Origin of the sequence: Bacillus cereus group sp. MYBK195-1 (assembly GCF_051916605.1) — a bacterium.
Classification (GTDB): domain Bacteria; phylum Bacillota; class Bacilli; order Bacillales; family Bacillaceae_G; genus Bacillus_A; species Bacillus_A cereus.
Genome location: NZ_JBQAGZ010000013.1, coordinates 1 through 57,671, shown reverse-complemented (window position 1 = coordinate 57,671; position 57,671 = coordinate 1). Strand labels below are relative to the sequence as shown.

Here is a 57,671-nt window from a genome sequence, read left to right as displayed (position 1 = left end):
AATTTAATTCTATTAGACTTAGGGAAAAAAGAACAGAATGTGGTTAGTTATGAATTTGAAAAAGATATTTATAATAGAATAGATGTAACAAATGGATGGGTAAGTTATGTAAATAAGCTGGGCATTAATAAAACAAGATTATTACCTAATACAGAATTTCAAAATAAGCTTAATGATCCAGGGGCTAGTTTTAGTCATCCAAGAAAAGCGGAGTTACTACTAGAAGATATATATGTATTTCCTGATCTTGGCGTTTTGAAATTTGATGAAAAGGATAGAAGGATTAAAGATGTTATTAATTCATTAGATATAATTAATAATATCAAAGAAAGAGATAAATATTTAATTACAGGTGAAGAAAAATCAGGGAAAAGTACAATGTGTAAGGTGTTATATAGACATTATATTAATAACGATTACGTCCCTGTATTAATTGAGGGTGCTAAAATAAAAAGTACCAATATAGATGAATTTAATAAATTAGTACATACTGAATTTGGAATTCAATATGATGGTGAAAGGTTGGAGGAATTTAAACAATTAGATCGATTAAAAAAAGTATTAATAATAGATGATTTTGATAAATGTAAGATAAACAGTAAATATAAACATATATTCTTGAATAGAATAAATCAATTTTATGAGAATATTGTTATTATGGCAAATGATTTATTTAAAATTACGGACGTACTATATGAAGACGGGGATAATGTTTTCCAAAATTATAATCAGTATGAATTTAGACCATTTGGTCATTACCTAAGAAATGAATTAATTACTAAATGGAATTATCTCGGACAGGTAGAGTTTCTTGGTGATGATGAGCTTATAAGAAAGAATGATAAGACTACTCATCATTTAAATACAATTATAGGAAGTAACTATGTACCATCTTATCCAATATTCCTGTTGGTTATATTACAAACTCTAGAAAGTGGTATACCTCATAATTTAAGTGAAAGCTCTTATGGATATTACTACGATCTATTAATTACGCAGGCTTTAGGAAAAATTGATATGAATAATGAACAAATAGATGCTTATAGTAATTATATTAAAGAATTGTCATATTACTTTTTCAAGGAAAATATTATTGAACTTACAAAAGAGGATTTGAAAACTTTTCATTATTGGTTTTGCCAAGAATATGATTTAATTCATGATTTTGAGGGATACTTACAAAGATTATTAAAGGCATCTATACTTGAAAATACAGCTAATAACTTTAAATTCAAATATAAGTATATTTATTATTACTTTGTAGCGAAATATTTATCTAACAATATCCATGATGTTGAAATAAGAAAGCTAATTGAAGAAATGTGTAAAAAACTTTATATAGAGGAGTATGCAAATATCCTTATGTTTTTAACACATCTATCTAAGGATCCATTCATTATAGCGCAAGTTCTTAAGCAAGCCGAACAGATATTTAAGGGTACTAAATCTGTTCAGTTAGATGATGATGTAAAGAAATTAAATGGTTTAATTGGAGAAATTCCTAAGTTGGTTCTAAAAAATAGGGAAATTCAAGAAAATAGAAAAGAAGTACTGATCAGGAAAGATAGTATAGAACAAGAGCAGTATGAATTTGATGGTAATATACAAGAATTAGAAGATGAAATTGAAAATGAATCAGATTTAGTGGCACAATTAAATTTATCCTTTAAGACTATAGAGATTATTGGACAGATATTAAAGAATTATTATGGCTCTATAAAGGCTGGGGATAAAATAAATCTTTGCCAAGAAGCATATTTATTAGGGTTAAGATCATTAAATATGTTTTTAGCTACCCTTGCAGAAGATACAGATGCAGTGGTTCAAACAATCAATGCATTTATTGAGAAAAAAGGGCTAGTTGAAGAGGAAAAAATTGAAGAAACATCTAAAAAGATATTATTTAATTTCTGTTCTGCGATTTCTTATCATTTCATAAAAAAAGTTTCAAATTCTGTAGGTACAGATAATCTTACAGAAACATTTAAAAAGGTTTTAGATAAGCATAATAGTATAGCTGTTAATTTGATTGATATTTCAATCAAATTAGATTATTTTACATCATTTCCGTTTAACGATATAAGAAACTTTAAAAATCGTATTAATGGAAATGTATTTGCAACTATTTTGTTACGTTATATGGCACGAGATTATTTATATATGTTTAATGTTAATTATGATGATAAACAAAGGATCTGTAATATGTTAGATATATCATTAGAGGAACAAAGATTGATAGATGCTAAGATGGCTAAAAATAAATTAACAATTTGATCTGTATAATGTATTAATAATTTTCTAGGTAATTAGTAAATAGAGCCTTAGTATTATAAATTTTAATAAAATAAGTATGTATAAAAAGAATCTTCTTAATTTAAAGGAAGATTCTTTTTACATTAATGTACTTGCGTTTTGGGAGATAGAATAATTACCAGCTACTTTATCCTTTTAAATATGTATAAATTCAACGTCTATCCTTTTTTTAATAGGTACTTAAAGTATTTTGTACAGGGTAAATCCCATTGTAGGCGCAATACCCAATTTTTATGCGTTTTTTCTGAATATTCATTGATTTATACGGCTACATCTGTATTTTTAATTCTAAAATAACGAGCATAGTCTTTGGGATTTAAGTATAGACGAAAGTGATCTTCATCATCTTTAATAATACTTCCGTCAAAATAAATTATCTCTTCTTCGCCCTTTTTATAAAAATTACTTTTCACATTAGAATTCAATTCATTTTTTTGTTTTGCGAGGTAACTATTTCTTGACTGGATGTTGGGGTTCTACTATCTATCCTTAATTTAAATACATCGAAAGCATCCATTAACCCAATGATAAAGTACCTACGGAAGTAAGTACTTTTTTCTTTGTTATATAAAAATTACACATTAATTCATAGTTGAGTCATTTTAAAAAGAATAGAAGATAAAGGATGGATGGTGATGGTGGACATTCTTATGATTAATAGTTATGTATAACTATATATACATCTCAAACATATATATTACTTTTAAATATAAATATATATGTTTCAGTAAGAATGCACCATTCTTCTCTATTGACCTGTACTTATATTTTTTATAATTTATTACGATATAGATACTCATTTAAAGTATTTTATACGAAGTGTCATAATGGTTTTTTTAGGTGTTACATGCAATAAAACAGATATGTTCATTTATTCACAGTTTCATAAAATTTGATTATAATCTCCTCATGTCTCTATGTATTAAAAACTTTGCAATAAAACCAATTTTGCCAACCCCATTATGCGAAGGTGCTAACCGATTTTGTAAACAGCCTCTACAAATCCAAAACTTTCATTTCCTCATGTATGAACAATTACAGATACTTAAAATTTAGATAATACTATATTCTTTCCCCACAGTATAACTAAGAATAAAATTTATTATTTTGTCTACAATATTCTCATATGAAAATTCATTAAGGGAGGTAAAAATGGATAGATACTTGTTATTTCAAAAACTAGGCGGCCCTCATAGTATAATCCATATAAACAATTACAGCGACAAAATTACGGTCAAACAATTAAATGGATTAAAATTAAAATGCTATAAAGAAACTAATGATGAGGAATTTGAATTAATCTCAAATTCGGCAGTCCCAGCACCTAGTATACTCGAGGTATTTAGTGAAACAGTGGGAGAAGGGAATTTCATTTTAGAGTATATGTCAACTTCAGGAGAAGTTTTAAAAGAAGTTAGATATGATATTTACACTTTTCAAATTCAACTGGACGTAGATGCCAATAGAGACTCAAATATTGATGAAAATGAAATTGGTAAATCCGAATGGACTTGGGGAGAAAGTTCGAAAGGTTCAATAATTATGGTTAATAATGATAAAGACATTTCTGATATCCAACCATTTAATGGAGAAAAAAGCGAGATAAGTAAGATGATTGTTCGTCCCACAGGAATAGATATACTTCCTGAGCCATTAGAGCTAGTTCTTTATGCAACTCCAAAATCATCTTCTCGGTTTAGTATATATAGAAAATCTGCTGATAATACTCTTACATGTATAATGGGAAAGAATAGTGGTTCTGTACCTTTGAATATATCTACCCCTTTAAAGCATCAAGGAGAAGAACTTTATATTGAAGCCCATGATTTCCCAAATAAAGACTTTGAAGGCTTAATTACTATTGAATTACACCTCAGAGAAAAACAAACAAATGGTGCAATAGTTGGTATTGACACCGTAGTTATGAGAGTAGCGCCATGGATTATGACACCTAACACTTTGCCAGCAGAGATTGTATATACTTGTGAAATGGACGAACAGTATAGTGGAAATGAAAAATTTTTAGAGGAACTTTCTAAAGCCTGTAATAAATTAAATATACCATTAGTAATTATTCCACCTTATGAAAACAGGGGAGATAGATGGATACAAGATGAAATTGAAATAGGGTACTGTGAGAGTCCTACTCACATCATGCCAGTGGTTTTTGATAGTCCTAGAGACCGTGAATTAGACCCTTTTCCAGAAAAAAAATTACTTGGGCCAGACTTTGGGCATTTTCAAATTGGTGGTAGTACCTCTAATTCTTTGGATTCTTTCGGTAATTTAGAAGTTAGTCCGCCTGTATCAGTACGTGGTAAGAATTATCCATTTGGACGAATTATCTTTGGAGGTAGAAACTATAGTACAAGTAGAGTAAATGAAAGAGAAATAATGCCAGAAATTAGATATTTTCTTTATGCTCAGAAAGTGCAGAGCCCTATAGAGATTTACTCAGACTGGTTGGCAGTCGGGCATGTAGATGAAATTATTAATTTTGTTCCTATACAAAATAAAAAAGGCTTTAAACTACTTGTCGCATCTCCTTTAACCACCTATAATTTATTAGAAGATTTAAGGAATGAGGGCTATGGTGACGTTTCTTTATTTAAGGGATTTAGAAAAGCAGTAGATCCTGATTCCAATTCTGCAGAAATCACGATAAACGAAATACTATTGGATGATAAACTTAGAAAAGCCAATGAAACTTTCCAAAAGTATATGAATTTAAATATAAACATCTTAAAAGAAGAATTGGGCTTAGTTGAAAATGATATGGTTCATGTTCCTGTACTGTTTGAATCTCCTTCAACAGACGAGAGAACCTTAGCATATTTTCCAGATATGGTAAACCATCTTGTAATTGGGGATACAAGTTTAATCCCAAAACCATATGGACCACAAATTAATGGTGAATGTGCTTTTGAGAAGTATATTAGAGACGCTTTACCAACACGTAATGCTATTTTTATTGACGATTGGTATAGTTACCATAAACTATCAGGAGAAGTGCATTGTGGGACAAATGTAAAAAGGAAACCCTTTAACGATATACATTGGTGGGTCTATGACTCCTTTAATAGATAAGCTTAAGGATTCTGTTGTAAAGTTTTCTAAAACACATTACATTTTAGAAAAAATGAATAGGTGTATAACAGATGAGATACTTTAAAGGAAAACAGTTTGAGAAAGATATAATCTTGGTAACCGTTAGCTAGTATTGTTGCTTTTCTTTAAGTTATTGCGATGTATCTAAAATTTTGATGGAACGTGTTGTTTCGATTCACCCAACAACCTCTGTAGTTTTCATAACAACACATCTTCTGTATTAAACAGAAGATGTGTTTATTATTTAGTTCTTCCTAGTAAAACCAATCCTATCTTAGAGAAGTCCAATTTTAAATTAAATTGGACAGTAAAAGTTTAATCCTTATAATGTTTTACTATCACATGTTTTCAACCATTTTCTTTATACATTAATAATCGTAGGGATTTTTATATATCAACTATCAATTTTTGATAGATAGATTTATTGCCCTCATTAATTTTAAAGAAATCAACTACTTGATTTCCTAATGATTGGGGAGTGTATACAAGTTCTTTATCTTTTAATAATATTTCACCAGTATTAGAAAAGAATTTGTATAAAGGTTGTGGCCCAGTCTTTTCAGTTTCCTTGATTTTAAGTGGTATTTGATCACCTGGTTTAATATTATTTTCCGGTGAGCTCATCTTCACCATATGTAATGCAGATTCTAATTCCAATATTTCTGGTTTACTGACAAGGTCTCTGTCAAGATTGAGAACTGTTTTTGTGACAGGCATTGGTTCTCGACCTACATTTCTAACGAAAAAAACAAGGTTAGCACGTGCAAATAGTAAGTTGGTATCTTTTAGAATATCAAAAGCTATATCCCCTACTTCAATTTGTTCTTGTTGTTCCGAAATAGGTAATTGAAATTCTCCAAGAAGTTGCAGCAAATATTTGTGTGCATCCGTTCGTGATTTGCATTCGAAAACATCCACCTTAAAAAATGATTCTGCCCTCTTGTCCTTATGTTTCCATATGGATGTTGTATGGTATCTTCCATCATTAATATCTAGACGTTGAATTCTATGCGCATCCCAATCAGGAAAGTTACTTTTCTGTAATGAAAAATTTAAAACAAAGAGATCCTCATTTAATTTATTCGAACCATACCATGATTCAAACGAATAGGCCTTTTTTAGATTACTATCGTTTTTTTTATCCATACTTTTGCTCCTCTATCTAAAAAATTGGTCTACATACACGGGTTGCGGAAACAGGTTTACATTTTGAATAGCCAGAAGGTGGAACTAGCTTATATAAATATGAGTTTTCTCTTTCATCTGGAATATCAAATTTAATATCAACAGGAAGTAACGGAGCGTGCGGTATTGATTCAGGGTCGTGATCACCATCTACCTGTAAGCAGGCATCAAATAATTCGTCACTTGAAGTGCATTGTCCTTTCCATGCAACTTCATGGTATGAAAAACCACCCAATCCGCAAGCACGATTCCACGTCTTAGTCCCTATGGCAAGAATAGGATTTATAGGGAAGTAATCTCCTCCCATTCTGCACTGCCAGAGGATGCATCCGAGTAAGTTAGCAAAAGTCGAAACAATTGTTGCACAATCACTGCAATTTATATAAGGGCCATTACCTATACCACCTCTCAGAAGTTCTAAAAAGGCAGTACAATTAAACTTTGGATACGAATAATTTGATGAACCTCCACCAGGACAATCATACTCAAGCAGTGGAGGCGTACTTTCCCCATAGCTATATATTTGTTGTGTTATGCGTCCGGCAACATCATCTAAGGTATGAGCCCCTGCAACCCATTCACATGCATAATTTAGTGCATCTGCCCAAGGCAATTGGGTATTAGCAGTATCATAAGGAGTCTGTTGCCAAGGGGAGTTGGAAACCTCTAGGATAGTATATATCTTATGGTAAGTTTTTTCGAAATCTGTCCAAGGTTGGGAGGGGGTCTCTCGGTACTGCCACAGCCATTCTACAAAGTAGCTTCCTACACCACGGTCCCAAAGTTGGGGACTTTCTATTTGAAATATTTCAAAATCCGTAGATCCATTAGGACTGAATACTACCCTTCTTGCTTTAACTTCTCCAAAATTTGAAGAAGTTAAATGTACGGCACGTATTTCTGCTTCGAAAAGCTGTGGATTTGTACAGGTAATTTTAACCTTTATGGTAATGGATTTACCGAGTGTATCTTTAATGGAATATACTGCCACTGACTCATTCGCTCGAGTTTGGCCATGTTTCCATTCAGGAACCTCTATAAACTCCGAGGCATTTTTTCTTATATTTATTGCATCTTTATCATTTGAATAAGGGTCATAATTAAATTTGATTGCTTCAACCTTTAAAACCATATTTTACCTCCTTTTGCAAATTTAAAGAATTAATTTAAATTTGTAGTAAAGAATTAGATTTTAATCAAATACTTAATTAGTTTTCTTTTTAGTGGATTAAATTATGTACACAAGAAAAAATTGGTTGTGCTGCAAAGATTCTTAACACATAAAGTGGTTCTGTTGCAAAGTTCTCTAAACCACGTTACATTTTAGAAAAAATGAGTGGGAGCACGACAAGATGAGATATTTTAAATGAAACTATTTGGTCATGCGACACAAGGGCAAACGTTACAATATATAGGTGTAGAAGCCGATGAGATTCGAAAGACAATGGAAGACTTTACGTTGTAATAACGAAAGGAGGATATTGTTTGTGGTGGATCATGTTATTAATTTTTTGCTAAATGCTTTACCAAAGAAAAAATTCACTTGTGAAATTTGATGATATTAAAATCTTCTGAATTGAGGAGCACGTATAGTGCCCCTATATAGATATAGTTCTTCCATAACTAACTCTGATGCAATATGATTTAATTTTTCATTATACAATGTTAATTTTTGTAGTTTCTCACACAAATCTGATTTTAGTGAAATATCCCAACAGGAACGCCTTTCTCAGCTAATCCACTTAGTACTAAGAAGTCCAAACGGGGACAATCTTTAAGTTGATTTACTTCCTTTGTTGATGGATCCTCTGGTTCTTTAAGCCAATCGTTAAATTTTTTTTCTTGATAAGCGAATTTCCACCAATAATCCCACTTATGTGACTCAAATAATTTTAAGTGTTCACTCACTCTACCGGAATCTTCAGCAATCCATGCCCACAAACTATTTGGATTATCATTACTTCGTAAGTAACTGTAAAAATCTTGTAAAGCTGTTTTTAATATATCAGTCATTTCTGGTCTAATTTCGCATTCAACACAATATACCCATAGAGTATAACTTATAGTAGAAGTATCCATTTTTTTTAATAATTGTAAACTACCTAAAAAAGTGAGAACTTCTATCCATCCTGATCCGGTAATCCATGGTAATACAAGTTCTAAAGATTTTGTTAGAATAGAACGCCAGCTGTTTGGACCTAAAACATCTGGGAAAAAATTAAGAACACGATTAATTAAAATCCCTAGTATTCCATCCTTCTGATAATCGATATAGTTCCCAATTCTTACAATTTCACGTAACAAATTTTCAATGGCATCTTTAAAAGTTATAACAACTTGTTCACGAATATCTGAAGAGATTTCAAATTTAAATGTACTTTCTACTACTCCAAAATTCCAAATATGAGGATGGAAGTTTTTTAATAAATTATCAAAAGCTTCTCCAGCATATTGAGCTATGTATGGAACAGCATAATCTATAATAGTTTGATTAAGTTCTGGGATAATGTTCTCCCAGATTTTCCATGGACTTTTTAATATACCTAAATGTGCTGCAACATTCTGCAAAGCATACATTTCATGTGGCCATAACATAAATGACTCTATTCCTTTATATGACTTTTGATGTGTTAGATTATTGTCACTATAAATATTTTTATACTTTTCTCCATCAGATTCAAATTCGCCTTCAATATATATTGAATGAGTTCGCCATTGGAAAAAGGTTAAGTACTCAGTCCATTTTGTTATTAAATCACGAGCTAATTTACGAACTTCTTGGCTTGTATTTGGACAAGAATAAGAATAGTATGACGCAGCTAAAATTGCTCCAAAACTATCTTTTGATAACGGACTCATGCGATTCCTGACATCGTTTCCATCTCTATAGTAATCAATGACTTTTGGGTGACGAATTGGGTGTTCGCGTCCCAGATTATCCTTATTACCCCAACTTTTTTCAATTAAAGTTGTTAATAATTCTTTGAGCTTTTCATTCGCAAATTTTTCATCCCAATTATCTTGCTTATAATTACTCGTGGCAATAGCCACAGTTGCAATTGCTGTATATAATGTTGCTTCTCCTCTTGCATCTGGTTTCAATACTGTGCCCATTGGCTCTTTTATTTGATGTACAATGTAACCGTATTGATCGTGAAACCCTCCTTCTTCGGGAAAAGATCTAAATAATCTTTCAAGCTCTTCTTGATAATTCAATTCTAACCCTCCTGTAATTACGATTTTAATTATTTATATAATTAAATTTCAGTTTTTCATTTTATAGTGTCTTACTTGACACTTACTATTCTTTATTTAATTTGCTATGAATTATTACTTTTAAACATCTTTAATTTATAAGACAATCCAATAAGCCTAGATAGGTATCATATTTTATTCCTTTTTTTGTCGCTTCACTCCATGTTATTTAATAGACAACAAACACGGTTTTATACATATTTTTAGATTCACGTTCTTTCTTCTATAATTGATAAAATTCTTAGATAAAAATCTTTTTTATTTTTTTAATGATTTTTCATATTAAATATTCTAGAATTCAAACATTAAATAGAACAGAATAAAAATTATTTATTTGATATAAACTATCATTGCTACAGTATAGTAATATTTGAAAAACTGTATAAAACAAATAAGGAGGGAATATACATTGGCATATACTGCTCAGAGTGATGTATATTTAGCGCTAAACCAAGAGGCTATAAATCATGCTGTTAATAATATAAAATTTCAGAGACCATCTATTTTTAATTACGGAACCAAAAAAATAAATGAAAAACCGGAATTATTATGTGTTCCAATTGTAGCAGATTCCAATGTAGATAGAAGTCAATACGTAGCGATAAAAAAACCTTTGAAGTTTCACGGAAAGTACAATTTAGACTTTGGTTATCAATTCGAAAACATTGAATTTAAATTTCATCCTGTAGATTCTTCAATAAATGAAAATCAATTTCAACTAACTGGTACTATTCATTTAGGTATAGGTATTCCTGATAAATCTATATTAGATCCACTTATTATTAATGACTTGAATTATATAGAGCCAGTTGAAGAGATAACAATACAAAGTGAAAAATTGGAGTGTTTTCAATTAGAATTAAGAGCTGTTGGTCATTTTGATATTGTTGAATTAGCTAAAAATAAGGATGAAAAAGATAAAATGGTTCCCTCTATGTTAACTAAAATTGATAGTATAGAATTAAAAGACATAACCCCAATTGGACTAAAAAACACTTTTGATATTTTTGCCTATGATGCATTATCACATATTAAAACTGCAGTTTATAACATACATAAAAAACTAAAAATCATTCATTTGATTTTTGCACCTTCAAAAACAGTAGTTCCCAATCCACTTATTGCAGAAAATCAATTGAAGCTATTTATTGATACAGAGGTGGAGGTGCCTAACTCATGAGTCAGGTTACAATGGCTGTTTCCAAAAATACTTTTCGTAAAATATTTTTTTCTTACCGAGACAACTTTAAACAAATTATTAAACCTACATCAGTTAATATTAATACACCTATTGGAAAAGTTACCTTGACCTTATCAGGAATAGTCAAATTAGAGAATGGAAACTTTGAACTTTTAAATGATCGAATTCGAATGAGTGAATTAGATATTGCATTTGAAAAACTTATTTTAAAAATTGATATAGACTTTAATAAGATATGTGTTGGGGGCGGCTGTTTAATACCTAATCTCGGTGATGGATGTGCGGTTCCAAATCCTATCCCAGAAACTTGCATATTTGATAATAATCCGGATGTATCCCGAGATCTGGATCTCGCACCTTTTATTAGAAGTGAAGTATCGATAGATGGGATTTTTGAACAATCTCGTGAAGAGGGTACTCCAAGTAAGTGGAAAGTAACAATTTTACCTGATATACCTGATATTGATCTTTTTGATATTGCAGATACTGTAGGAGATATATTGAAAAAAGATCTTATAGAAGCCATCGAAGATTTAATTCCAGGAAGTGGTGAAATCAAAAAATTAATAATGGCTATCATTGAAGAAGTACCTAAATTTCTAATAAAAGTTCTTGATGCAGGAGACGATTTAACTGAATGGCTTAATCAAACCCTTCTTACTAGATTTCAATTAGTCAAAAAGCTTCTAGAATATATTGAAGAAACATTTGATACAAATTTCCATCAAAAGTTTCTTGAAATAGATGACCCATATGAAATTATGAAAGAGGATGAGGTAGAGTGGGAAGATGGTACAAAAGTCCTATTACCACCAGTATTTTTGCCTGTCAAAAATTTTAGGTTTGAAGTTAATCCAGAGGAAATGATAATTTTCTTTGATGTAAATAATTAAGTATTAAAAATAAACTTGTTAATCGTAAAAGAATTAAAACAGACCGCCCTTTATTAGGAATTAAAACGTTATCCTTTTTAATCTATTTTATTTAAAAAGGATAATTTTAAAATAAAATACAAACAAAATATTAACTAATAAGGAGACAGAGTATGGAAGGGAATTTTCTTGGAATCGTACAAAATGGTAAGTTTAAGATTGTAGATCCTCAGACTTCTGATTCTTATATCAAATTGACAGAGGATAGTATGTCAGTAGGAAGACCTATAATAGAGCTAAAGCTTGTAGAATATGAAGGCAAGGCTATATTAGTGAATGGTGATAATCATGGTGATTGGATTTATCAGGTTAAAATCATTGAACATGCAGGGCCTATACTTACAATTATAACAAAAAAAATATTCAATATAGTTAATGAATAACAATAAGCTCATTCAATAATTGCTGTGTATTTAAAGTCATAAGATTTATTTATCAAGTTTTTGAATTTATAGCATAGAGTAGGATTCTCTTAGGGAACTACTATTGCAAATATCCTCAAAAAACGATTTCTCGTAAATACTGTATTACTATGACCTGATTTTACACGTATCTCGGCTGAACCCCAAATATGTAGCATGTGTGCTATTAGTGAATTGTGGAGTCTTTCCTAAAAAGACCTTAGAAAGCGAAAAGTTCATTTTGTATTTGATTCTTTAAGGTACAAAAGTCCTATCTTGATAGGGCTTTTTTATTTGTCGAAAAAATTCGAAAGAAAAAATAGGAAAACACTTGAATCCTTAACCTATATAGGTTAACTTTATATTGAAAGGAGGTTCATATAAAAAAAATTTATAGATTTAGAAAGGGACTTGTTAATGAAGGAAATAGATAAGTATATGTTTCTTCAAGAAGCGGCTATAAGATGGGGGATACCCTATGAAACAGTAAAAAACAAGGTAAAACCATCTTTAGCAAAAGAAGAACAAATTGATTGTATGATTGAACGCGGTTTGATTAAATATTTTGAACCGCCGCGTGATCCAAACCGCATATATAAACGGGATCAAAGGTCTTGGCTTGTATCGATTGACGCAATGCATGAATGGTTTGGTGAACCGAAAAATAAAAAGTAAAAAACAAAAGAGAAAGATGTTTCCGCGCCTGCCAGCCTGGAAAAACACCTTCCTCTTATGGGCCAACATAATTTAAGAAAGGAAGAATGGCTATGAAACAAATCCTTATCAAAATTACGTCTGGTGAGCCTATTTTAACACAACCTCACCTTAAATTTAAATTCCTCAAAAAATTTTATTCATATATTTCAGAAAATTACAAAAAAGTTAAATTGTTACTTTGGTATTGAAGAAAATATTTCTAATCAGATTTGGTTTTATGGTTTCTTTGCAACCTCAATTTTTATGATGCTTTTCACTTACTTATTTTCGGGTATCCTATTTGGATTTTAGAAGGAAGGCATATGGAAGAACGCCTATTTTTAAAATCATCCCTCTAGAAAGGAGAGAAAGCATTGATCCAATCATTAAAAAGTACCATGCAATTTATTGGTTTGATCTTAATTAGTGCGTTGATTGCTGTCAGCTTAGTGAATTAGTCCTTTAAGATAGAAAGGAGCAATCACATGGAAGATTACAAATGTAGAGCGTGTGGAGAGATTGCCGCGGAAGGATTTGCTTTAGGGAGACTATGTTATTTCTGCATTGAGGAAGTTGTAATTCATATAAAAAAACAGATAGAAGACAAAGAAATTTCTTGTATGCATGGAGATAATCAAACAATCGAAATTAAAGGAACAGATGAATCAATAACGGTTTGTCATAAATGTGGAGAAGAATTATAAAAGGGAGGCTAGAAAATGAAAATCGGTGTATCTGTATGGAGAGTTCTTTGCAAAGAAACAAAGTTGAAATTGCTTCAAAAATGCTATGCAAGAGAGTAAAAGCCGCTTTACAAAAGAAACCCTTTCCATTGCTATCAAGCAACAGAAAGGGGAAGTGTGATGAGTGATCCTATTGGTGAAGGGCACAAGAAATAAGATGCCTTCAAAAATATTTTAGCATGTCTATGTAAGAAATAAAGAAGGAATTTAATGTGATGAAAACAGTCCAATTGTTGAAAAGTGAAGAATTTGAAATTGGTACAACGGATAAAAACGGGCACAAATTAAGACAGTCTGATTTTGTTGTCACACAAGATGATTTTGAAGGGATTAGTATTTGTCAAATCCTATACAACAGTATTGCAAAAGAGTTTGTGGCTATGAGTGATTCTAATTGGTGGATACCATATCATGATTTATCTGTTGCAACAGAAAGGCTAGATTATGTCATTGCAAAAGAGTTTTTGGGGTTAGAATCGTACGCCATTTATTAGAATGCCGATTGAATATTTCAATCCTGTTGAGGAATCCACTTTTATTCTAGAAAAATTAGGGAGGCAATATGACGATCTATTGAGTGTAAAAGAAAAAGGGTGCTGGTACCTAACAGTGAACAAGAAAATATATTGTGAAAAGCGTCTTGGGATAGCCGCTTGTTTAGCCGCAATTGATACCGTAAGAAACAATAAGTAGGGATTTGATTTTAAGGAGGAAACACAAATTTAAATTATAAATAGGGGGAATCAAAATGTTACATGCAGTTATGCAAGAGCAAAATTACTGGAAAGGCCAGAAACAGAAATTCCGAAAAAATAATAAGAAGTTATTAATTTCATTAGAACCACATTTACATGAAAGATTGGAAGAGTTCGCATTATATAACGAAAATTTAGATCAAATTGCATCGGAGTTAGTAACAGAAGGTTTAGACTATATCTATATAGAGGATATACCTGTAAGGCAATCTCATGCTTTTCAACATTTTGTAGAAATTGAATTATCACCATTTGAGCAAAAACTCTTACAACAATTAGCACTTAAACGAGGATGCTCAAAAAGAAAAATGGCATATACAGTATTACATTTCATGCTCAAAACAAAGTAAAAGAATCCAATCATAAAAGAAGGATTCTTTCACCAGGTATTCGTTGGCAAATGACTTCACCTAAGGAATTGAGTCTCGACCACTCAATTCCTTTTTATGTTATAAAAAAGAATATAATTTGTCAAAAAGCATTTGCTATAGAATAACAAATGCTTTTTGTTGAACTTGAATTGAACACTTTCAGAAAGTATTTATATTGTTTGCCTTTTTCTCTTGAAAAATTGTATCCAAAAAATTGCAAACAAAAAACATGGCTGAAACCAGCCTTGCCCTAAAGGAAAAAAACTAACTCTTATATCTAAGAGTACATTATGTATGGGAATTTTTGACGTGGATATACCTTAAAAAGGATAAAAAGGTTATAATTGTAATATTTTGAAAGTTCGTTATTCTATAAAGAAACAGTCGAAATCGCTTGTTTATAAAGGAACATTTGCTTTCCATTGCTTAAAACCAGTACCGAAAATTTATCAACGGCGATAATTTTCCCAGGTACTCTGACACCGTTTATTAGAAAAATCGTTACTTCTTTTTTCTCTTCTATTAACTTCTCATAAAATTTTTCTTGTGTATGCATCATTTAGATGGTTGCAACTCCTCTCCTTTTTCGGAACGGTTCATAGCTTCTAAGAATACATATTCTTTTACTGTTAGCCCAACCGTTGGGCAATATTCAACCTTTGATAATTCGTGAAATAGAGAAAGGTTTTTGTGTAGTTTTTGAATCATTTCATCTAAAGTGATTTCTCCTACACCATACTCAATTACTGAATTTAAAAATACGTCTACATCTATTAAACTTGGTTCAATTAGGGAAACAATCTCTTGTACCTTTGGTAAAATAATTGTTTCATAACGTTGTTTGAATAGTTCTAAATCCTCTGGTGCGGGTTCATTCTCACAAAGCTTTTTGAAAGATAGTACACGAATGTCATTTTGTAATGAATCAATACGCTCTTCATAAAAAGCTTTGTCGAACCCTTCTTTGTCAGCAACATCGTAATGAAGTTCTGTTTGTGATCTAGGCTTTTTCTTATAAGCATCCATGAGGATTTTCTCTTTTGCATTAAACATCATGATAAAAACAGTACGTTCTAGATTCATGATTTGGTTTGCTACGCTTAATGTTTCATCTAATACTTTTGCGCGTTCTTCTTCACTTAACTTTTTTATAGAGGATGGAACAAGTTTTTTGACATTCTCAAACGACTCGGAATTCATAATGTGTTGAAGAGAAAATTGAGCGACTTCTGGTAAACAAGGATCAGTTGTTTTATCCAGGAGTAACAAATCTTTAATCGTTCGCACTGTATTTTTGATCTCTTTTTGAGCTTGTCGAACTTTTTCTATGCTTCTTTCCATGTATTCTGGTTGTTTAAGACGATTGAAAATGTATTCTCTTCTTTCTTCAAAATGTTGCTGTAAAAGTGACATAGTTGTTTCCTCCTCTATTTTCTGAATTGATTTGAAATTCCTATTATATTGTATCATTAAATTTTATGAAGTTGGACGGTAGCAAGGTTTATTTGTAAAGACAAGGTTTGGAATTGCATATCAGACAATCAGCGATACATATTCTTTACCAAAGCAATTACCAAAGTGGATATCAACCTTATAACCAAAGAATCTATCATGATAGTACTATCAAAAGAAATCCTCGATTGGCACATGTTTTTAGGGGATTTTGAGTTTTGTTTATAGTAGGAGGAACGGAATGAGAAAAAGGAGGGGGAACAATGAATAATTCTTATGAGATTATTGGTAATCAAATTAAATATTATTTGAGGGATGATCTAACGAGAGGATGGAACAACATACCTAGTCCGCAATTTCGAAATGTGAAAGAAATTACAGAATGGTGTGGAAGTTCAACAAACGAAATTATGTGCGGGTGGGATACGCTCAATCAAAATGCAATGAGTACAACGGATACAACAGATTTCTTATATAGGTGGATTAGTTGGTATGTGACAGAGCCATTAGACAGTACAGCACGAGAAATACGAAAGTTACCAGATGTACTTGCAAGTTTCATAACAAATGTACCTGTTGATACATTGGAACTCATTAAGAATACCTCTCATATGGTGTTAGATTGTATATGCTTTGTATTGGACTGGATACCAAATTTGTTAACAATATTCTTTTTTTAGGAGGGAAAACATGCTGAATCGAAAAGAAACAATTTCTTTTCAAGCCTTTATGGACCAATCTTATAAGAAGAAAAAGCAAACAAAAATATATAGTATTGGCCCTATTAGTCCGTTCGCATTTTTTCATATGTCATCACCGCTTGTTCATACGTATGTAGCCCTGGGAATAGTAGGCGGTCTTACAATTGGAGCTGTTTTATTGGAGAAATACTTAGTACGAAATGATTATGTTTTTGCATCCCATCTCCTGTCTAATGGTCTGTATTATGGTGTAAGAATTGGAGGCATTGGATTCATTGGTTATGTATTTATTCGCATTTTACATATGTTGTAAGGAGGGTGAACAATGAAAAGGTGGTTAAAAAAGAAAAAATATAAATATCAGTTAGAAGAAGTATTTAAGAAAGCAAAGCTATACGATGAACACATTACACGAGGTGGAAAGGCCCCCATTTATCCTACGATTCATGATGTTTACGAAGGGAAAGAAAGTGTACGGTACACTTTTACATTGCCAAACGGAGTTGATCCAACTCAAATTCATAAGAAATGGTTTTGTTTTCAACAAATACTAGGCGAAAATCTTATGATGGAAGGCAATATTAAAAAGTTCGTACTCCATGTATTTCATTCTAATGCAAGTTTACAGCCTTACGATTACAGTTATAAACAATGGCAGCCATTATTGAAACAATATCGTCTTCCTGTGGTAGTAGGGCGGGACCAATTCGGGAATGCGATTGTGTATGATATGGTTGATTCAAATACACCTCATTTACTGATTGCGGGAGAAACAGGAAGCGGAAAAAGTAGTATGGTGCGCGTGATTTTAGCCACATTAATCCAACATATGTCACCAGAGCATTTACATTTGTACCTGGGGGACTTGAAAAATTCAGAGTTTCATTTTTTAAGAAGAGTGAAGCACGTGAAGTATGTTTGCATGGAAGAACATGAAATGATGAACATGTTATCAAAATTATGGAAAGAGGTATTGCATAGAAGAAAGTTAATGGAAGAATATGAGCTGGGTCATATTGATGAATACAACCAAATAAAAAAAGATAAACCTTTACCCTATCTTTTTATTGCCATTGATGAAGTAGCAATGCTACAGGACGAAAAGGAATGTGTCACCATAATAGAAAAAATATCAGCTGTTGGCAGATCGCTTGGTATCTTCCTCATGTTAAGCATGCAACGTCCAGATGCCAAAATACTTGATGGTAAGTTAAAGCTCAATTTGACGGTAAGAATGGGCTTTAAATGTGCGGATTTAATTAATAGTAACATTGTGGGGACGCCTGGATCAGAAAATTTAAGTCAATCGGGCCAAATGATTTTAAAATTAGATGGTTTAAAAAAGGTGCAGGCTCCTTTTTTGGCATTGGACCAGGCAAAAGAAATAATAGAACCGTATCGTTTATCTAAAGAGCAAAGTGTAAAGAAGGAAGAACAAGATCATCGAGAAGATAAAATCTTTGGGGTGTTAGATGATGCTAACGAATAGAGATAAGCAAATTATAGGCCATTTACAGCAATTTAGATGTATGTCGCGTGATGATATTATTGATCTTCATTTTAGAAATGTAAAAAATGCAGTAACATGTTGTAATACTGTTACAAAGCGGTTAAGCCGCGAAGGATATATTGATGTAGATACATCACAACGTCCATATGTATATTTTCCTTATCCAAATACTATTCGTAAAGGAAGCCAAAAGATACGTCATTTTTTAGCGATTGTGAATGTATATAAGCAGTTATTAAGAACCGAAAGACCGAAAGTATTTCAGGTAGAACCTAAGTATAAGAAAGGTTATATGGAACCCGATATATTCACCATTTGGCGTAAAAGTCCATTCTTTATAGAAGTCCAGAACTCGATTTATAATAAGGCTACGATCCAAACGAAAATAAAACGTTATGAATCGTATTTTCGTAGCATGGAATGGAAAAAAGAATCCTGGCAACCGAAACATAATATGGTATTTCCCTCACTTTTAATCATTACTGACCTCAAATATCCAATCTCTAGTTCTAATTTCCGTATTTTTCAAGCGCCTTCTATTCAGCATTTTCTTACACAAGTACAGCAACTTAAAGACATTTCGGTTCAAATAGGTTCAGTCAAAGTAAAATTATGAAAGCACAAGATACTGTTTCTTGTGCTTTTTACATGTCCCAAAAGTCATTGATTTTGGCGTGAGGATCAATTTTTCTAATAGTATGTAATAGCTTTTTCATGATTTCAGGTTTGGGGATATACTCTCTATCTCTACATGCTTTACTGATTGTTTGAACAGAAACTTTTGACTTTTTGGCTAGTTCCTGTTGTTCAATTCCTTGCCGATCTAACCATTTTTTTAATTTAGTCCTATTTTTGCGGAAAAACATTTAGCTCACTCTCCTGTTCTTAATTTTTTATTTACAATTATGGACAGGAAGTTAAATTCATATACAATTCAATTCAACTTAAATTTAAGTAAAATAAAAGAGAACGAGATTCATAGAGTATTTACACGAACGATTTATTAATAATTTTGATTGGAATGAGGTATACATACAATGCAAAGATTTGCCTTACGCATCATACAACAAATCTTTGCAAAGCACTTTCCCAAAAAATTCAACTTAATCTATATCTAAAGAACATAAAAAAAGACTGTTTTGTTTTATTTGTATAAGATATGTGGTTGGAAAAGGATATATAGAAAGGGTTTGGGTATATTACGTTTTGAGCATTAGCTTAAAACTTTTTATTGGAGTGTGAAAAGATGACAGGTTTATTCGTTGTATTGGGTTGCACAATTATATTTTTTCTTTTGGCACAAATTCTCACTCCATCATCTACTTATAATCCTAATAATGATTCACAACGGGTGAAATGCTCTAACAGATTAGAAAAGCGAGTATATGATGCATTGCGCTTTAAAGGTTATTATCCAACTATACAATATAAAGTACCTAATAAGCGTTTTAAGTTAGATTTTGCATTTTTTGCCCCAAATGGTTTAAAAATAGACGTAGAGATTGATGGGCCTTTTCATCGAACACCAGAAGGAATCAAACGAGACAGTAGACGGGATAAATACATGAAAACAAATGGATGGAAAGTGATTCGTATTACTGACATTGCATTAAATAATGGGTTTAAAAAACAAATACTTTTGTTGGTGGCAAAATTAAATGAATCAGGGATAGAACCTTCTAAAGAAACCGGTTTTGTTATGTTAGAACAGGAATAAGACGTATGATGAAAAACTCCATCATACGTCTTTATTTTTTGAAAAGAACTTAGACCAGGATCCTTGTTTTTGTTCTTAGGTGGTTTTAATAAGTTTTTGTGATTCACGCATTTCATCAAAGTTTTATTTAAGAGTATATCAATGCTATAGCACAAGGTGAATGCGTAGTTGTTAAAGAATAAACTAAAGTAATGGGAAGACAGAAAAAGATACTCTAGGAATTAACAGAGTAATTAAATGGAATTAGGGATCCCTATAACAAAGATCAAAATTAATGGGTGCTATACTATTGATATAGGCATGCTGAGTAGCTAAAGCGAAGACTAATAGAAAATAATACGGAGCGCTATGGGATTCCCTTGCAAGTATTAAGCAGGAATTGAGAGATAAAAAACTTGCTTGCAAGTGGGATAAAAAGTGTACAATGAGTATTAAGGATTAGTAAAATGATACTGTGGTAAGAGTGTAGCGATACTATAATGGAGGTGGTTGAATGGAGAGCAGAGATGATGTTGTAAGTGAAGTGTATTTAAAAACAATAGATGTCTCCCGTATCACCAATCTAGCAGAGAGTACAATCAGAAAATATAGCTTAGAACTCGAAAAACAAGGCTATGAGTTTAATAAAGATGGCGATACAAGACTGTATCATGCCGATGATGTAACAGTTTTTAATACTTTAAAAGAGATTAGAGAAAAAACTAAGGTTTCGTTGAATCACGCTGTTAGCGTGTTGATGACACAGCATTCCCGTGCGACACAGGGTGTAGCGCGTTCGGAGGTTGCTGTGACAAGGGTTCAAGGTGAAGAGGAACAATACGCGCTACAATCCATATCGAGCGAAATCAGGAACTTCCTAGAAGATATCAAGACTGAATTTATAGGTTTTCGAAAAGAACTTGAAATTGAACGTCAAAGCAATGATTTATTTAAACAAGAGCTTGAAGCAGAGCGTGAAAAAAATCAGGAATTAGAAAAGAAACTTGATCTTATTATGACAGAATTAGAAAAACTCAACGCTAAAGCTGATATTTCTAACCAAGAACCCAAAAGAAAGAAGCTATTTGGGATATTTTAAGTTTATAAAAAACAAAAAGAGTTGCTCTCATACAGGCAACTCTTTTTGTTTTAGAAATCAGGATCTTCTAAATCGTCTTCATCTAATGAACCTGTAATGTTGGTATTAGTGATTAATTGTCCCATTTGACCTACATCTTTTAATAAATCGTCTGCCAGAGAATTATGGGTATTTTCATCGCTTTGCATAAGAACAGCAGATACAGGAGCCACCTGGAGATCTGAAATGGTTTGTGTAATATGTTTTATAGCGTTCATCATTTGTTCTTGGTTTTTTGAGACTTTTAGAAGTTCTTTTTTTGCATCAAAGGGCTCTTTTTGTGTTAAGTCTTGTTCAACTAATTGAATAATATAAGTTGCAAGCTTTTTTGAGCGGGCTTTTTGCTCAAGGTGATTATAAACTTCTTCGCTCATGTGATCTGTTCGAAGCCCAAACACTGTTTGTTTCTCGGTCTTTTTAGTACGTCCCATAATGCGGCTCCTCCTTTCTGACTATACTTATTTCTCTGTTTTTTGCAGCATTTCACCGCGACTTTTTACTTCAAGACCATATAAATTTAATTTACGTGAATCTGGTAAGAAAATATGATTTGCTTGAGCGATTTCAGCTCCATACATTTCTTCAATGACTTCATGAATGCTAGTTTCTAGTATTGGGGCAACACCACCGAAATAAACATATTTATAAACTTTATCAGCTGGTGCAGGCATTACATCTTGGATTTTTAAAATTAGAAACTTAGCAAACTCTTTTAAGGAAGAGCGAATTTTGTCCGTTAAATCTACGCGCTGACCAGTGTTTCCGTCAACTAATTCCATTTTGGGTTTTTGGAAATTGTTCACTATAAATGTTTCAAATGAACGTAAATCAGAGAATTTTTCTAAGAACTTTTCTTTTCTTAATTTTTCAATATGAGATAGATAAGATAATTTGTCTATCGGTTGCATTGAATCACGGTTCTTAGGTGATTTTAAACCGGCTGGTGATAATACTAGATCAATCGTTCCGCCACCAATATCAACAAGTACTGTATCGTTGTTATCGAATTGTCTTGCTTCTTCACGATCTTCTAATTCGAAATTCTTTTTAATTGCTAAACGTGCAATTTCTCCTTCGATACGACAAGTTGCCTTTTCTACAGTTATTTTTAATGTTTTTTCCATTCCTGGTGTATGTATTGTAACTTCATGCTCTCCAGCAAATCGTTCCGCCATTGCATTTTGCGCTTCACTAAATTTAGCTGTTCGTTTTAGTAACCATATAGGTAACATTGTTTGGAAATATTCAATTTCAACTGTGTTGTCATCTGATTCACGAGTTTCATTAATAGCATGATAGAAAGAAACAGCTGATAAAAACATTACGTAAGGGATAGGACTTGTAATTTTATCATGGAGTTTATTGACATGATTGTTAGCTAATGCATGTTTTCCAGCTTCGTCGCCAACTAAGAAGAATCGTTCAGTGTCTTCTCCTGGGATTGTTGTTGAAATAAGTAGGCGAGATAATAATTCTTTAGGATTAGTAATGGTTGCTACAAAATGAGAGTCAGCTTCATCTTTACTGATTTCTACTACGTTTGTAGGAGTTTCGATATAGAAACCATCAATTAAGTTCATATCAAGTGAGTTACCAGAATCCTTATTCATCATAGTAATTTTCATTAACTATTCACTCCTTTAGTTATCTTGTTAACAAGATAACATTTTTTTAGTATTATTGGAAGTATATTTTTGAAATAAGTTAACAAATAAAAATAATAATAAAACCCATAAATATGCGGTTTTATTATTATTTTTATTTTTAAATATCAATTAAAGTTAACAATAAATTTATTGTTAACTTTAATTGATATTTATGCGTTGTTCACAATGTGTTTGTATCTTTTCTTTTTTTTCGATAGAAGATTTTCCTTATACAATGAAGTGATAAGGCTTCTTAACCACAAAAACTACGGAGATAGTCAATAAATTAGAGTTTGATAGAACTCTTCACTTAGGAATTCCTCGTTCTAAACGAAGTTAAAGTTAAGGTAGTTCAATTTATCATTAATTAAATAGGATTTGTATGTGGTTTTACGCGCTTTCTGACAACCTTCTATTTTCTAATTGCTAAAATATAATCCAAATATTAACAAAATTCGTATAAATATTTATAAAAATTCAAAATATTAACAAATTTTATAAAAGTGATATATTTATTGTGTAACTTATAAAGATATTCAAGGGGGATTAATTATGTTTAAGAAAATGATAGTAAGTACCTTAGCAACAGGTTTATTATTCTCGGTTAGTGGAAATGCATTTGCTGAATCGCCAGATTATGATTCAGTGAAGTATGAAATCAACGCTGCAGTTAAGGCATCGGAATTTAAAGATATAGCAAAGATGCCTATAGATATGAAAAAAGTAACTTCCACCGATCCTTATAATTTAGATAAAAAGAATGGTAGAGTACATAAAGGCTTTGATTTTGCAGCACCACAAGGAACAAGAATAGATGCTGTTCAATCTGGTAAAGTAGTTTTTGCTGATTTTGGAAGCAAAAAAAATGGGTTTACTGATTATGGTAATGTAGTAGTTATCGAACATACGTACAATAAAAAGAAACTTTATACCTTATATGCCCATATGAGTAAGATGTCAGTAAAAAAAGGCGACACAGTAGAAGCGAGTCAAAAGATAGGAGAAGTTGGTAAAACGGGAGAAGCGACAGGTAATCACCTTCACTTGGAAGTAAGAACAGATACACTTCATGGTGAACGTGTAGATCCAACCAAATATTTACCACCATTTAAAAAATAATAATATATAAAACTTTTAAGCTAGCAGTCCTTGTATGGAATAGCTTAAAAAAGCCCTATTTTTGCTTGCAACAGGGCTTTTTTATTTACATAATTTTAGTTATGAGAAGTTCAATTATAGGCTTATTTTATTTTTTTAAATGCATGAAAGTAGTATTCATAGGGGTTTTTATCGTATTGAATTCCTTTTTCAGTATATACTTCTTTCCATAGAGAGAAATCAATCTCTGGGAAGTAACGATTTCCTTTAAATGTAGCATGAATCCTGGGTATGTATAGTTTTTGAGTGTAATGTATAATTTTATTTAGTATTTGGAGAATATCAAAAGAAATGATATGCAACTAATGTTAAAGGGAAAATGAATGTAAATTAATAAACAAAAGTTTATATTGGTAAAACTCCTGTTTTATATTTTTTTGAATTTTATGTAATAATTGTAATTTATGTATTGACTATTACCATTATTATGTATATATTTGTATATGTAATTTATGTAAAAGAGGTGATAATCATGGGAACAGCATGGCGTGAACTTGGTCGTACAATTGGTGGTTGGTTTAGATAATATCTAATTATTTAGTTAAGTTTTGTAGGAGGTGAATACTAAATGTGGGTTAATTATATGGAATTTTATAAAGGTTTAATTGAAGGTTATACTGGTAAAAGAATTAAATAATAATCTATTTATATTTATATTAAAATTAACAAATAAAAAACCAGCTTAATTCTTAAGCTGGTTTTTTATTTAGTTTTTATGCCAATTAAAAAGTCTTTCTATAGCGTAACCGCCTGCGCCACTAGCTACCCTTTTAATTAATATACCAAGAGATTTCATTTTGTTTTTGTATTTTTTTCATTTAATGATAATTTTGTAAGAAATCTTTTCGAATTCATATGGCGATAATAAAGTGTTTTCGATAGATATATTCAAAAAACTTATTATTAAATAATAGATAAAGGAGTACATGTATTATGGAGAAAGATAAAGATGTTAGTTTAAAAGCATTATGGGAAATTACAACACCACCTAAAGTTACACTTTTTTTAGGGGTAATATTTGGCTTAATTAATTCAGGATGTTCTTTAATTATACCTTTAATATTAAAAGAGCAAATTGAACAACTTTCTAAAGGTTTTTCATATGAATTATTATTTTTAGTTTTATTTTTATTAATTGTAGAGATTATTTCAATGTCACTTTCTTTGTATCTTTTATCTTTGGTTGGACAAAGGGTTGTTCTTAATTTAAGAAAAATGATATGGAGAAAAGTTTTAAATCTTAAGGTTGATTTTTATAGTAAAAATCAACCTGGTGAAATTATTAGTCGTGTTACTAATGATACAACAGTTACTATGAATTTATTATCAAGTGAGATTGCCGATTTGTTTTCAAGTGGATTATCTATGATTGGTGCTGTTGTTATTTTGTTTTTATTAGATGTTCCTATGACTTTAACACTTTTATCTGCAGTTCCAGTTACTTTATTTATAGTTATACCAATTAGTAAAAAGCTTTATAAAGTATCTTATGAACAGCAAGAAAAAATGTCGGAATTTACAGCGTTGCTTTCTCAAGTTCTTGGCGAAATTCGTTTAATAAAATCTTATGGTACAGAGAATTTTGAATTTGAAAGAGGTAAGAGGAAAATAGAAGAATTATATGTAAATGGAATGAAAAGAGCGAAAATAGAAGCTATTTTAATTCCATTGATGACGGTATCAATTACTCTCATTATAGTTGTTGTAGTTGGGTTTGGTTCATATAGAGTAAGTGAAGGCTATCTTTCTTCTGGTGAGTTATTAGCATTTATTTTATATTTATTTCAAATTGTAGGACCAGTGGGTGTCATGAGTCGTTTTATTACAAATGTTCAATCTGCTAAAGGGTCTACGGAACGAATTTTTAATATTTTAGATGAAAAAGATGAAAAAAATAATGATTACTTTTCAAAAGAACCATCATTTGGGATATTGGAATTAAAGGATATTGGTTTTGCTTATGATGAAAAAAGTATTTTTGAAAATATTAATTTAAAAATTATGCCTAATACTGTTACTGCACTTGTTGGTCCTAGTGGAGTTGGAAAAACTACTTTATTTTATTTATTAGAAAGATTTTATGATCCTCTTAAAGGTGAAATTTTATTGGATGGAAAATCTCATTTGAATATAGATCTTGATAAATGGAGGTCTATGTTTAGTTATGTTTCACAAGATTGTCCTATATTAGTGGGTACAATTCGTGAAAATATTATATATGGTGTTCAAAGAGAAGTCTCTGAAGATGAAATTATAAAAGCATCTATTTTAGCAAACTGTCATGAGTTTATAACAAGTTTTTCAGATGGATATGATACTGTTTTAGGTGAAAGGGGAATTAATCTTTCAGGAGGTCAAAAACAACGTATATCAATTGCTAGGGCATTTTTAAGAGATACTCCATTTTTATTATTGGATGAGGCTACTGCAAATCTTGATACTAATTCAGAAAATATGATTAAACATGCCTTAGAAAATCTTGTTTGTAAAAAAACAACTATTGTAATTGCTCATCGTATTTCTACTATTCAAAATGCTGATCAAATTGTTGTTTTAGATCAGGGGAAAGTTTCGGGATTTGGTACACACGATCAATTAATTAAGAATAATCAACTATATCAACTTTTATCGAATCAACAAAAAATGACTTCTTAAATAAAATAAATATAGCAATAAGATATTGAATAGCAGATAGGAAAGCGAAAAATATAATGGGTCTTGCTAGCATTGATAACCATCCAGTGAAATTTTCAGCTAAGTTATATTTGTATGTGACAGCACCTATTACGACAAAACAAAAAATAAAGGTATTCAAAGTAACTCATCTAGTATTTTTGTTATATGAATATAAGCTTTTAAAGAAGGGTTATATTTATTACTTTCAATAAGACTAATGGTTTGTCTTTTAAAGTTTACAATATCGGCCAACTCTTGTTGGGTTAGACCTTTTTTAACTCTTGTAATTGTTATTATTTGAAAAAAATGTATATTTAATGTTGTTTATTCGTATTTGATAACTTATTATTTAGATATAAAAATTAAAAAATAAAGGGGAAAGAAAATGTTACAAAACACAGTTCGTACTCCAAAAAAGAAAAAGAAATGGATAATAATTGGAGTTATAGCGTTAATTATTATTGTTGCTGCTATTAATATTTTTGTTATGCAAGGGAAGAAGAAGGGGGCATCAACAAATGCTGATGCTGTAAGTTTTGAGAAGGTGACAGAGCGTAAGCTGAATAATACAAAGTTAATTTCTGGACAAGTGAAGCCTGGTAATATTGAAAGTTTCTATGCGGATCCGACTAAAGGAAAAGTGAAAGATATTGAAGTGAAAGAAGGGCAAGAAGTAGACAAAGGTACGAAGTTATTCTCTTATGATAATGAAGAGATTAACCTTCAAATGAAGCAAGCTGACCTTGATCAGAAGATGGCCGATATGCGTCATGATCAAGGGAAAAAGAAGATTGATTCGTTGAAGAAAGAAATTAAGAAGATGAAAGATAGCGGAGCTGGGAAAGAAGTAACAGATCCGATGGAAGAGCAAGTAAGTGAGTTAGAAATAGGACAAAAGACAATTGAGCTTGAGAAAGAAAAAGGAAAATTACAAAAAGAAGAATTAAGTAAAAAACAAAAAGAGCTTACGATTTATAGTAAGTTTGCTGGTGTCGTTCAAAAGTTAGATGAAGATGCTGCACAAAGTTCATCTCAAGCGTTAGGTGGTCAAGGAAAAGCATTTTTACAAGTCGCTTCTAAAGATCAGTTCCAAATTCAAGGGACATTAACTGAACTTCAAAAGTCACAAATTCAAAAGGATCAAACATTCACTGTAACTGCGAAAGCGAATAATAAGAAGAAGTGGACAGGTAAGATTACGGAGGTAAGTGAATTCCCAACGAGTGCAGAGATGGCTCAAGCTGGTGGTATGGGTGAAGCGACTCAAAATATGTCTCAATATATATATAAAGCAAGTCTTGATAGTCAAGATGATTTATCTCCAGGTTATCACGTTTCTCTACAAGTAAATTTAGAGAATAAGAAGATGGTTGCTGTTCCAAGTAAGAGCATTGTAGAAAAAGGTGATGATGCATTTGTTTATGTTGAGGATAAAGGAAAGCTTCATAAACAAAATGTGAAAAAAGGTTCTACTGATGGAGATTGGACAGAGATTGTAGAAGGCGTAACAGTTGGGCAAAAAGTTGTTAAAAATCCTTCCGACGACGTGTATGACGGAATGGAAGTGAAAGAGAAATGATTATGTTAAATCATATTGCTAAAACGTATTATCAAGGGAAACTGGCGGTACCGATTTTGCACGGTATTAGTTTAGCTATTCAAAGCGGTGAATTTGTTTCGATTATGGGACCGTCTGGTTCTGGTAAGTCAACGCTTATGAATATTATCGGTTGTTTAGATCGTCCAACAGAAGGCGAGTATATGCTGAACGACGTAAATATTTTAACAGCAGACGAGTCAAAGCTTGCTTTAATTCGTAATGAATATATCGGTTTTGTATTTCAGCATTTCAATTTACTGCCTCGTCTTTCTGCGGTGGAAAATGTTGAACTTCCGCTCGTATATGGTGGCGTGAAGAAAGCAGAACGTCGAAAGCGTGCTTTAGAAGCATTAGGTAAAGTAGGGTTAGCAGACCGTGTGCATCATTTACCGAATGAATTATCAGGAGGACAGAAGCAACGTGTAGCAATTGCAAGGGCGATTGCGAATAATCCAACGTTCATTATGGCCGATGAGCCAACCGGTGCGCTTGATACAAAGTCCGGTGAGCAAGTTATGGATATTTTTACGAAGCTTAATGCCGAAGGTACAACAATTGTTATGGTTACGCATGAAGAGGAAGTAGCAGCATATTCATCTCGTCGTATTGTACTACGAGATGGGAAAATTACAGAAGATAGAAGGTGTGCAGTATGAGTTTACTAGATAGTATAAAAATTGCTCTATCTTCTATTTTAGCTCATAAACTTCGTTCAGCTCTTACGATGCTCGGTATTATTATCGGGGTAGGTTCGATTATTACTGTCGTTGCAATTGGACAAGGTGGAGAAATGGCTTTGAAATCTGAGTTTTCAGGTTCCGGAAATAATACAGTTCCTATTCAATTTAAAGAAGATATGAATGAACCTTTGTCAATGGGGCAAAGACCAAAAATAACAGATGAAGACCTTTTTGAAATTAAAAAAATTCCCGAAATCAAACATGTTATAACCACTAATTCAAGTATGGAACCTCTTAATTTGAATGAAAAAAAGGATATGGCAAGTGTTATAGGGTTGGACAGTGAATATTTTGAAGTAAATCAAATACAATTAAAAAAAGGTAGAGCTTTAAATAAATATGATGTTGAACAAGGTAATAATGTGGTGATGATTAGTACAGATGTAAAAGATATTTTTTATCCAAAAGAAAATCCTGTTGGTAAGATCATTGAAATTAAAGGTCAGCCCTTACAAGTTATTGGTATTTATAAATCTGATAATGGTTTTATGGGTATGAGCATGCCAGAATTATTAATTCCGATTTCTATTTGGCCAACAATATATGGGACAAGTGACATTCAAAATATTGTTGTTCAAGCAAAGGTACCTGATCAGCTTGAAGGAGCAGGGAAAAAAGCAGTTGATGTTTTAAATAATCGTAAATCAAGTGATATTTCTGGAAAATATGAAATTATGGATCTTAAAAAATTACAAGAAGGTCTTTCGCAATTAACAAAAATCATGACTATGGTTATTAGTGGGGTAGCGGGTATTTCATTAGTTGTTGGTGGTATTGGTGTAATGAATATCATGCTTGTATCAGTTACAGAGCGTACACGTGAAATTGGTGTTAGAAAGGCACTTGGAGCAACACGTAGTAAAATTTTATTACAATTTTTAATCGAAGCGGTCATGTTAACACTTCTTGGTGGATTAATAGGAATTGCCCTTGGTTATAGTGGAGCTTACATTGTTTCAAAAATTGCAGGGTGGCCTCCTCTTGTTTCATGGGAAGTTGTTGTTGGTGGAGTATTATTTTCTATGACTCTTGGTATTGTTTTCGGATTAATTCCAGCAAATAAAGCTGCGAAACTCGATCCTATTGAATCATTACGTTATGAATAGATATGCATATCTATTTTTGTGTTTGTCAATATTATGAATGCGCTATATTAAATTTTCAATTGATGATATTGTTGCAAATCAGTTATTGCAAACTTTACATATTGTTTCCATGATATACTAAATATTCATCACTAACTTAAAGGTTGTATCCTTTTAAACTCTCTTTGTATGTGTGCATATAAAGAGAGTTTTTTATATTTATGTAATTAGTTTTTAATCCTTTTAGATACATCGGCCTCTACCTTAAAAGGGAAGATAAAAAAACACAAGGATTTTCCTAGTGGGTTCTGTTGTATTTTGTATGTGATTTTTAAGAAATTATAGATCTTTTTCTTTATTTTGATTTTTAAAATATTCTTCTTTAATTATTTGTAATTTTTTTTCGTTTTTTGTTAATTCAAATATAAATAACGCTTTTTCCATGTTATTAGCTACATTTTCTTCATTAGATTGTTCAAGTTTTAATAAATTATAACCTTTTGCATAGTATAGTTCACCCAATAAATAAAAAGTATTTAGATTAATAGCCAATTGGATACCCATATCAATGTATTTTATTGCCTCTTCGTATTGATATGTGTAATTGAAGCATTTGGATAAATTATAAATGATTTTTAATTTAATTTCTTTATCTCTAGGAAAATCTAACTTATTAAAATTAGTTAAACATCTTTTTAATATATTAATACTTTTTTTGTACTCTTTATTTTCTGCATGAAGTATAGACATCGTATGCATAATATCTATTTCTCTCTCTGATAAAAAATCAATATTGGTTACAGTTAGTTTTAATGCATTATTTAAAAGAGTTAAAGCCGCTTTTATTGAGTTATTTACACGATATATAGCAATTGCTTCATGCCATAGTAGAAATTGTTTATCTTCATTTGTTTGAAAATTATTTAAGTTTTTTTCTTTTGTTACTATTTCATAAAGCTCTGTATATTGATGTTGTCTTATGCAATCCTTTATTACATATTTTACATTTTCTATATATTTTAATTTTTTGTTTTGAGTTAGTGCAAATATAGTATTTGGATCAACACCAAGTCTTTCAGATAATTGATATAACAATATGCTAGATGGATAAATCATGCCCTTTTCAATCTTACTAATTTGACTTTGTGAACATATTCCATAACATAATTCGGATTGTGATATATTTTTTTTAACCCTAAGTTCTTTAATAGTTATACCTAAATCGTAAAAATCCATTTTTCCTCCTAATATGTAACAAATTATGAGTATAAGAATATTTTCTAACTTTCATTTTAATGTAGAATCAATATATTTACAATTATTGATTAAATTATTTTAAAGGTTTTTAATAATTGCATATTCCAGATAAGTATATTTTGGAATTTATAGGTATCAAGCTCCTATTCAACTAGTTCGGAAGTGAATGATACAGATTTTGAAGCATAAGACCCTGGTTTTGATTGTACCAGGGCTTTTTTGCGTTTAGAAAAAACTCTAGTTATTGCTGTTTATTCCAAAATTGCACATATCTATGCAAGGCCTCAACGCTTTTCAATCCCAAAAACGATTTAATTTCAATGGGTTTCATGTCATTCTGTAGTGCATTTAGTACAAAACGGTTCCGTAGCATAGTAGGCGTTATATGGATTTCAGCGCGTTTCGCTTCTTTCTGTAACATGCGTTGTACAGCGATTCTAGTTAAAGCGGCGGGTTGATCTTTTTCATAGTCCCAGCGGAATGTTTGTGGGCCGAAATCAAACGCCACAAAGAAGGGATCGTCCGTTTGTTGGCGCGGTCTAACAAGATTAGGAATCTTGTTGTAATACGATAAGGAAAGTTTTACATGTTCTTTTGAAAGGGTAATGGATCGTTTGTGGGCGTGTAGCCCTCCTGGGGTAATCGTATGTGTCCCAAAGTGTATATCGTGCATGGATAGCGTGAGAATGTCCTGGATAGATAGCCCATAATCTAACATGAAGTGGATCAATAAAAGGTTACGTTCCAGAATAAACTTTCTTCCTGACGCCTGGTAGTCGGTTAACCCGTTATAACTACGCATGACGCGGAATAGCTTTGTAATTTCTTTGTCTGATGCAAAGTGTTTAGAAGTCAGTCCAGGAGGGGAGACGTCACTTTTTAAATCTTGGGCGGCGCCATGAAATTGTAAAAAGTTAATTAGAATGCCACGCACACGCTTTACATTAGAAACCGACGCTCCACGGCCTATTTTAAATGCCTTTAAGTACCTATCTAATATGTTTGTATCAAAAGAACGAAAAAACGATTCTGGGGGCAATTTGGAGTGTTTCTGAAGCCAAGATGTAAAAAGTGTGAGATCGTAGCGATATTGTTTAACAGTGGAGGATTTACGACCATGTTTTAACAGATCAGAAAGAAAAGCATCAACAGAAAGTTCCCAAGTCATTTTTATATACTCCTTTTTCCTAAAAATTGTGTACCGCAATTATAAGCGAAAACAATACGAACAGGCAATAGGGGATTCAAGGGCGTGATGTTTTGGGGGATGGAGTTGTTTGGAATGCCATAGCCGAGACTTTGCGGGGCTATGCGGAGACATATGGGCCTGGCTAGACAGGGCGTGGAGTTGTGATATAGGGGAATATATTGATGTATTGGAATGAGTGGAAGGCGAATGATGGGACAATGTTGAGGGAGGACGATATGTGAGGAATGGGAATGGCCGCCGCCCCGCCTACGTAGTTTTTTGAAAATCTGCCTGGCAATGGAATCTGATTCATAACTGAATCAAGATACCCTTACCAGGAGAGCTTCAAGATAAATCTAAGTTTCTAAATATTCCGCGGAACCTAGTTCTATCAATGAGTTTAAGATAAGAATAAGTTCAGAATAACCTAAGTATGTTGTCGCAACTAATTCTGTAGATTTATCTCATATTATTCTGAATTAATTCTGAGGTTATTCTCTTTACTGAAATGCTCATAATGAACAGAAATGATTGTTTGTTTTTAGAGTTCTGTACTATATATTTATGGTAAAAATCACGAATATTAGTATTTATACTGTCTATAGATATTCGGTGTTCCGTAGATTTTTATATTAAATGACAAGAAGAGTTCTATTTTGGTATTTAGTTTGATCTGGGGGTTTATGTTTAAAAATCTAGAAAAATATAGTTCTCAATATGAAATACTTATTTATAATAAATCTTGTTTTAAAAAAATTAAAATGATTAAATACATTAGGATTTATTTTTACTCAATAAGCCTTACGCCCACAAGGGATTAGAAAATTCTTCTTATTTAATTACTGATTTAAGAGCAGATTCAATTTGAGTATAAATTCATAGTGTATTTGTTGTGAAGAACTTCCTTAATTTACAAAAATATAATAGGTTGATAATATGTTTAATCTATTAAAATAAAGAATGGCATGACAAAAAGCCTTGTTAGGGGAGATTTTTTTGAACAAGGCTATAAAACAATTATTTTTTTGAAAAAAGAGATTTAGGCGTTCGGATCAATCATTTTTTTGAATAAATCCATTGATGGTATGAGACTCTTCTTTGGCTTTCCAAATACCATATTTGTTGTACGTTCTTTTGCTTGTTGCTCTCTACGCTTTCTGTTTGCAGTTAACTGTTTTGTATATGTTGTTATGAAATGTGCAGGTGTACTTACTTGCGATTTGTTTACTTCAAACAGCTGTACACAGTCCTCAAAAGTTTTTCTTGCTTCCCAATCTATGCATGGCGGCATACGTAATGCGATTGTATAAGCATCTTTTTCAGTAATATTTGTATCTTTACTTATGATATACATATACAGTTTCTTTTGATCTTCGCTCATAAACTTATCCATTTCGTGGAAGCGTAGTTGTAACTTTTCACCCGAATCAGGGGCATTCATTGGCTTTTTTTCTTCTACTTCTTCAATTGTAGGAGCAACAGAATCCAATATATCTATTCCCTGGCATGTAGGCACAGTTGGTTTTTCGGCTTGTTCTGTAGATTTCTCCTGTTTTTTACTTAGTTTTTTAGATAGAAACTTTGTAAATGTAGAAAAAATATTAATGGAAAACGCCCATTTTTGCTTAAAATATTCAATGATTTTCAAATAATTGGTATTGAGGCTTAATATGTAAATAGATGGTGCAATCTTACCATGACGTCTTGTTTTGATTTGATGGCATACTTCAAGGTCCTCTAACCAATTCAGAATGAAGTTGATGATCGGCACAGAAATACCCGATTTTTCACTGATTTGATTTTGTCTCATTTGAGAGTAACCTTCTTGTACTAGGTAAGATAAAACAACTTCTAAAGCCTTATAGCGGCGTGGTGTTTGTATGAAGAAATCTTTAGTGGTTTTACCTTCTGTATCTAAAAGAATTGTATCGATAGCCTTAATTACTTTTTGTACTGTTTTATTGATAGCACCTTGAGGAACATGAACTAGGTGTGGGCTTAATTCTCGTTTTGCTGTACTTAGCAAAAAGTTATTTAATAGCACAAAAAAACCTCCTATTTTTTCCACCACACATTTGTTAAGGAAAAGTAGAGGATTTTCTTCACAAGAGATTCACTTTGTGCTAAAATAAACGTATATAAGTGAATAAATTCTATGCGTTAAAAACCCTACTTTCTGGGATTTTTAATTGGTGTCTAGTTTGCCGACCGGAACAACCAATTAAAAATTTGTGAGGTAGGTTTTTTTTTGTTTTGATAAATTTATTTTATCGTTCTTCTTGTAGAATATCAATCTTTTAAAAGTAAAAATTACACTAAAGTGTTAATAATGTGTTTATTTTATATAGAAAGCAGTTGTTAGAAGACCCGTATTTGTCTGAAAAATATTGAGAAACATGTATATTTACCTATTTCTGTAATATAATCCTCAATTTAGAACAATTGTTTGATATAATCATGTTGGATATGTCTGAATTTTCTTTCAAGAGGTGTGAATGTATGAACTACTGGAATAGGAAATTACAAGAAGAAATTAATAATGCATATAAGACATATGATTGTTTTGCTATTGAAGCAAAAGTTTCTAAGTCTACTCTAACTGATCTATTTAAATATAATAAAGAAGTTTCAATGTTTAGTGTGTTTAAAATGGCGAAAGTTCTTTTCCCAGATAGAAGAGACATTCATGAAGAATGCTGTATAAACATTTTTACTCAATATGAAAGAAATGTAAAAATTAACATGAAAAGATTATTTGTTATTGCCTATCTTAACGGTTATTCCTCAATTTTAAAATATTTAGTTGATTTATCTAGCAATCATACAGATTGTAATGTAAAAAAATATTCTCCACTTTTTAAACTGTTCTATGAACGTCCCAGGGGCGGAAATCCGAAGGAACACATTTTGTGTTTAGAAGATATTCGAAAAACAATTCCTAAAAAAGAAAATTTAGATATGGAGATATTTTGTGATATTTTATACCTACTGTCTAGTGGTGATATTGGAGACTTTGGAATGTTTGATACATATAAAGATCGTGTTGTTACCAATATTTCTAAGATTAAAAATCAAGATTTAAAACTCCTATATAATTACTGGATTACTGACATTTGGAGTTATGCTTTATTAAGAAAGTTAAAAGTTAATGAATTTAGAGAACAGAATAATAAATTAATGATGTATGAAAATATACAATATTTCCCCGTTATGAGTGCAATGAATAATTTGAGGATTGGAGAGAGTTTTTTATTTTCGGATTATCAAAAGTCATATGAGTATACTTTAAAAGCAATTGAAGAATTAGAAAATAAATGTGATTTTAAGTATAGAATAGCTATAAATAACATGAACTTTTTAAAACTTATACACAATATAGAAATAGATACAATTAACTTAGAACAGCTTCATCCAGCAGAATTAGCGTTGTATTTTGTTTTAAGAGAAGAGTATTTAAAAGCAATAGAAATTTTAATGAAATTAAAAAATAAAAATAAAAAACTGACGCCAATTCAGTATTGTTATTTAGGTCAAGCAAAAATGGATCTGGATATAATAGCGGAATCAAAAAAGTTATTCATTGAAAATGGTGATTACTTTTTTGCCCAATATGCAACAAAGGCGTATAATGATTGTGAAAAATTGTTAAAATGTGGAGGCGTAAAATGAAAAAATTAGCCATTTTATGTACTGTATCATTAATTTTATTAAGTGGATTAAGTGTTTCTGAAAAAAATAAAGTTCAAAATTCAAATAACATGCACTATATGGTCGATCCTGGAGGAATGGGCTGACTGTAAAAAACAAAGAGTGACAAAAGACACCGTTTATACGGTGTCTTTTGTCACTTTATAAACAGTTTTTTAAATGTTTAATCTGGATTTCAACGAACAAGAATATCAATTAATCCCAAAAAAGGAGCGATAACATGGAAAATATTCAAAATAAAGCTAATTGCGAATTACTTATTGTTCAAATTGTTCAAGCATGTAATGGAGATTTAGAAATCATGGGAAAATTAATTGATTTATATGATAGTACAAACCATTTGGACATTGATTACTCGTAATTAACTAAAAAGTATAGATAAATATATGTACTCTAATTTGTTCTTATAATGTGCTCTACTCCTCGTGTTGCGATTGCATTTCTATTTCAATTTCCAGAAGTTGCGCCATCCTAAGAATTTCTTTTTCGATTCTTGGTTTGTGTTCTTCTGGAACATTTCTATATTTTTCAATCAAAATTTGAGCCATACGTTCGATTGGATCAGTTTCACTACTATCCTTTTCTAAAATTTCATTATCACTCATTTGATGGTGTAAAAGTCTTGATTCACTAACATTAAAAAGTCTCGCGATTGTCGGTAGACGTTCAATCTTAGGGACTTTATCTCCATTTTCCCAGCTTGTTACGGTACTATATGGTGTATTTATTGCTTGGGCAAACTCTTTTCGACTAAGGCCTTTCATTGCTCGTAACTTTCGTATATTTTTCCCGAATATATTGTTATCCATTAGGTATAATCCTCCTTTATACTTTAGTGTTATTTTTAATACTAAAGTGTTGACTTTCGTCTTTAAGCCGAATACAATGTAATTAAGGGAAGGGGGGTAAAAAAATGCTAGCGTCAGAAAATAAAACCATTGTACGTGAATACAGGGAATCCAAAGGTTTAAGTATTAAGGAAGTTTCTAAAGGCGCTAAAATTCCGATCGGCACATTATATGATGTTGAAATTGGAAGAAGGAGTCTGAAAGATAATAAAGCTAAAAAAATAGCTGACTTCCTTGAAGTTCCGATCGAAAAACTTTTCAGACCAACATATTATCGTGCAATACCCATCACTGAATGAATAAACCCCATGTTATTGATTACATCTATCTAAGTGTATTGTAAATGAAATTCGGCTAAAAGACGAAATAATTATCACTAAAGTATAACTTTCTATATTTAGAAGATTTAAATTCTGAATATTCCGCCCTTTGAAAACTGAATAATCCTAAAGGAGCTGTAAAAAATGGTTTTAAAACGATCGTATCAAACACTACTACTCTTTACGAGTGTACTTTTATTTGTGATGAGCTTCTTGATTCCACTGAATCAAGCCAGTGCGGAGGTAATCAATCGAGAAAGGTATCAGATGGATTGGGCCTATAGTCCGCAGTATGGGAAAGATGTTCGTACAGAGCTTTTAAAGAACGCTAGTGGTCAAATCGCATATTGTCTGGTATACGGTTTAAAATCCCCAAATGGAGAGGATTTACCAGAAGCAGGCAAAACAGATGATGTATCCTATCGTGTCTTAATGAATGGATACCCTCAGAAAACACCAGAAAGTTTAGGTGTTTCTAATTGGCAAGAAGCCCATTACGCGACACAATTAGCTCTTTGGAATGCACTTGGTCAGATTTCCGTTGATGAATTACAGTTCAAGAATGCGGCTGTTAAAAAAGCCGCAAAGAACATTATTCACGCGGCAAATCAAAGCCAGGATACACAAGATGTCTGGATGAATGTCATTCCAACGGATAAACAAGAAGCACAATTAAACGGTGAATATTTTGAAACAACAACATACAACGTTCAAACAAATGCAAAAAAAGGTACATTCCATGTAGAAATGAACAATGCACCACAAGGTACACGTATTGTCACAGAACAAGGTGAAGTAAAAGAAACGTTTCAACTAGGAGAAAAGTTCCGTATTCAAGTACCAAAATCCTCTAAGAGTAGTGAACTATCTCTAAAAGTCGTTTCAAATCTAACGAATGTTCATGCAATCGTATATAAAGGAACAAGTACGATTCAAGATGCAACTGTATTATTAGAACGCAGTACAGAACAAATAAGCACAGACTTACAAGTATTCTGGAAAGCAAATGGCGCTTTAAAAGTGATGAAAGTGGATGAAAACCAGAAGCCACTACCAGGCGCAGTATTTGAAATCGCAAACAGCAATCAACAAGTTATGGGAACGATTACAGCTGACAAAAACGGTATCGCTGAAATGGGCAACTTAGAACTTGGCACATACACTGTAAAAGAAGCGAAAGCACCTGTTGGATATGTGTTAGATGCTACACCAAAGCCTTTCGAAGTGAAAACAGGTGAAATTGCTGTTGTAGAAATGAAAAATGTACAAATCAAAGGCAATATTGAAATTAAAAAAGTAAGTGATACAGGTAAGATTCTCCCAGGTGTTGAATTTACAGTATTTACGCCAGAAGGAAAGGCAGTTACAAAAGTAACTACAAATCAAGAAGGGATTGCGAAAGTAAATTCTCTTCCGTTTGGAAAGTATTACTTCCAGGAAACGAAAGGATTAGAAGGTTACTTATTAAATCAAACAAAGTATCCATTTGAAGTAAAAGAGCATAATCAAACACTTACATTCGAAGTGAAAAACGATCAAGTAAAAGGGAATGTACAGCTTGTAAAAGTAGATGAAGATGGGAAAACAAAATTAGAGGGTGCTGTTTTTATCGTAGCCGATGAAAAAGGCAAGAAAATCAGTGAGCATAAGACAGACAAAAACGGGTTAATCAAAATTGATAATATCCCATTTGGAAAGTATCAATTCATTGAAAAAACATCACCAGCGGGCTATGTGCTGGTAAAAGACCCGATTCCGTTTAGCGTTACTGAAAACGGAAAAACAATTGAGTTAGTTGCAAAAAATACAAAGATTAAAGGCTCAATTGAAATTACAAAAGTAGACGTAGCCGATGGAAACAACAAGTTACCAGGTGCAAAGTTTACAATCTATAACAAGCAAGGCCAGGAAGTCGTGAAAGGAAAAACAAACGAACAAGGCATTGCGAAGTTTGAGAAATTACCAGCTGGTAAATACACGTATAAAGAGACATTCGCACCAGAAGGATATTTAATTAATGAAGAAACATTCTCTTTTGAAATTAAAACAGATGGTGAGATCATCAAACATGTTGTAGCAGATCAGAAAAAAGAAGTTCCACCAACACCAGAAACGCCACAACCAGAGCAACCGGAACAACCACAGCCAGAACAACCAAAACCACAACCAGAGAAGCCACAAACACCACAGGTCATTGAAAAACCTGTACCAACACCAGAGAAACCACAACACATTGTAAAACAACCACAACCGATGAAAGAACAACCTAAGAAAGTAGAAAGTCATTTACCAACAACAGGCGGCAAAACTGAAAATCCATATTGGAAATGGATCGGTGTTACATTTGTCGTTCTTGGTAGTATCCTAGCTGTTTACGCATTTAGAAAACGTAAGAATCAAGAAGTGTAAAACACTCTCAACTGATAAGGGAGGGCGGGATCAAATGTGCATATTTGATGTACATTATCAAATCAATGATAGGAAATATACGAAATCATATTTACTTGCATTGGTGGAAGATGGGTTTCAGTTGCGAAAAAATATCCAACATGTTCTGTTCAAAGAGCACCAACAAGAAATTACGATCCTTTCTACAGATTTAGAAGAATTAGATTTAGTAGCTTCATAATGAATGAAACCTCTTAGATGTACAGCATATTTCTATTTAGCGATATAGAAAGATAAAACAATACAGGAGGATTTCTTATGAAACCAATTAAGCATATGCGAAGTAAACGCGGTTTTTATATCGGTCGAGTTCCTCATACAACACATACACCTTCAACAAATAAGCGTACAGAAGAATGGGCGGGAAGAATGGGGAAAAGCATGATTTTCTCTTCTCTCTTGGTCACGCTAGACCCTTACAAAAAAGCGCGCAAATCATAATATTCATGGGAGGACATTCTTTCACTGAATATCCTCCCCACTTAAAAGGAGGAAGCAAGATGGGAAAACAAGCGTATCAAAATCGTCAAGAATGCTGGGAAACCTTTTGGAAAGAACAAGTATTGGTAAATGGTGAATTAGATATTGAACAAGTGAAACAAGAACTCTTCAACTATAAAGCACTCTTAGATCAAATTAACAAACCTCAAAACGGGATCATGCAACCTCAACTTCTGATTCAACTAGCCGCTGAAGAACGAACACAAAAGCATCGTGAAAAACTAGTAGCCCTTGCATAAGGCCATTTCAAGGATAGAAAGGAAGTGAAGAAGTGGCGCACAGCAAGCTCGACAAAGAAATTGAAAACTTCATAGAAAAGAACTGGAAAATGCTTTTAGGTATAGGAGCTGTTGCATTTGTCTGGTTTTCTAAAGAAAAAATCCTCACAGAATTGATGAAGCTGGTGCCAACTGTAGTCGGTGTGTTTCGTGGGATTGTTTTATTGATCCTGTTGGGAATTGTCATACGGATTGTCTTACATGGTATCTATTTATATCTAGAAAAGAAGCGGTATCGATACGTATTATTTATTCCGCACATCGATGATGAAGTCACACCAGATAAACTAGGGCAAATGATTCGGCATGTACATGGTTCGGGTCGAAAGCCTTTAGAACGTCTGTTAAAAGGTCGCGATTGGTACCGCATGACGATGTATCGTTCAGAGGGAGAAAATGAGCGTGTCCGCTTTTATGTAGGTGGTCCAGAAGATAAAATCAAACAGGTTGTGCAAGCCATACAAAGCGCCTATACCCACAGTGAAATTTATACCGTCCCAAAGGAAGAAATGCCATTTCCAACAAGAAAAGCGGTAGGAGGACGGATGGTATTAAAGAGAAAGCGGCTAGATGCTACATTATCACTCGCGCGCTATACACGTGATGTATTACCGATGTTAGGAAGCGCAATGGAAGAAAAGACATGGATTGATATTGCTTTTACACCAGATAACGGGTATCAGCTGACAAAAGGGATTCGAAAAGCAGAAAAGGTCATTCGAAAGAAGAAAAAGCATGGTTTAGACGCTTTTGAAAAAGAAGAAATTCGCGCATTAAATAAACGGTTTGCAAAAAATGAAGTGGCGTTTCAAGTATCCGTTTCATTTGCAAGTGACCGCTATCCTGGTGTACCTGTCATCAAGAACTTAGGGCATATGGTAGCAAGTATTATGGCAGATGTGAATGAGTTGAGATACAGAAGGTTGAGACGTAGTATGCCAGCTGTACCACATCCCGTATACGGGAAAATGATATGGACGGGATCAGAGCTATTAAACTTGTTCCATCTACCTAACGTAACAGGGGATAAAAACAGCAAGACAGAGCGTAACATCTTGTATCTAGATAAAGGGGAAAACATGATACCAAATGATTTATTGGCCGAAGGCATTTCAATTGGCCATGTGATGCATCCCTATATCAAGGATCGATTAGTAAAGATTCGAGAAGACTTTTTCAAGAATCATGGTTACATTACGGGGAAAGTTGGGTCTGGTAAAAGCACCATTGCCATGAGATTGATGCAAAGTGTCATTGATAAATGGCTAGAAAATCCGAATGAAGCGGGTGGATTATCTCTATTTGATCCAACCGAAGATTTGGCATATGTAGCAATGAATCGACTCTTAAAAGCGGAAAAGGATGGGAAACAAGTTGATTGGAGTAAGGTTCATTTTATCCGTTTTCGAAATACAGATCATCCACCAGCCTTGAATTTGTTTCATCGCTTTCCAAATGAAGATATCCAAACAGTGGTTGAATCCATTATGGAAATGATTAAGTTAATGATTCAAGGGCAAGCACAACAAACAGAACGATTACTAAGGGCGATTATTGGGACGTTACTTTGTGATAAGAGTCAAATTCATACGATTTTAAGTATCCCATTATTCATAAGTGATGAACTGTTTCGAGCAAATGTAATTGCCAATTTACAAGGGCCAGAACAAAAATATTACTCTCACTTTTGGAAATATGAAGTGGGAAGCGCGTTAGAAGACAGCACACAAGCGATTTTAAACCGATTAGATATCTTCCGTAATACGTTGTATTTAAAGCGTATGTACGGGCAAACAGGCTTTTCCTTAGAAATTCGGAAGTGGATGGATGAAGGACACCTTATCTTTTACGATTTAGCGGGAATGGGAAAAGAAGATACATTGCTTACAGTCGGTTACATTTGTAACCAATATCACCGTATCGCTCAACAGCGGCCGCATGGTTCAAAACTACATTTAGGCGTGATAGATGAAGCCCATGACGTGCCAGTACCCGTGCTTCCGAAAATCATTGCAAAGGATCGGAAGCATGGATTTGGATTATGGGTGATTACCCAGCAAGTGTCGGGACAGTTAGACAGAGAGCTAACAGACATGTTAACAGAGGCGGGCGGAAATTACTTTGTATGTAGGCAAGGTCATAATTCCGCAAAAACGTTAGAAGGCATTATGCAAAAACAATTCCGTACAGAGTATTTGCAAAACCTTCCAAACTTAGTTGTAGCGATTCAAACGCAAGATTATATCAGAGGTGAGGCAAAAAATGTGTGGTGTACTATACGTGTTCCACCATTAGACCGATATCTACCAAATGGAAAAGCGGCGAATTATAAAAACGAAAAAGAAATTCATGCATCAAATGAATGGACCAGAGCAAAGATTCATTCTTTAGAGCAACAAAATGGGAAAGCAGGATTAGAGATCGACAAGGAAATTGATGATTTTCTATATGGAAAAGGCAAGTATCAACAAGCCGAAAAAGTCAATTTAACAAAAGAAGAACCCGTTGTAACATCGGGGCTAGATGAATTAGAAGAAAAAGCACCTTCCAATGAAGAAGTGAAAGAACCTGTTTCCGAAACCAAGCCAGTTGAACCCACACATCAAGCGCAAATTATCCCATTTCGAAAACAAGCTACCGAAGCGGTAAAAGTGAAAGAAGAAAAACAAGAAGTGAAACAGCCAGAAACACAAACAAAAGAATCTGGCTCCTGTTTAGTTGGATGCTAATTGTATCCATCACAACCGTAGTAAAAGGAAAGGGAGATACAACAGCAAAGGCCAGCACCACTCCAAAGGAAGTTACGCAAAAACAAAACCTTGCCTCGCGTCCAGAAGCAATTGAATTTGCGCGCGGATTCGCAAAGGAATACTTTACATGGCAAAGAGGGGATGAAGGAAAGAAGAAGCGTTCAGAGCGCTTACATCCCTATATACCGAAAACGTTTGATCCGCAAGTTGGTTTAGATTTTGTAAGTATGCAATGGGATTCCAATTTTCTATACGCAACTGTATTAAGAGTAGATGAGGTTACAGATAAAGAGGCAAGCGTAATTTTTAAAGTGAAATACAAATTAAGCCGCATGAAAGCAGATAATAGCGGGCCAGAGGATAAGGAGGTGATCCAGCAAGTGTCGGTTCCTGTTCGGACAGATGGAAAGGCTTTTGTGATTAGTGGATTCCCTCAAATCGTCAAAGTGAATGAAAAAGCAGAAGTACCAGAAGAAAAAGCAGGAAAAGAACGAGAGGAAATTCATGAAATCACTGTAAAAGAAGACATTCGAGAATTTTTACCAACCTTTTTTAAATCCTATACCACCGCAACACAAAAAGAACTCGCGTATGTTTTAGCCAATACAGATATTAAAGGGTTAGAAGGAGCCATGAAATTTGAAAATGTACTTTCCTCTAAGATTTATCCAGGAAAAACAAAAGGCACATATGAGGTACAAACAGAGGTATCTATGATTGATCCACATTCTGAATCGAAAATGAAAACAGGTTATACGTTGTTTGTAAAACAAGATGGAAAGCAATGGATCGTAACAGACTTAAAAACAAAATAGGAGAGGGGCATGTATATGTTCAATATAAATCATTTTGTGTTAGGAATCGGGTTAGAAGGATTTTTCGAAATGATGAAGACACAAGGAACATACGCGTTATATTGTGCGTTTATCATTGTAATCTTGATCGTAGCGGCAAAGCGCGCATGGGGAAAAGCGATTACGTTAATTGTTGGCGGCGGGATTGTTGTATTCTTCATTAACAAACCAGATGCATTAAAAACAATCGGAACGTGGTTAGGCGGATTGTTTGGCGTCTAAGTAAGGGATGGAAAGGAAGAGGGCTACATGAAAGAAAAAGAATCAAAATCTATCATTGTCTATTGTTTCGGAAGCTATATGAACTATATGCGAAGACAGTACGAAATTATGGGGTATCGTCTTCCGCGTGCGGTTACATGGAGGGCACTTGGTTATTTTGCGGCGGTAGAAGCGGGGCTTGTAGCCTTCCGCTTCCTTCCTCCCTTTAAATGGATATTTGGGGATATGATCGATCAAGTTTGGCTCATGTATTATGGTGTGATTCCTCTTTTCTTAGTATGGGGCGCGGATAAATATAAAACAGATGGAAAATCACTTTTCTCTTTTGTTCGGTCCTGGGTCACATTTCGTTTACGGAAGCATCAAAGTAGTCGCTTGGTGAATGTACCCAAACTTAAAAAACATGTGTTTTATGGTCATGTATGTGTACAACATGACGTCAAAGATTTACCAATCGTACATTCATTCAGTGAAGAAGAGAACGACATACACGCTTATGATGTAACATTTTTACCCCAAAAGGAGGAAGTTGAATATGTTGAAAACGATGAACAGACCACCATTAAAGCACGTTGAAAAGAATTTAGCGTTTAGTACAGACGGAAAAGTATCCGCAGTGTATGAAGTAGACGGATTTGAATACGATCATCAAGACGAAAGTACAAAAAAAGTATATTATCGCAATCAACTCGCTCTATTTACCCATCAAGAATATGATATCCACTTGCTTGTGATTCCTCGTACAACAAATTCAGATGAAATTCTGGATGAGCATATTTCCACTTTAAAAGGGCCAATGGCCCCAACAGGACGCTTTCTTTTTAAAAAGGTAAAAGAATACTTACGAAATGCGGCCATTGCGAAAGAGAACATGGAATATCGCTTTTTCGTTTTAGTACAACTGAATATGGAACAGAAAGAAAGACAAATTCGTAACCCTGTCGTAGAAACATGGAAGTTTATGAAGAAGATAAGAGAAGGGTTTGCAGAGACAGCCCAAAACATATCGGGTATGAATGTGACGGATATTTTAGAAGAGGAAATTGAAAATTATTTAGAAGTAGAAGACGTGTTATTTAGCCAGGTTAGAGGGGCCTTTCATAATACAAGACGTGCGAAACCGTCAACAACGCGCTTTTTATTCCATCATAACTTCAAACGTGGCATGAAAGAACTGAATCGGGATCAAAACTGGAAAGTAGGTTCTACAGTTACCTTGAAAAATGAAGAAGGAAAGGCGGTAAAAGTACGTCGGCCAGATTTACAAGAAATGGTGCACTTAACGGATACGGTGATTGATGAAAGCCCAGGGCGCTCTTTGATACTCGAAAGACAAAATGAAGAAGGGGAAATGGAAACTTCCCATGTTGCTTTTCTTGCGGTGAAAGATATGCCCGAAATATCGGCTTTTCCTGGTGGAGAGTGGATTTATCGCATTCAATCTCATTCATTAAAGTTTCCTGTTGAAATGAGTATTCGAGCGTATCATTTAGAGAACCAGATGGTTACCCAAAAACTTTCGAACAGTGAACTGGAATTAAACGATCAACGCCAACAAGCAATGGTAGGTGGCCGCACAACAGATTTAACAATTGATCGTAAAGCAAGAGGCGTCAAAATTGTAAAAGATCGATTTGAAACAACGGGAGCACCTGGATATGAACTAAGTGTACTGTTTTGTGTATATGCAGAAGATGAGAAAACATTAAAATCACGTGTCAATACGCTGATTACAGAATATCGCAAAATGAAAATTGAATTGGTCAATCCATATGGAGAACAATTAGCATACTTCTACGAGTTCTTACCAGGTTCTAAACGTTATAATACGGATTTCAAATTGTTTGTGGAACCAGGCGTACTTGCAATGGGCATGTTCGGGGCCACAACACAAATTGGCGATAATCAAGGGTTTTACATTGGAAAGACAAAAAAATTAAATCGTCCTGTTTTTGTTCGTCCAGAACTCGCGGCGAAAGCATTAGATAACATTGTAACAGCGTTTGAGAGTTTATCAGTTATGTTTGCGGGGCAAACAGGGAAAGGAAAATCCTTCTTAATGAATTTACTCGCTTTCTGGATTGTGATGAGTGGGGGAAGGGCATTTATCATCGATCCAAAAGGGGACCGCACACGATGGCCAGAATTATTGCCAGGGTTCAATGAGGATACCTTGCAAGTATGGACGCTTGGGAAGGATAAAAAGGATGCGGGCTGTTTAGACCCATTCCGAATAAGCGCAACAATAGAAGATGCAAAAAGTTTAGCGCTTGAAATTTTAACGTTCCTATCGGATGTAGGCTTAGAGGATATCCGATATGACTATTTATATAAAGCGATTGAACAAGTGGCGAAAAAAGAAGACGCATGTTTAACTTTGGTTCGTAAAGAACTAGAGGAAATGAAGAAAGAACCAAACTTATTGCCAACTGAATTAGAACGGTTAAATGCCCTTACAAATCGTTTAGCAACCTTAGAAGGCATCCAGTTAGGAGATTTATTGTTTGGTAGACCAGGTCAAGATTACCGCGTATTAAGCCTAGAACGTCCATTACAGGTATTACAAATTCAACATTTACGCATTCCGAAATCAGAGGAAAAGAATGAAAGTGTTACAGATAAATTATCTCGTAGTATCTTAATTGCATTAGCGGCATTTGGTAAATCCTTAATGCATTCCGACCGTAGTATTTTCAAAGTATACCTACAAGATGAGGCATCAAGTATTTTGAAAAATAAAGAGGGTGCGGCGTCTTCTGACAAAATTATTCGAGAAGGACGTTATCACAATATCGGCTTGTATTTAGGAACACAAAACGCATCCGACTATCAATCTGAAAACAAAGAGGTTGCCAATGTGGGTATGAAGTTCTGTTTTGCGCTGAAATACGATAAGGAAGCGGAAGAAATGTTGCGTTACTATAACTTACCGGTCACAGAAGAAAATATCTTAATGCTACGCCAACTTAGACGCGGCGAAGCCTTATTCCAAGATATTTTCGGCCGAACAGCTGTTGTAGAAATTGATACTGTTTTCCAAGAATTAAAGACTGCATTTGATTCCTCTACGAAAACAGACGAAGAACGCGCACAACAATTGGCGTAATTCGTATTACAATACAGATAAGAGTATTCTAAATTATCTGTATATGGAGGATGGAACGATGAAAAAATTACGTATGTTATCTGGATTATGTGTAGCAGGAATGTTAATGGTAACGGGTGTTGCGGGTTGCTCAAATGAAACGAAAAGCAATGCAAATCAACAAGAGATTCAAAAAGAACGAGATATGAAAAAAGCGGATAAGACCGCGATGGATTATGTAAAGGCTTATATTGAAATGGATTCAAAAAAATTAAATGAACTTCAATATGAAAAATATGATTTTATGAATAATGAAGTTAGAAATCCAAATAAAAGTCAAGGCATGAAGGAACGATACGACTTATATCGATATGATTTAAAGGAAAACGAAAATGAATATTACTATCGTGTGAAATACTTTGATCCTGTAGAAAATGCTCAAATGGGAATGAAGTTGAAAATGGTAAAAGATAAAAAGGACGGGAAATGGAAAAATTACGAATGGAACTGGGATAGACATAATAATTTAGAGTCTATTGTGGGGAGTATAAAGCCAGTTCATATTCATAAATGGGGGCAAAAGGAATGAAAAAACTTTTCTCTATTTGTATGATTCTTGTATTCTTCTTACTACCGTTAGGGTCCCATGTGGCCCTAGCGGAAGATACAAAAAAGGAAGAAAAACAGGAACAAAAAGGGGCGCGAATCTCTGAAAATCTATTTAGTGGGTACACAGATGGAATTTATAAAGGTAAATATTATGAGATTGATACGTATCAACCAAAAGAAGATGAAAAAAACGTATTTGAAAAAGTTGGTGGGTACTTATTTGGTGATGATAGTGTAGGTAAAGACTTACAAAGGATGTTGTATACAACTTGTCAATGGTTTGCGAATATGGCCTTTCAGTTAAATGTGATTCTTGGCCAATTAACAATCTTTTTAGTCGATCAAGCGTTGAACCTAGATATTGTAGATGCGGTAGCGGATAAATTAGGAGCGGCTATGCAAAATATTGCTGGTATTGAAAAAGGTGGCTTTTTATCTTCTGGGCTATTCCCAGCAATTATCGGCATTGCATGTGTGTTATCCGCTTGTTACGCAGGCTATATCTTCTTTATTAAGCGTCAACCATCAAAAGGTTTAAGTGAGTTAGTGAAAACGGTACTTGTTATTGCTTTTATTGTTACGTACATCGGGAACGCAAGTACAACTTTAAAAAGTGCGAATACAATTAGTTCTGAAATTAGTGTAACAGTATTAGCGAAAGCAACGGGAACAGTTGCGGGTGATCCAGGACGTTCTAAAGCAGACGCAATCTTTTCAGTGAAAAAGCAAATTTGGGATTTGTTAGTTGAACGACCATATTTATTTTTACAGTACGGGGAAGATTCAAAAGAAAAGTTGGGTGCTAAAAGGGTGGATGAACTGTTAGCACAGGCACCTGGAAAAGATAGAGAAAATAAAGTTCAAGATGAAGTGAAGAATGGAAACCAAATGATGGTTATCTCTTCAGTAGGAGAGCGCCTTGTATTTACAATCATGTATTATGTCGTGAATACATTCGCAGGTGTTCCAGTAATCGCGTTTTGTTTACTAATTGTAGCATTCCAATTATGGTTCCTTGTCATGAGTATTATCTCACCAATCGTCATGGCGGTGGCTTTATTGCCAGGACACCGCAGAGTAATTGAAAGCTGGGCTTCACAATGGATTAGACCATTGGCATTAAAAATCTTTATGTCTGTTATGCTTGTCATCATCTTTACGATAGCAGAACTACTTTATGTGTTACCAGAAGCGGGCGTTGCAGGATATGTGTCTACAATGATTTTCCAAATACTTGTTTTCGTTCTTTGCTATCTGTTTAGAGGAAATATTGTTGCGGCCTTTAGTCGAGCACGTGGTGTGTATGAAACGGTCACAAATATATCTCTTATGACTGAAAACTTTGTAGATAAGGGGAAAGAGTACGCTGGAAATACAATGTCTTATATTGGAGACAAAATGGGAATGCATTTTAACAACGCGGCTGAATTGGCAGCGGCAGGCGGCCAGTTAGAAAATGCAGGGACAGACGACGAAAAGACAAAAGCCAACCCGTTAGTGCAAGCGAATATACCGAATGATTTACCAAATAATCAATCGGAACAAGAAAAAGAAGAGAATCAAAAGAAAGGAAACCTTATTTCCTTACAGGATCGTGATAAAGATGGGAATTTACCACAGCAGGAAGAGGAAGGAAAAGAACAAACGACACCAGGTGAAGAAGAGGCACCAATGCAACAAGACCTTATCAGCTTAGATAAGGAAGCATTAGAACAAGAAATGGAAGGACAACAAGAAGGAACAGAAGTAGAAGAATCAGAAATGGAAGTTCAACCAGAACTTGTATCTTTAGAAGATGAGGAAATTCCAACAGGAGAGGAAATGCCAGCTGATATAGAGGGATATGAAGAGGTACAACCAGAAGTGCCAGAACAAGAGGTACCATTAGAAGATATTCCGACTGATATAGAAGTATACGAAGAGGTACAACCAGAAGTACCAGAACAAGAGGTACCATTAGAAGAGGTTTCAACTGATATGGAAGCATATGAAGAAATCCAAACAGAGGTACCAGAACAAGAAATACCACTAGAAGAAGTTTCAAGCGATATGGAGGCATATGAAGAAATTCAAACAGAAGTACCAACACAAGAACTTCCATTAGAGGAAGTGTCACCAGATCATGAAACATTTGAAGAAATCTCATCCGATATCCCACAACAAGACATTCCAACAGAAGAAATTCCGATGGATATTTCAAGAGAAGAAATACAACCAGAACAGGACATTTCAACACATATTCCACAACAAGAAATTTCAACGCCAATTGAAACAGAGGCAAATGAACCTTTAATACCAGATACAATTCGTGCAGATGTAAATGAAGAAGGTGTCATTGTACCTCATACACCAGAAACAACAAGTGCAGATATTCCAGATGCTATTCCTGCAGAAGTGAATGAAGCGGGGGAGATTGTTGCAAAAAATTCTAATATAGATGTCGAGTCAACTGTACAAGAAACAAATTCTTCTGACTCATTTATCCCAACGGAATCCATTTCCCCTACTGATTTAACACGAGTAAATGAGAAAGAAGTAAGCAAAAATGAACCGATTCAAGGAGAAGCGGAAACAATCGATACACCAGATATACAATATGGAGCTGTAGCCGCGGGAAGTGAAAATTGGATGCCTTCTACTGATCCGCAAAACTTAGATAACTTTGATGATTTGGAGCCACCCAAAAAAGATGAGTAGAGTCCTAGACTTCTAGGACTTTACTATTTTTTTACGAAAAAAGGAGCGATATAGCTATGAAACACTGGGGATTAACGTGTATGAAAATGGTGAGTATCAGTATTTTTCTCTGTATTGGGTGTTTAGGGTGGATGAACATAATCATTCTTTTCATACAGAGAGAATGGCCGACAGATTTATTAGGATGGATTGGTTTAGGGTTACTTATCTGGTATACGCTTATTCTTTTAACTCTCCAAATTATCCATAATGAGTTACGTTGCCCTATTGATGACAGGGCCAAACTAGCCTTTTTTATCTGGTTTGTAGGAATTGGTCATTTTGGATTATTAGACTTTATACAAAACCAGCAATCTACTCTTTTAACGTTACTATTTCATGTTTTAGCGATTATACCTATTCTTTTGGCCCTTACATATGGGCTGATTGTTCGAAAGTATTCCAATCAATCTTGATACATGTTGTAAGGGGGGAGGGATGATATGAGACCAGAAATAAAAGAAGTTGTAGATAAAACGGTACAAGAAGAGATTGCACAAGAACAAAAAAAGAAGAAGAAAAAGAAATCCTGGTTACTGACATTTCTTTTTGGGAGTTCTACTTTCACGATAGGATTGTTCGTCTGTATTGGATTTCTTTTATTTATTGTTTTAGGGCAAGGCATTGGCAAAAAAGAAGAGGAAGCACCAGCAACCATCCCAAGTAATGGAATGACGGTTTGTCGGCCAGGTGGAAAAGCAGTGGCACCAGAAGAATTACAGCCCCATTTAGGCGGCGTTTTTACAGGGAAAGCACAAGCCTTTTTAAATGCAGGAACACAAAACCAAATCGATCCCGTTTTACTAGCGGCCATTGCAAGATTGGAAACGGGTAACGGTACTTCTAATGCAGTAAAGAACTATAACAACCCTGGTGGCCTCATGGACCCTAGTAGTTCACAAATGAAAGGTTTCATGAAATTTGCCACCTTAGATGAAGGAATCAACGCTATGGCCCGAAACTTATATAAAAACTATATCGGTATGGGGATAACAACCATAGAAGCAATTGGAGCGAAATATGCACCGCCAGGAGCCGCAAATGATCCGCATGGTACAAATGGTTTATGGCCTGTATTAGTAACAAAGTTTGTGGCGCAAATGGGCGGCCTTACTTTTAATTGTGAAGCGGGAAAGCCAGGCGGCGTTGTAGATACTGGATCAGCAAGCTCACAAGGGTTTATTCGTCCTATCGCCCAAACAACGATCACAAGCCCATTTGGACCACGCTGGGGCACCATTCATAAAGGTACTGATTATTCTTGTCAGGACGGTGTTACCCCAATTGCCGCGTCGAAAGGTGGCGTTGTAGAGTTGGCGAAATTTGGCGCTTCCGGTTCGGGTTTTGGCGGCTATGGAAACGTAGTTGTCATCAATCATGGAAATGGATATTGGAGTTTATACGGTCATATGTCATCTATTACCGTACAGAAAGGGCAAAACATTGGAGTCGGTCAACAGGTAGGTGTTTGCGGAAGAACAGGGCAAGTAACAGGGCCACATTTGCATTTTGAAATTAAAACAGCCTTTAAATTTGGGCAAGTCGACCCAGCACCATATTTGCCGAAATAAGCGGAAAGAAAGGGAGGATTAGGGATGAAACAGGGAATCGTTGGTTTTGTCATACTTGTATTGGTAGGTATCAGTTTATGGTTATGGAATCAAAATCGCACCTTACAGCATAAAGTTGAACAAACGGAAAAGAAATGGACGGAACAAGTAAAAGAGCTAAAAACAGAGAATCGAGCATTGGAAAAGCGCGTAACAGTTTTAACAGAAAATACGCAAGATAAAGGGCAAGAAGTAGCGAAACAGTTTGTAGAGCTGTTAATACAGAATGATAACAAGCAAAAAGAAAAGCCAGGATTTGAAAAAATCAAAGAAATGATAACAGGAGAAGCACGAAACAAATTATTAAATGCGCCAGAGGATGCACATAACCATATAGAAGATGATGGCTCTATGCACATTCAAACGAAAGCAAAGATAACAGATATGTACTACATTAAAACCGCTGATAATAAAGCGGATGTAACGGTTAAATATGATTATCTTGTAACGGTTGATGGAACAGAACAACAAGAAAAACACACCATGAAATTAAATTTACTATTAGAAGGTGAGAAATGGTTTGTAGAAAATTATGAGTTCCAAATCAATACAGGAATTGAAGGACCGTAGGGAAAGGAATGAGGAGAGCTGGTGAATCAAAATGTATTGCATCATATCGGGTATGAAATATTGCAAGAAACGTTTGTATTGATTCGAAATGTCTTTTCCTATTCAAACCAAGATGAATCCAGTGTGACATACGTACGAGAAATTGCGGATGCCTTGCATAATATCCCGCATTCAATTCAGAAACAACATGATAAATTCCTAGAGTTTGAGTTCAAACTGTTAGAAGAAACATTAATGCATATGGACTTTGGAAAGGTTGCCGCGCAAAATATTCCCTATTTTAAAATGTATGCGGCACGTGTACAGCAATTGTTACAGAAGCGCTATAAAGAGGTGTAATCGAGTGGAAATGGGGCGATAAAAAATGATCGTATTGGGAATTGGGCTGTCAGTTTTGCTGATAGCCTTTTTGTTTAGCCAAGTATATCCGTTTCATGAACAAAAATTAGAACAAAGAAAATATGATGAATATGGAATCTGGATCATTATTTGTACAGGGGGATGCCTCTATGTATCGCATCATTTTTTACAAGAAAACACGTGGAAATGGGGATTGAAAATCATTGGTGCAACCTTTTTTACAGGATTTTCAATCGGATGTGTTGGAAAACAATGCATATATGATTTTCAACATAAAAAGTTTCCCTTTCAGAAAAAATGACGCTTCAAATTCGTCTGTAATTAATTTTAAATTAGTTATTAATACATTTGGTATTGAATAAGATTACGTCTTTTATTCGGTCTTTTAAGTGGTTCAAATGAATTTTTAGAGAAAAAGGGGGGGAGGATGATTTTTTTTAAGATCATTGCATATATTTTGTTAAGTATAAGAGTTTGTAAGCTTGTTTGGGCAGGAATAGCCGCGATTGTAAAGAAACAAATGATAATCGCAAATATAAACCTATTATTGGCCATGTATTATTTTTGTTCGGGAAGTCTTCTGTATTTGTGCACGTTATGGGAAACACAAGATATTTTTTTACAAGCCTTTTTGATTTTAATTGTGGGAATTGCGATCATCCGATTAAGAAAAAGCTGGTATGTACCGCAAATGCGTACCTATCTTCAAAGACTACAGGAGCAAGCGACAAATAGGAATGATCTGTGAGGAAATCCAGGAAAAAGGAGTGGAGAAATCTTGATACATCAATATGAATTAAACTTTTCAGTGATGTATAGTGGCAAGGTAACAGGCTCACAATCTACAATTATTCCAGCAAGTTCTTTAGAGGAAGCAAATGAAAAATTACAATCGGAAGTAAAGCGGAGATTAGGAAAATGTAGTATAAAAGTTAATGCGGTTAGTTTATGTGTTTCAGAAAATAGCCGATATAAGATTAAATAAGATAATAAAAAAGTTCCCTAAAAAGGGAACTTTTTTCATAGTAACTCCGCATAATGCAGGCACATATTAATTGATCGTTTTTAGTATAGGATAAGAATGAAAGGAATGCATCTTTTAAATATGTAATGTTGATATTGATTTTAAAATTTGGAGCGGATCAGTACGTGTTTGGATAGAATTTTAAATGTATTGGACTATATTGCATCAATTTATGTATTGCATTTTTATTTGTATTTTGTATACTAAACGTGAGTTTTCCTTACAGTAGGCAATCTTTCAATTTCTATGAAAGCCAACTAATCTGTTAATTATGTATGGTAGCAAACAAGCTCTTATGTCTATGGATATAAGAGCTTGTTTGCATATGGATCACTCTTTTATGTACAATGAAAGAAAAACATCATATGAGATGGGGAGAGGAAAACCCATGTCCAACCAACAATTAGTAAATTTACGCATTGATTTTGCTTTCAAACAATTATTTGGCACAAGTGGAAATGAAGATATTTTGATTGCTTTTTTAAATGCTCTGTTACAAGATTCTTTAGACTCCCCTATTGTTTCCTTACAATTAGAAGACCCACACTTGCACCGAGAACATGAAGAAGATAAATTATCGATTTTAGATATTTCCGCAACATTAGATACGGGAACAAAGGTAAATGTAGAAATCCAGTTAAATAATAATCATGACATGATTAAGCGAAGTTTATATTACTGGGGAAGGCTATACACATCCCAACTTCAAAAAGGTATGCCTTATAGTTCTCTTCATAAAACAATTACGATTAATTTATTAAACTTTGTCATGTTTCCAGAATATGAAGCATTCCATACAACAGGAATCTTATGGAATCAACAACAACAGAAAATATTGAGTGATGATATTGAAGTTCATATTGTGGAGATTCCAAAACTCATGCAACAGTGGCGGAATGAACAAGTAAACCCCTGGGAAGATTCATTTGTTCGTTGGTTGTTATTACTTCCAGCGAATGAGGATGAACAATTAACCCAAACATTGGAGGATATTGCGATGAACCAAGACCCTATTTTACAAAAAGCGATGAATAAATGGGAACGTATGAGTCAAGATTCTTCTTTCCGACAAGCATATGAAGCAAGGGAAAAAGCGTTGATGGACGAAGCCGCAAAGTTTGCTTATGCAGAACAAAAAGGTATTGAAAAGGGTATTGAACAAGGGAAAATACAGCTTATTCGTGGTATGCACAAAAACGGAATGCCAACAAAAGATATTGCGAAATTTACGAATTTATCTATAGAAAAAATACAAGAAATTCTTGAATTATAAATGAATAAATGGGAACGTATGAGTCAAGATTCTTCTTTCCGACAAGCATATGAAGCAAGGGGAAAAGCGTTGATGGACGAAGCCGTAAAGTTTGCCTATGCTCGTAATGAAGGGAAAAAAGAAGGGATTCAAGAAGGGGTTCAGCAAGGGAAAATACAAATGATTAAAGGTATGCATGAACTTGGTGTACCAATTGAAACGATTGCACAAGCAAGTAAATTAAGTATAGAAGAAGTTGAACTTATTTTGAAAGGAAATTCATAATAAACAATTAAGATCGTAAAAGAGCCACAAGAGAAAAGATCAGTGACAAGATATTACACATAGAAGAGACTTGACTCTTTTTCTTAGTATCAATTAAAAAACATAATATATGTTACCAATATACGGAACATATCAGTAATTGTACCCATTTCTCAAAAAGGAAAGCAATTTAAATAAGTGCTTTCCTTTTTGACATGTGTAAATGATCTACAGATTGCTCTTCGATAATAATTATATACCCACTTAATAATATTTGGGTTTAAATAATACTAAGAAATAAGACCTACATTGTGGTCTTATTTTTTAGTGACCAACGCTACGAGGAATATAAACTCCAGTTCCTGAATCAGTTAAATAGTTACTCTTATCTTTATATCTACAGTAATTATATATTTGTTACTCACTTTAAAGTAAATGTGGAGTTTATATAGTGACAATTCTTAAGGGTTTTATTAATCAAATCTTCCCCTTTATTTTTCCGCTCTTTTTCTTGCTGTTGAAATGAATTAAAGAGTTGTGTTGCGTTCTCCATTGTATGCGTTGAAGGGAATAATCCTTTTGCTACCCCCATTGGTTTAAATTCCTCTTGTAATTGAAATGAATGAAGCTGTTGTGATGCATGTTCTATTGAAGGGAATGAAGGGAATGAAGGGAAAAAACTTTTTGCTAAGCCCATAGTTGTTAGCTCCTTTCTAAAGTATCTTACTTATAATATAGCGGGTGGAACTGAAAAATCAGAAAAATTAAATTATTTTTAGTGTAATTTATTTGACTCCTTTCGTTTGTTTTAAATTTCTTTCTATTTATTTTTATTTATATATAAATCCCTCACAGAGTAATGGCAAGTTATCTTATCTCTTTTATATACCATTTTTAATAGAAAAATCCTTGCTTTTTCACAAGGATTTCTCTAGGCTACTTTTTCAGAAAAATAATCGTTTGTCAATTAAATTTTCCAGTGAATTAGTTTTACAAAAGATACAAAATGTTAAACCTATAAAAAACATTAGTATTCATTTGTATGCATGAGACCAATGGGTTTTTTATTCGGATATTTATTTACAATATTTTTTATAAAAAAGATAAACATAACAAATTTGGTTTTATAAATTGATAATATATTCAACATGATTTTATATGTTTTGTATGTTTATATAATAATTGTTTTATATGTTTATATGTTTTATATGTTTTAGGAAGCTGAAACATATTGATATATAAGGGATTATAGCACTTATATATAACAAAAATGGTTTAAAAGATAACAAATTTGGTTTCATCTATAACAAAAATGGTTTAAAAAATAACAAATTTGGTTGCCTATCTATAACAAAAATGGTTTAAAAGATAACAAATTTGGTTTCATCTATAACAAAAACGGTTTAAAAGATAACAAATTTGGT

Annotated in this window: 57 protein-coding genes and 4 pseudogenes (1 of these 61 running past the window's edge); 46 read left to right on the top strand and 15 right to left on the bottom strand. The window is 33.4% G+C overall.

Annotated elements, in window-relative coordinates; translation table 11 throughout:
* From ACTFRY_RS28520 to ACTFRY_RS28510, 3 genes and pseudogenes are all read left to right on the top strand, one after another.
* On the top strand, positions 1 to 2,274 hold the 3' portion of the coding sequence (locus ACTFRY_RS28520; RefSeq protein WP_440032487.1) for an STAND family AAA ATPase. The gene continues 810 nt to the left of window position 1, outside the view; 2,274 of the gene's 3,084 nt are visible here — the last part of the coding sequence; its start codon lies off the left edge, out of view; its stop codon occupies positions 2,272 to 2,274.
* Positions 2,275 to 3,465: 1,191 nt separating this feature from the next.
* Positions 3,466 to 5,400: a protein-arginine deiminase family protein gene (locus ACTFRY_RS28515; protein WP_440032486.1), complete on the top strand. Its 1,935-nt coding sequence runs from the start codon at positions 3,466 to 3,468 to the stop codon at positions 5,398 to 5,400.
* A 71-nt stretch (positions 5,401 to 5,471) separates the two neighbouring features.
* Positions 5,472 to 5,609 (top strand): annotated as a pseudogene (locus ACTFRY_RS28510) (IS6 family transposase); the annotation flags it as partial.
* Between the two features lie 199 nt (positions 5,610 to 5,808).
* On the opposite strand, the gene ACTFRY_RS28505 reads toward ACTFRY_RS28510, so the two are convergent.
* The 3 genes from ACTFRY_RS28505 to ACTFRY_RS28495 all read right to left on the bottom strand — a co-directional run bounded on the left by ACTFRY_RS28505 (position 5,809) and on the right by ACTFRY_RS28495 (position 9,822).
* Complete coding sequence (locus tag ACTFRY_RS28505) at positions 5,809 to 6,567, bottom strand: hypothetical protein (RefSeq protein WP_440032485.1); 759 nt, start codon at positions 6,565 to 6,567, stop codon at positions 5,809 to 5,811.
* Positions 6,568 to 6,583: 16 nt separating this feature from the next.
* Positions 6,584 to 7,738, bottom strand: coding sequence for a hypothetical protein (locus ACTFRY_RS28500; protein ID WP_440032484.1), 1,155 nt, complete (start codon positions 7,736 to 7,738; stop codon positions 6,584 to 6,586).
* A 566-nt stretch (positions 7,739 to 8,304) separates the two neighbouring features.
* On the bottom strand, positions 8,305 to 9,822 hold the full coding sequence (locus ACTFRY_RS28495) for a hypothetical protein (RefSeq protein ID WP_440032483.1): 1,518 nt from the start codon (positions 9,820 to 9,822) through the stop codon (positions 8,305 to 8,307).
* A 448-nt stretch (positions 9,823 to 10,270) separates the two neighbouring features.
* On the opposite strand from ACTFRY_RS28495, the gene ACTFRY_RS28490 reads away from it, so the two are divergent.
* The 8 genes and pseudogenes from ACTFRY_RS28490 to ACTFRY_RS28455 all read left to right on the top strand — a co-directional run bounded on the left by ACTFRY_RS28490 (position 10,271) and on the right by ACTFRY_RS28455 (position 14,939).
* Positions 10,271 to 11,041 (top strand): hypothetical protein, encoded by a 771-nt coding sequence (locus ACTFRY_RS28490; RefSeq protein WP_440032482.1) that lies wholly within the window; start codon positions 10,271 to 10,273, stop codon positions 11,039 to 11,041.
* Positions 11,038 to 11,955: a hypothetical protein gene (locus tag ACTFRY_RS28485; RefSeq protein WP_440032481.1), complete on the top strand. Its 918-nt coding sequence runs from the start codon at positions 11,038 to 11,040 to the stop codon at positions 11,953 to 11,955. The genes ACTFRY_RS28490 and ACTFRY_RS28485 overlap by 4 nt, the downstream gene beginning before the upstream one ends.
* Before the next feature lie 152 nt (positions 11,956 to 12,107).
* Positions 12,108 to 12,377: a hypothetical protein gene (locus tag ACTFRY_RS28480; RefSeq protein ID WP_440032480.1), complete on the top strand. Its 270-nt coding sequence runs from the start codon at positions 12,108 to 12,110 to the stop codon at positions 12,375 to 12,377.
* Positions 12,378 to 12,812: 435 nt separating this feature from the next.
* Positions 12,813 to 13,070 carry a DNA-binding protein gene (locus tag ACTFRY_RS28475; RefSeq protein ID WP_440032479.1) on the top strand — a complete coding sequence of 86 codons (258 nt, stop codon included), beginning with the start codon at positions 12,813 to 12,815 and terminating at the stop codon, positions 13,068 to 13,070.
* Between the two features lie 92 nt (positions 13,071 to 13,162).
* Positions 13,163 to 13,403 (top strand): annotated as a pseudogene (locus tag ACTFRY_RS28470) (DUF3961 domain-containing protein).
* 173 nt (positions 13,404 to 13,576) lie between these two features.
* A complete protein-coding gene (locus ACTFRY_RS28465) occupies positions 13,577 to 13,795 on the top strand; it encodes a hypothetical protein (RefSeq protein WP_440032478.1) in 219 nt (72 codons plus the stop codon).
* Between the two features lie 254 nt (positions 13,796 to 14,049).
* Positions 14,050 to 14,527: pseudogene (locus tag ACTFRY_RS28460) on the top strand (hypothetical protein).
* A 55-nt stretch (positions 14,528 to 14,582) separates the two neighbouring features.
* Positions 14,583 to 14,939, top strand: a complete 357-nt coding sequence (locus tag ACTFRY_RS28455; protein WP_440032477.1) for a hypothetical protein — start codon at positions 14,583 to 14,585, stop codon at positions 14,937 to 14,939.
* A gap of 391 nt (positions 14,940 to 15,330) precedes the next feature.
* On the opposite strand, the gene hfq is transcribed toward ACTFRY_RS28455, so the two are convergent.
* Both hfq and ACTFRY_RS28445 read right to left on the bottom strand, forming a co-directional pair.
* Positions 15,331 to 15,516 carry an RNA chaperone Hfq gene (gene hfq, locus ACTFRY_RS28450; RefSeq protein ID WP_170956888.1) on the bottom strand — a complete coding sequence of 62 codons (186 nt, stop codon included), beginning with the start codon at positions 15,514 to 15,516 and terminating at the stop codon, positions 15,331 to 15,333.
* Entirely contained in the window at positions 15,516 to 16,373 is an 858-nt protein-coding gene (locus tag ACTFRY_RS28445; protein WP_440032476.1) for a hypothetical protein, read from the bottom strand. Before ACTFRY_RS28445 ends, hfq begins: the two co-directional genes overlap by 1 nt.
* Before the next feature lie 302 nt (positions 16,374 to 16,675).
* Here ACTFRY_RS28445 and ACTFRY_RS28440 point away from each other — a divergent pair, with 302 nt between their 5' ends.
* Genes ACTFRY_RS28440 through ACTFRY_RS28425 form a run of 4 tightly spaced genes read left to right on the top strand, consistent with a single transcriptional unit; the run spans position 16,676 to position 19,239 of the window.
* Positions 16,676 to 17,092, top strand: coding sequence for a hypothetical protein (locus ACTFRY_RS28440; protein WP_440032475.1), 417 nt, complete (start codon positions 16,676 to 16,678; stop codon positions 17,090 to 17,092).
* A gap of 10 nt (positions 17,093 to 17,102) precedes the next feature.
* Complete coding sequence (locus ACTFRY_RS28435; RefSeq protein WP_440032474.1) at positions 17,103 to 17,426, top strand: hypothetical protein; 324 nt, start codon at positions 17,103 to 17,105, stop codon at positions 17,424 to 17,426.
* Between the two features lie 12 nt (positions 17,427 to 17,438).
* On the top strand, positions 17,439 to 18,602 hold the full coding sequence (locus ACTFRY_RS28430; protein WP_440032473.1) for an FtsK/SpoIIIE domain-containing protein: 1,164 nt from the start codon (positions 17,439 to 17,441) through the stop codon (positions 18,600 to 18,602).
* On the top strand, positions 18,586 to 19,239 hold the full coding sequence (locus ACTFRY_RS28425) for a replication-relaxation family protein (RefSeq protein ID WP_440032472.1): 654 nt from the start codon (positions 18,586 to 18,588) through the stop codon (positions 19,237 to 19,239). The genes ACTFRY_RS28430 and ACTFRY_RS28425 overlap by 17 nt, the downstream gene beginning before the upstream one ends.
* 28 nt (positions 19,240 to 19,267) lie before the next feature.
* Here the strand turns inward: ACTFRY_RS28425 and ACTFRY_RS28420 are convergent, their stop codons facing one another.
* Positions 19,268 to 19,489 (bottom strand): helix-turn-helix domain-containing protein, encoded by a 222-nt coding sequence (locus tag ACTFRY_RS28420; RefSeq protein WP_153593481.1) that lies wholly within the window; start codon positions 19,487 to 19,489, stop codon positions 19,268 to 19,270.
* A gap of 380 nt (positions 19,490 to 19,869) precedes the next feature.
* Here ACTFRY_RS28420 and ACTFRY_RS28415 point away from each other — a divergent pair, with 380 nt between their 5' ends.
* Positions 19,870 to 20,340, top strand: a complete 471-nt coding sequence (locus ACTFRY_RS28415) for an endonuclease domain-containing protein (protein WP_440032471.1) — start codon at positions 19,870 to 19,872, stop codon at positions 20,338 to 20,340.
* A 493-nt stretch (positions 20,341 to 20,833) separates the two neighbouring features.
* A complete protein-coding gene (locus ACTFRY_RS28410) occupies positions 20,834 to 21,418 on the top strand; it encodes a hypothetical protein (RefSeq protein WP_065211901.1) in 585 nt (194 codons plus the stop codon).
* Between the two features lie 50 nt (positions 21,419 to 21,468).
* Here the strand turns inward: ACTFRY_RS28410 and ACTFRY_RS28405 are convergent, their stop codons facing one another.
* Together ACTFRY_RS28405 and ACTFRY_RS28400 are read right to left on the bottom strand one after the other, a co-directional pair.
* Positions 21,469 to 21,888, bottom strand: a complete 420-nt coding sequence (locus ACTFRY_RS28405) for a hypothetical protein (protein ID WP_088322265.1) — start codon at positions 21,886 to 21,888, stop codon at positions 21,469 to 21,471.
* A gap of 27 nt (positions 21,889 to 21,915) precedes the next feature.
* Positions 21,916 to 23,082: a ParM/StbA family protein gene (locus ACTFRY_RS28400; RefSeq protein ID WP_000705233.1), complete on the bottom strand. Its 1,167-nt coding sequence runs from the start codon at positions 23,080 to 23,082 to the stop codon at positions 21,916 to 21,918.
* 573 nt (positions 23,083 to 23,655) lie between these two features.
* Here ACTFRY_RS28400 and ACTFRY_RS28395 point away from each other — a divergent pair.
* Positions 23,656 to 24,222 carry a M23 family metallopeptidase gene (locus ACTFRY_RS28395; RefSeq protein WP_088322266.1) on the top strand — a complete coding sequence of 189 codons (567 nt, stop codon included), beginning with the start codon at positions 23,656 to 23,658 and terminating at the stop codon, positions 24,220 to 24,222.
* A gap of 122 nt (positions 24,223 to 24,344) precedes the next feature.
* Here the strand turns inward: ACTFRY_RS28395 and ACTFRY_RS28390 are convergent, their stop codons facing one another.
* Positions 24,345 to 24,563, bottom strand: a complete 219-nt coding sequence (locus ACTFRY_RS28390; RefSeq protein WP_440032470.1) for a dihydrofolate reductase — start codon at positions 24,561 to 24,563, stop codon at positions 24,345 to 24,347.
* A gap of 631 nt (positions 24,564 to 25,194) precedes the next feature.
* On the opposite strand from ACTFRY_RS28390, the gene ACTFRY_RS28385 reads away from it, so the two are divergent.
* Positions 25,195 to 26,916 (top strand): ABC transporter ATP-binding protein, encoded by a 1,722-nt coding sequence (locus ACTFRY_RS28385; RefSeq protein ID WP_088322268.1) that lies wholly within the window; start codon positions 25,195 to 25,197, stop codon positions 26,914 to 26,916.
* Between the two features lie 156 nt (positions 26,917 to 27,072).
* Here ACTFRY_RS28385 and ACTFRY_RS28380 read toward each other — a convergent pair whose 3' ends face one another.
* On the bottom strand, positions 27,073 to 27,234 hold the full coding sequence (locus ACTFRY_RS28380; RefSeq protein WP_440032488.1) for a helix-turn-helix transcriptional regulator: 162 nt from the start codon (positions 27,232 to 27,234) through the stop codon (positions 27,073 to 27,075).
* An 88-nt stretch (positions 27,235 to 27,322) separates the two neighbouring features.
* Here ACTFRY_RS28380 and ACTFRY_RS28375 point away from each other — a divergent pair, with 88 nt between their 5' ends.
* From ACTFRY_RS28375 to ACTFRY_RS28365, 3 genes are read left to right on the top strand one after another with little or no spacing between them, the layout of a single operon-like run.
* Entirely contained in the window at positions 27,323 to 28,516 is a 1,194-nt protein-coding gene (locus tag ACTFRY_RS28375) for an efflux RND transporter periplasmic adaptor subunit (protein WP_088322270.1), read from the top strand.
* The gene (locus ACTFRY_RS28370) at positions 28,513 to 29,193 is read left to right on the top strand and encodes an ABC transporter ATP-binding protein (protein ID WP_088322271.1); all 681 of its coding nucleotides are present in this window, start codon (positions 28,513 to 28,515) and stop codon (positions 29,191 to 29,193) included. The genes ACTFRY_RS28375 and ACTFRY_RS28370 overlap by 4 nt, the downstream gene beginning before the upstream one ends.
* Positions 29,190 to 30,383, top strand: coding sequence for an ABC transporter permease (locus ACTFRY_RS28365; protein WP_088322272.1), 1,194 nt, complete (start codon positions 29,190 to 29,192; stop codon positions 30,381 to 30,383). The genes ACTFRY_RS28370 and ACTFRY_RS28365 overlap by 4 nt, the downstream gene beginning before the upstream one ends.
* 318 nt (positions 30,384 to 30,701) lie before the next feature.
* Here the strand turns inward: ACTFRY_RS28365 and ACTFRY_RS28360 are convergent, their stop codons facing one another.
* The 3 genes from ACTFRY_RS28360 to ACTFRY_RS28350 form a co-directional block, all read right to left on the bottom strand.
* Positions 30,702 to 31,598, bottom strand: coding sequence for a helix-turn-helix domain-containing protein (locus ACTFRY_RS28360; RefSeq protein WP_440032469.1), 897 nt, complete (start codon positions 31,596 to 31,598; stop codon positions 30,702 to 30,704).
* A 262-nt stretch (positions 31,599 to 31,860) separates the two neighbouring features.
* Positions 31,861 to 32,787 carry a tyrosine-type recombinase/integrase gene (locus ACTFRY_RS28355; RefSeq protein ID WP_440032468.1) on the bottom strand — a complete coding sequence of 309 codons (927 nt, stop codon included), beginning with the start codon at positions 32,785 to 32,787 and terminating at the stop codon, positions 31,861 to 31,863.
* Between the two features lie 1,060 nt (positions 32,788 to 33,847).
* Positions 33,848 to 34,852 (bottom strand): Replicase RepFR55, encoded by a 1,005-nt coding sequence (locus ACTFRY_RS28350; RefSeq protein WP_440032467.1) that lies wholly within the window; start codon positions 34,850 to 34,852, stop codon positions 33,848 to 33,850.
* Between the two features lie 455 nt (positions 34,853 to 35,307).
* Here ACTFRY_RS28350 and ACTFRY_RS28345 point away from each other — a divergent pair, with 455 nt between their 5' ends.
* The 3 genes from ACTFRY_RS28345 (at position 35,308) to ACTFRY_RS28335 (ending at position 36,877) form a co-directional block, all read left to right on the top strand.
* On the top strand, positions 35,308 to 36,477 hold the full coding sequence (locus tag ACTFRY_RS28345; protein ID WP_231009702.1) for an AimR family lysis-lysogeny pheromone receptor: 1,170 nt from the start codon (positions 35,308 to 35,310) through the stop codon (positions 36,475 to 36,477).
* Complete coding sequence (locus ACTFRY_RS28340; RefSeq protein WP_440032466.1) at positions 36,474 to 36,602, top strand: hypothetical protein; 129 nt, start codon at positions 36,474 to 36,476, stop codon at positions 36,600 to 36,602. The genes ACTFRY_RS28345 and ACTFRY_RS28340 overlap by 4 nt, the downstream gene beginning before the upstream one ends.
* 134 nt (positions 36,603 to 36,736) lie before the next feature.
* Positions 36,737 to 36,877 (top strand): hypothetical protein, encoded by a 141-nt coding sequence (locus ACTFRY_RS28335; protein ID WP_170959202.1) that lies wholly within the window; start codon positions 36,737 to 36,739, stop codon positions 36,875 to 36,877.
* A 55-nt stretch (positions 36,878 to 36,932) separates the two neighbouring features.
* On the opposite strand, the gene ACTFRY_RS28330 is transcribed toward ACTFRY_RS28335, so the two are convergent.
* On the bottom strand, positions 36,933 to 37,325 hold the full coding sequence (locus tag ACTFRY_RS28330; RefSeq protein WP_078385938.1) for a helix-turn-helix domain-containing protein: 393 nt from the start codon (positions 37,323 to 37,325) through the stop codon (positions 36,933 to 36,935).
* A 104-nt stretch (positions 37,326 to 37,429) separates the two neighbouring features.
* On the opposite strand from ACTFRY_RS28330, the gene ACTFRY_RS28325 reads away from it, so the two are divergent.
* The 21 genes and pseudogenes from ACTFRY_RS28325 to ACTFRY_RS28225 form a co-directional block, all read left to right on the top strand.
* Positions 37,430 to 37,663 carry a helix-turn-helix domain-containing protein gene (locus ACTFRY_RS28325; protein ID WP_078385939.1) on the top strand — a complete coding sequence of 78 codons (234 nt, stop codon included), beginning with the start codon at positions 37,430 to 37,432 and terminating at the stop codon, positions 37,661 to 37,663.
* A 165-nt stretch (positions 37,664 to 37,828) separates the two neighbouring features.
* Complete coding sequence (locus ACTFRY_RS28320; RefSeq protein ID WP_440032465.1) at positions 37,829 to 40,093, top strand: SpaA isopeptide-forming pilin-related protein; 2,265 nt, start codon at positions 37,829 to 37,831, stop codon at positions 40,091 to 40,093.
* A gap of 34 nt (positions 40,094 to 40,127) precedes the next feature.
* Positions 40,128 to 40,313 carry a hypothetical protein gene (locus ACTFRY_RS28315; protein ID WP_000334852.1) on the top strand — a complete coding sequence of 62 codons (186 nt, stop codon included), beginning with the start codon at positions 40,128 to 40,130 and terminating at the stop codon, positions 40,311 to 40,313.
* 77 nt (positions 40,314 to 40,390) lie between these two features.
* Positions 40,391 to 40,573: a hypothetical protein gene (locus ACTFRY_RS28310; RefSeq protein ID WP_000802603.1), complete on the top strand. Its 183-nt coding sequence runs from the start codon at positions 40,391 to 40,393 to the stop codon at positions 40,571 to 40,573.
* Between the two features lie 59 nt (positions 40,574 to 40,632).
* Positions 40,633 to 40,872 carry a hypothetical protein gene (locus ACTFRY_RS28305; protein ID WP_440032464.1) on the top strand — a complete coding sequence of 80 codons (240 nt, stop codon included), beginning with the start codon at positions 40,633 to 40,635 and terminating at the stop codon, positions 40,870 to 40,872.
* Positions 40,873 to 40,904: 32 nt separating this feature from the next.
* A complete protein-coding gene (locus tag ACTFRY_RS28300; protein ID WP_440032463.1) occupies positions 40,905 to 43,640 on the top strand; it encodes an ATP-binding protein in 2,736 nt (911 codons plus the stop codon).
* On the top strand, positions 43,634 to 44,476 hold the full coding sequence (locus tag ACTFRY_RS28295; protein ID WP_440032462.1) for a conjugal transfer protein: 843 nt from the start codon (positions 43,634 to 43,636) through the stop codon (positions 44,474 to 44,476). Before ACTFRY_RS28300 ends, ACTFRY_RS28295 begins: the two co-directional genes overlap by 7 nt.
* A gap of 9 nt (positions 44,477 to 44,485) precedes the next feature.
* Positions 44,486 to 44,737: a TcpD family membrane protein gene (locus ACTFRY_RS28290; protein ID WP_000281809.1), complete on the top strand. Its 252-nt coding sequence runs from the start codon at positions 44,486 to 44,488 to the stop codon at positions 44,735 to 44,737.
* Positions 44,738 to 44,764: 27 nt separating this feature from the next.
* A complete protein-coding gene (locus tag ACTFRY_RS28285; RefSeq protein ID WP_000659658.1) occupies positions 44,765 to 45,313 on the top strand; it encodes a TcpE family conjugal transfer membrane protein in 549 nt (182 codons plus the stop codon).
* Positions 45,273 to 47,843 (top strand): ATP-binding protein, encoded by a 2,571-nt coding sequence (locus ACTFRY_RS28280; protein ID WP_440032461.1) that lies wholly within the window; start codon positions 45,273 to 45,275, stop codon positions 47,841 to 47,843. Before ACTFRY_RS28285 ends, ACTFRY_RS28280 begins: the two co-directional genes overlap by 41 nt.
* 58 nt (positions 47,844 to 47,901) lie before the next feature.
* Entirely contained in the window at positions 47,902 to 48,411 is a 510-nt protein-coding gene (locus tag ACTFRY_RS28275) for a hypothetical protein (protein ID WP_440032460.1), read from the top strand.
* Positions 48,408 to 51,128 carry a CD3337/EF1877 family mobilome membrane protein gene (locus tag ACTFRY_RS28270; RefSeq protein ID WP_440032459.1) on the top strand — a complete coding sequence of 907 codons (2,721 nt, stop codon included), beginning with the start codon at positions 48,408 to 48,410 and terminating at the stop codon, positions 51,126 to 51,128. The genes ACTFRY_RS28275 and ACTFRY_RS28270 overlap by 4 nt, the downstream gene beginning before the upstream one ends.
* Positions 51,129 to 51,184: 56 nt before the next feature.
* Positions 51,185 to 51,583 carry a hypothetical protein gene (locus tag ACTFRY_RS28265; RefSeq protein WP_000683507.1) on the top strand — a complete coding sequence of 133 codons (399 nt, stop codon included), beginning with the start codon at positions 51,185 to 51,187 and terminating at the stop codon, positions 51,581 to 51,583.
* A 27-nt stretch (positions 51,584 to 51,610) separates the two neighbouring features.
* Positions 51,611 to 52,738, top strand: a complete 1,128-nt coding sequence (locus tag ACTFRY_RS28260; RefSeq protein ID WP_440032458.1) for a peptidoglycan DD-metalloendopeptidase family protein — start codon at positions 51,611 to 51,613, stop codon at positions 52,736 to 52,738.
* A 24-nt stretch (positions 52,739 to 52,762) separates the two neighbouring features.
* Positions 52,763 to 53,347 (top strand): hypothetical protein, encoded by a 585-nt coding sequence (locus ACTFRY_RS28255; protein ID WP_440032457.1) that lies wholly within the window; start codon positions 52,763 to 52,765, stop codon positions 53,345 to 53,347.
* Between the two features lie 21 nt (positions 53,348 to 53,368).
* A complete protein-coding gene (locus ACTFRY_RS28250) occupies positions 53,369 to 53,686 on the top strand; it encodes a hypothetical protein (protein WP_098685819.1) in 318 nt (105 codons plus the stop codon).
* A 25-nt stretch (positions 53,687 to 53,711) separates the two neighbouring features.
* Complete coding sequence (locus ACTFRY_RS28245; RefSeq protein ID WP_440032456.1) at positions 53,712 to 54,008, top strand: hypothetical protein; 297 nt, start codon at positions 53,712 to 53,714, stop codon at positions 54,006 to 54,008.
* Positions 54,009 to 54,134: 126 nt separating this feature from the next.
* Complete coding sequence (locus tag ACTFRY_RS28240) at positions 54,135 to 54,455, top strand: hypothetical protein (protein WP_440032455.1); 321 nt, start codon at positions 54,135 to 54,137, stop codon at positions 54,453 to 54,455.
* Between the two features lie 30 nt (positions 54,456 to 54,485).
* Positions 54,486 to 54,692 (top strand): hypothetical protein, encoded by a 207-nt coding sequence (locus ACTFRY_RS28235; RefSeq protein ID WP_440032454.1) that lies wholly within the window; start codon positions 54,486 to 54,488, stop codon positions 54,690 to 54,692.
* Between the two features lie 427 nt (positions 54,693 to 55,119).
* On the top strand, positions 55,120 to 56,004 hold the full coding sequence (locus tag ACTFRY_RS28230; protein WP_440032453.1) for an Rpn family recombination-promoting nuclease/putative transposase: 885 nt from the start codon (positions 55,120 to 55,122) through the stop codon (positions 56,002 to 56,004).
* Positions 56,005 to 56,268 (top strand): annotated as a pseudogene (locus ACTFRY_RS28225) (Rpn family recombination-promoting nuclease/putative transposase); the annotation flags it as partial.
* Positions 56,269 to 56,668: 400 nt separating this feature from the next.
* Here ACTFRY_RS28225 and ACTFRY_RS28220 read toward each other — a convergent pair.
* The gene (locus ACTFRY_RS28220) at positions 56,669 to 56,944 is read right to left on the bottom strand and encodes a hypothetical protein (RefSeq protein ID WP_440032452.1); all 276 of its coding nucleotides are present in this window, start codon (positions 56,942 to 56,944) and stop codon (positions 56,669 to 56,671) included.
* Positions 56,945 to 57,671 lie beyond the last annotated feature (727 nt).

Coding starts and splice junctions, on each gene's coding strand:
- ACTFRY_RS28515 (WP_440032486.1), top strand. CDS start 3,466: ATGGATAGATACTTGTTATTTCAAAAACTAGGCGGCCCTCATAGTATA.
- ACTFRY_RS28505 (WP_440032485.1), bottom strand. CDS start 6,567: ATGGATAAAAAAAACGATAGTAATCTAAAAAAGGCCTATTCGTTTGAA.
- ACTFRY_RS28500 (WP_440032484.1), bottom strand. CDS start 7,738: ATGGTTTTAAAGGTTGAAGCAATCAAATTTAATTATGACCCTTATTCA.
- ACTFRY_RS28485 (WP_440032481.1), top strand. CDS start 11,038: ATGAGTCAGGTTACAATGGCTGTTTCCAAAAATACTTTTCGTAAAATA.
- ACTFRY_RS28480 (WP_440032480.1), top strand. CDS start 12,108: ATGGAAGGGAATTTTCTTGGAATCGTACAAAATGGTAAGTTTAAGATT.
- ACTFRY_RS28475 (WP_440032479.1), top strand. CDS start 12,813: ATGAAGGAAATAGATAAGTATATGTTTCTTCAAGAAGCGGCTATAAGA.
- ACTFRY_RS28465 (WP_440032478.1), top strand. CDS start 13,577: ATGGAAGATTACAAATGTAGAGCGTGTGGAGAGATTGCCGCGGAAGGA.
- ACTFRY_RS28455 (WP_440032477.1), top strand. CDS start 14,583: ATGTTACATGCAGTTATGCAAGAGCAAAATTACTGGAAAGGCCAGAAA.
- hfq (WP_170956888.1), bottom strand. CDS start 15,516: ATGCATACACAAGAAAAATTTTATGAGAAGTTAATAGAAGAGAAAAAA.
- ACTFRY_RS28445 (WP_440032476.1), bottom strand. CDS start 16,373: ATGTCACTTTTACAGCAACATTTTGAAGAAAGAAGAGAATACATTTTC.
- ACTFRY_RS28440 (WP_440032475.1), top strand. CDS start 16,676: ATGAATAATTCTTATGAGATTATTGGTAATCAAATTAAATATTATTTG.
- ACTFRY_RS28435 (WP_440032474.1), top strand. CDS start 17,103: ATGCTGAATCGAAAAGAAACAATTTCTTTTCAAGCCTTTATGGACCAA.
- ACTFRY_RS28430 (WP_440032473.1), top strand. CDS start 17,439: ATGAAAAGGTGGTTAAAAAAGAAAAAATATAAATATCAGTTAGAAGAA.
- ACTFRY_RS28425 (WP_440032472.1), top strand. CDS start 18,586: ATGATGCTAACGAATAGAGATAAGCAAATTATAGGCCATTTACAGCAA.
- ACTFRY_RS28420 (WP_153593481.1), bottom strand. CDS start 19,489: ATGTTTTTCCGCAAAAATAGGACTAAATTAAAAAAATGGTTAGATCGG.
- ACTFRY_RS28415 (WP_440032471.1), top strand. CDS start 19,870: ATGACAGGTTTATTCGTTGTATTGGGTTGCACAATTATATTTTTTCTT.
- ACTFRY_RS28410 (WP_065211901.1), top strand. CDS start 20,834: ATGGAGAGCAGAGATGATGTTGTAAGTGAAGTGTATTTAAAAACAATA.
- ACTFRY_RS28405 (WP_088322265.1), bottom strand. CDS start 21,888: ATGGGACGTACTAAAAAGACCGAGAAACAAACAGTGTTTGGGCTTCGA.
- ACTFRY_RS28400 (WP_000705233.1), bottom strand. CDS start 23,082: ATGAAAATTACTATGATGAATAAGGATTCTGGTAACTCACTTGATATG.
- ACTFRY_RS28395 (WP_088322266.1), top strand. CDS start 23,656: ATGTTTAAGAAAATGATAGTAAGTACCTTAGCAACAGGTTTATTATTC.
- ACTFRY_RS28385 (WP_088322268.1), top strand. CDS start 25,195: ATGGAGAAAGATAAAGATGTTAGTTTAAAAGCATTATGGGAAATTACA.
- ACTFRY_RS28375 (WP_088322270.1), top strand. CDS start 27,323: ATGTTACAAAACACAGTTCGTACTCCAAAAAAGAAAAAGAAATGGATA.
- ACTFRY_RS28370 (WP_088322271.1), top strand. CDS start 28,513: ATGATTATGTTAAATCATATTGCTAAAACGTATTATCAAGGGAAACTG.
- ACTFRY_RS28365 (WP_088322272.1), top strand. CDS start 29,190: ATGAGTTTACTAGATAGTATAAAAATTGCTCTATCTTCTATTTTAGCT.
- ACTFRY_RS28360 (WP_440032469.1), bottom strand. CDS start 31,598: ATGGATTTTTACGATTTAGGTATAACTATTAAAGAACTTAGGGTTAAA.
- ACTFRY_RS28355 (WP_440032468.1), bottom strand. CDS start 32,787: ATGACTTGGGAACTTTCTGTTGATGCTTTTCTTTCTGATCTGTTAAAA.
- ACTFRY_RS28345 (WP_231009702.1), top strand. CDS start 35,308: ATGAACTACTGGAATAGGAAATTACAAGAAGAAATTAATAATGCATAT.
- ACTFRY_RS28340 (WP_440032466.1), top strand. CDS start 36,474: ATGAAAAAATTAGCCATTTTATGTACTGTATCATTAATTTTATTAAGT.
- ACTFRY_RS28335 (WP_170959202.1), top strand. CDS start 36,737: ATGGAAAATATTCAAAATAAAGCTAATTGCGAATTACTTATTGTTCAA.
- ACTFRY_RS28330 (WP_078385938.1), bottom strand. CDS start 37,325: ATGGATAACAATATATTCGGGAAAAATATACGAAAGTTACGAGCAATG.
- ACTFRY_RS28325 (WP_078385939.1), top strand. CDS start 37,430: ATGCTAGCGTCAGAAAATAAAACCATTGTACGTGAATACAGGGAATCC.
- ACTFRY_RS28320 (WP_440032465.1), top strand. CDS start 37,829: ATGGTTTTAAAACGATCGTATCAAACACTACTACTCTTTACGAGTGTA.
- ACTFRY_RS28315 (WP_000334852.1), top strand. CDS start 40,128: ATGTGCATATTTGATGTACATTATCAAATCAATGATAGGAAATATACG.
- ACTFRY_RS28310 (WP_000802603.1), top strand. CDS start 40,391: ATGAAACCAATTAAGCATATGCGAAGTAAACGCGGTTTTTATATCGGT.
- ACTFRY_RS28305 (WP_440032464.1), top strand. CDS start 40,633: ATGGGAAAACAAGCGTATCAAAATCGTCAAGAATGCTGGGAAACCTTT.
- ACTFRY_RS28295 (WP_440032462.1), top strand. CDS start 43,634: ATGCTAATTGTATCCATCACAACCGTAGTAAAAGGAAAGGGAGATACA.
- ACTFRY_RS28290 (WP_000281809.1), top strand. CDS start 44,486: ATGTATATGTTCAATATAAATCATTTTGTGTTAGGAATCGGGTTAGAA.
- ACTFRY_RS28285 (WP_000659658.1), top strand. CDS start 44,765: ATGAAAGAAAAAGAATCAAAATCTATCATTGTCTATTGTTTCGGAAGC.
- ACTFRY_RS28280 (WP_440032461.1), top strand. CDS start 45,273: ATGTTGAAAACGATGAACAGACCACCATTAAAGCACGTTGAAAAGAAT.
- ACTFRY_RS28275 (WP_440032460.1), top strand. CDS start 47,902: ATGAAAAAATTACGTATGTTATCTGGATTATGTGTAGCAGGAATGTTA.
- ACTFRY_RS28270 (WP_440032459.1), top strand. CDS start 48,408: ATGAAAAAACTTTTCTCTATTTGTATGATTCTTGTATTCTTCTTACTA.
- ACTFRY_RS28265 (WP_000683507.1), top strand. CDS start 51,185: ATGAAACACTGGGGATTAACGTGTATGAAAATGGTGAGTATCAGTATT.
- ACTFRY_RS28260 (WP_440032458.1), top strand. CDS start 51,611: ATGAGACCAGAAATAAAAGAAGTTGTAGATAAAACGGTACAAGAAGAG.
- ACTFRY_RS28255 (WP_440032457.1), top strand. CDS start 52,763: ATGAAACAGGGAATCGTTGGTTTTGTCATACTTGTATTGGTAGGTATC.
- ACTFRY_RS28245 (WP_440032456.1), top strand. CDS start 53,712: ATGATCGTATTGGGAATTGGGCTGTCAGTTTTGCTGATAGCCTTTTTG.
- ACTFRY_RS28240 (WP_440032455.1), top strand. CDS start 54,135: ATGATTTTTTTTAAGATCATTGCATATATTTTGTTAAGTATAAGAGTT.
- ACTFRY_RS28230 (WP_440032453.1), top strand. CDS start 55,120: ATGTCCAACCAACAATTAGTAAATTTACGCATTGATTTTGCTTTCAAA.
- ACTFRY_RS28220 (WP_440032452.1), bottom strand. CDS start 56,944: ATGGGCTTAGCAAAAAGTTTTTTCCCTTCATTCCCTTCATTCCCTTCA.